This is a genomic window from Hydrogenophaga sp. Root209, assembly GCF_001428625.1.
Lineage (GTDB): Bacteria > Pseudomonadota > Gammaproteobacteria > Burkholderiales > Burkholderiaceae_C > Hydrogenophaga.
This window is the reverse complement of record NZ_LMIE01000029.1, coordinates 433,761-490,164: the sequence shown is the minus strand read 5'-3', so window position 1 is coordinate 490,164 and position 56,404 is coordinate 433,761. Positions and strand designations below refer to the sequence as shown.

The 56,404-nt window shown below is 65.3% G+C and carries 49 protein-coding genes (1 of these 49 running past the window's edge); 34 read left to right on the top strand and 15 right to left on the bottom strand.

Annotated elements, in window-relative coordinates; translation table 11 throughout:
• Window positions 1-1,420, bottom strand: the 5' portion of a protein-coding gene (locus tag ASE11_RS15830) for a feruloyl-CoA synthase (RefSeq protein WP_235501319.1). It extends 446 nt beyond the left edge of the window; only the first 1,420 of its 1,866 coding nucleotides appear in the window; its start codon is at window positions 1,418-1,420; the stop codon falls past the left edge of the window.
• A 5-nt stretch (window positions 1,421-1,425) separates the two neighbouring features.
• A complete protein-coding gene (locus ASE11_RS15825; RefSeq protein ID WP_056273544.1) occupies window positions 1,426-2,214 on the bottom strand; it encodes a crotonase/enoyl-CoA hydratase family protein in 789 nt (262 codons plus the stop codon).
• Between the two features lie 148 nt (window positions 2,215-2,362).
• Between ASE11_RS15825 and ASE11_RS15820 the strand changes: the two genes are divergently transcribed.
• Window positions 2,363-3,226, top strand: a complete 864-nt coding sequence (locus ASE11_RS15820) for an amidohydrolase family protein (protein ID WP_056273540.1) — start codon at window positions 2,363-2,365, stop codon at window positions 3,224-3,226.
• 82 nt (window positions 3,227-3,308) lie between these two features.
• Window positions 3,309-5,144: an AMP-binding protein gene (locus ASE11_RS15815; RefSeq protein ID WP_056273537.1), complete on the top strand. Its 1,836-nt coding sequence runs from the start codon at window positions 3,309-3,311 to the stop codon at window positions 5,142-5,144.
• Window positions 5,145-5,147: 3 nt separating this feature from the next.
• Here ASE11_RS15815 and ASE11_RS15810 read toward each other — a convergent pair whose 3' ends face one another.
• A complete protein-coding gene (locus tag ASE11_RS15810) occupies window positions 5,148-5,738 on the bottom strand; it encodes a 2-hydroxychromene-2-carboxylate isomerase (protein ID WP_056273530.1) in 591 nt (196 codons plus the stop codon).
• Entirely contained in the window at window positions 5,735-6,871 is a 1,137-nt protein-coding gene (locus ASE11_RS15805; RefSeq protein ID WP_056273526.1) for a 5-methyltetrahydropteroyltriglutamate--homocysteine S-methyltransferase, read from the bottom strand. Before ASE11_RS15805 ends, ASE11_RS15810 begins: the two co-directional genes overlap by 4 nt.
• A 235-nt stretch (window positions 6,872-7,106) precedes the next feature.
• Here ASE11_RS15805 and ASE11_RS15800 point away from each other — a divergent pair, with 235 nt between their 5' ends.
• The 6 genes from ASE11_RS15800 to ASE11_RS15775 all read left to right on the top strand — a co-directional run bounded on the left by ASE11_RS15800 (window position 7,107) and on the right by ASE11_RS15775 (window position 13,118).
• Window positions 7,107-7,871 carry a GntR family transcriptional regulator gene (locus ASE11_RS15800; protein ID WP_056273523.1) on the top strand — a complete coding sequence of 255 codons (765 nt, stop codon included), beginning with the start codon at window positions 7,107-7,109 and terminating at the stop codon, window positions 7,869-7,871.
• A 284-nt stretch (window positions 7,872-8,155) separates the two neighbouring features.
• Window positions 8,156-9,193 carry a TRAP transporter substrate-binding protein gene (locus ASE11_RS15795; protein ID WP_056273519.1) on the top strand — a complete coding sequence of 346 codons (1,038 nt, stop codon included), beginning with the start codon at window positions 8,156-8,158 and terminating at the stop codon, window positions 9,191-9,193.
• A gap of 115 nt (window positions 9,194-9,308) precedes the next feature.
• On the top strand, window positions 9,309-9,785 hold the full coding sequence (locus ASE11_RS15790) for a TRAP transporter small permease (RefSeq protein WP_056274270.1): 477 nt from the start codon (window positions 9,309-9,311) through the stop codon (window positions 9,783-9,785).
• Window positions 9,782-11,101, top strand: coding sequence for a TRAP transporter large permease (locus ASE11_RS15785; protein ID WP_056273515.1), 1,320 nt, complete (start codon window positions 9,782-9,784; stop codon window positions 11,099-11,101). The genes ASE11_RS15790 and ASE11_RS15785 overlap by 4 nt, the downstream gene beginning before the upstream one ends.
• A gap of 7 nt (window positions 11,102-11,108) precedes the next feature.
• Window positions 11,109-12,095 carry a Bug family tripartite tricarboxylate transporter substrate binding protein gene (locus ASE11_RS15780; protein WP_056273512.1) on the top strand — a complete coding sequence of 329 codons (987 nt, stop codon included), beginning with the start codon at window positions 11,109-11,111 and terminating at the stop codon, window positions 12,093-12,095.
• Between the two features lie 120 nt (window positions 12,096-12,215).
• Window positions 12,216-13,118, top strand: a complete 903-nt coding sequence (locus ASE11_RS15775; RefSeq protein WP_056273506.1) for a DUF1932 domain-containing protein — start codon at window positions 12,216-12,218, stop codon at window positions 13,116-13,118.
• Between the two features lie 7 nt (window positions 13,119-13,125).
• On the opposite strand, the gene ASE11_RS15770 is transcribed toward ASE11_RS15775, so the two are convergent.
• Window positions 13,126-14,028 carry a LysR substrate-binding domain-containing protein gene (locus ASE11_RS15770; protein ID WP_056273503.1) on the bottom strand — a complete coding sequence of 301 codons (903 nt, stop codon included), beginning with the start codon at window positions 14,026-14,028 and terminating at the stop codon, window positions 13,126-13,128.
• A gap of 135 nt (window positions 14,029-14,163) precedes the next feature.
• On the opposite strand from ASE11_RS15770, the gene ASE11_RS15765 reads away from it, so the two are divergent.
• From ASE11_RS15765 to ASE11_RS15730, 8 genes are all read left to right on the top strand, one after another.
• Window positions 14,164-14,880, top strand: a complete 717-nt coding sequence (locus ASE11_RS15765; RefSeq protein ID WP_235501318.1) for a substrate-binding domain-containing protein — start codon at window positions 14,164-14,166, stop codon at window positions 14,878-14,880.
• Window positions 14,881-14,917: 37 nt separating this feature from the next.
• On the top strand, window positions 14,918-15,952 hold the full coding sequence (locus ASE11_RS15760; RefSeq protein WP_056273497.1) for an amidohydrolase family protein: 1,035 nt from the start codon (window positions 14,918-14,920) through the stop codon (window positions 15,950-15,952).
• Window position 15,953: 1 nt separating this feature from the next.
• A complete protein-coding gene (gene ligK, locus ASE11_RS15755; RefSeq protein ID WP_056273494.1) occupies window positions 15,954-16,637 on the top strand; it encodes a 4-carboxy-4-hydroxy-2-oxoadipate aldolase/oxaloacetate decarboxylase in 684 nt (227 codons plus the stop codon).
• Window positions 16,638-16,736: 99 nt separating this feature from the next.
• Complete coding sequence (locus ASE11_RS15750) at window positions 16,737-17,651, top strand: amidohydrolase family protein (RefSeq protein WP_056273490.1); 915 nt, start codon at window positions 16,737-16,739, stop codon at window positions 17,649-17,651.
• A gap of 1 nt (window position 17,652) precedes the next feature.
• Complete coding sequence (gene ligA / locus ASE11_RS15745) at window positions 17,653-18,093, top strand: protocatechuate 4,5-dioxygenase subunit alpha (protein WP_056273485.1); 441 nt, start codon at window positions 17,653-17,655, stop codon at window positions 18,091-18,093.
• A gap of 2 nt (window positions 18,094-18,095) precedes the next feature.
• On the top strand, window positions 18,096-18,962 hold the full coding sequence (locus ASE11_RS15740) for a class III extradiol dioxygenase subunit beta (RefSeq protein ID WP_056273481.1): 867 nt from the start codon (window positions 18,096-18,098) through the stop codon (window positions 18,960-18,962).
• 1 nt (window position 18,963) lies between these two features.
• Window positions 18,964-19,926 (top strand): Gfo/Idh/MocA family oxidoreductase, encoded by a 963-nt coding sequence (locus ASE11_RS15735; RefSeq protein ID WP_056273478.1) that lies wholly within the window; start codon window positions 18,964-18,966, stop codon window positions 19,924-19,926.
• Between the two features lie 5 nt (window positions 19,927-19,931).
• Entirely contained in the window at window positions 19,932-20,930 is a 999-nt protein-coding gene (locus tag ASE11_RS15730) for an aldo/keto reductase (protein ID WP_056273475.1), read from the top strand.
• Window positions 20,931-20,983: 53 nt separating this feature from the next.
• On the opposite strand, the gene ASE11_RS15725 is transcribed toward ASE11_RS15730, so the two are convergent.
• Window positions 20,984-21,418: a lysozyme inhibitor LprI family protein gene (locus tag ASE11_RS15725; protein ID WP_056273472.1), complete on the bottom strand. Its 435-nt coding sequence runs from the start codon at window positions 21,416-21,418 to the stop codon at window positions 20,984-20,986.
• Between the two features lie 161 nt (window positions 21,419-21,579).
• On the opposite strand from ASE11_RS15725, the gene ASE11_RS15720 reads away from it, so the two are divergent.
• The 4 genes from ASE11_RS15720 to ASE11_RS15705 are packed head-to-tail and all read left to right on the top strand — an operon-like array spanning window position 21,580 to window position 24,463.
• The gene (locus tag ASE11_RS15720) at window positions 21,580-22,050 is read left to right on the top strand and encodes a Spy/CpxP family protein refolding chaperone (protein WP_056273467.1); all 471 of its coding nucleotides are present in this window, start codon (window positions 21,580-21,582) and stop codon (window positions 22,048-22,050) included.
• A 14-nt stretch (window positions 22,051-22,064) separates the two neighbouring features.
• Entirely contained in the window at window positions 22,065-22,358 is a 294-nt protein-coding gene (locus tag ASE11_RS15715; protein ID WP_056273463.1) for a hypothetical protein, read from the top strand.
• Window positions 22,359-22,367: 9 nt separating this feature from the next.
• On the top strand, window positions 22,368-23,066 hold the full coding sequence (locus tag ASE11_RS15710; protein ID WP_056273459.1) for a response regulator transcription factor: 699 nt from the start codon (window positions 22,368-22,370) through the stop codon (window positions 23,064-23,066).
• On the top strand, window positions 23,063-24,463 hold the full coding sequence (locus tag ASE11_RS15705) for a sensor histidine kinase (protein ID WP_056273456.1): 1,401 nt from the start codon (window positions 23,063-23,065) through the stop codon (window positions 24,461-24,463). The genes ASE11_RS15710 and ASE11_RS15705 overlap by 4 nt, the downstream gene beginning before the upstream one ends.
• A gap of 81 nt (window positions 24,464-24,544) precedes the next feature.
• On the opposite strand, the gene xdp1 is transcribed toward ASE11_RS15705, so the two are convergent.
• The 4 genes from xdp1 to dnaG form a co-directional block, all read right to left on the bottom strand.
• Complete coding sequence (gene xdp1, locus ASE11_RS15700) at window positions 24,545-25,315, bottom strand: exosortase-dependent surface protein XDP1 (protein ID WP_056273452.1); 771 nt, start codon at window positions 25,313-25,315, stop codon at window positions 24,545-24,547.
• A 141-nt stretch (window positions 25,316-25,456) separates the two neighbouring features.
• Entirely contained in the window at window positions 25,457-28,288 is a 2,832-nt protein-coding gene (gene prsT / locus ASE11_RS15695; protein ID WP_056273448.1) for an XrtA/PEP-CTERM system TPR-repeat protein PrsT, read from the bottom strand.
• 173 nt (window positions 28,289-28,461) lie between these two features.
• The gene (rpoD, locus tag ASE11_RS15690) at window positions 28,462-30,798 is read right to left on the bottom strand and encodes an RNA polymerase sigma factor RpoD (protein WP_056273444.1); all 2,337 of its coding nucleotides are present in this window, start codon (window positions 30,796-30,798) and stop codon (window positions 28,462-28,464) included.
• A 323-nt stretch (window positions 30,799-31,121) separates the two neighbouring features.
• Window positions 31,122-33,083 carry a DNA primase gene (dnaG, locus tag ASE11_RS15685; RefSeq protein WP_056273441.1) on the bottom strand — a complete coding sequence of 654 codons (1,962 nt, stop codon included), beginning with the start codon at window positions 33,081-33,083 and terminating at the stop codon, window positions 31,122-31,124.
• Between the two features lie 46 nt (window positions 33,084-33,129).
• Between dnaG and ASE11_RS15680 the strand changes: the two genes are divergently transcribed.
• Window positions 33,130-34,776 carry an acyl-CoA synthetase gene (locus ASE11_RS15680; RefSeq protein ID WP_056273438.1) on the top strand — a complete coding sequence of 549 codons (1,647 nt, stop codon included), beginning with the start codon at window positions 33,130-33,132 and terminating at the stop codon, window positions 34,774-34,776.
• Between the two features lie 274 nt (window positions 34,777-35,050).
• Here the strand turns inward: ASE11_RS15680 and ASE11_RS15675 are convergent, their stop codons facing one another.
• Window positions 35,051-36,886, bottom strand: coding sequence for a gamma-glutamyltransferase family protein (locus ASE11_RS15675; RefSeq protein WP_082585769.1), 1,836 nt, complete (start codon window positions 36,884-36,886; stop codon window positions 35,051-35,053).
• Between the two features lie 38 nt (window positions 36,887-36,924).
• The gene (locus ASE11_RS15670) at window positions 36,925-37,683 is read right to left on the bottom strand and encodes a 3-hydroxyacyl-CoA dehydrogenase (RefSeq protein WP_056273433.1); all 759 of its coding nucleotides are present in this window, start codon (window positions 37,681-37,683) and stop codon (window positions 36,925-36,927) included.
• Between the two features lie 139 nt (window positions 37,684-37,822).
• Between ASE11_RS15670 and ppk2 the strand changes: the two genes are divergently transcribed.
• Window positions 37,823-38,728: a polyphosphate kinase 2 gene (ppk2, locus tag ASE11_RS15665; protein ID WP_056273432.1), complete on the top strand. Its 906-nt coding sequence runs from the start codon at window positions 37,823-37,825 to the stop codon at window positions 38,726-38,728.
• Between the two features lie 52 nt (window positions 38,729-38,780).
• On the opposite strand, the gene ASE11_RS15660 is transcribed toward ppk2, so the two are convergent.
• Window positions 38,781-39,836, bottom strand: coding sequence for an extracellular solute-binding protein (locus tag ASE11_RS15660; protein WP_056273429.1), 1,056 nt, complete (start codon window positions 39,834-39,836; stop codon window positions 38,781-38,783).
• 241 nt (window positions 39,837-40,077) lie between these two features.
• Between ASE11_RS15660 and ASE11_RS15655 the strand changes: the two genes are divergently transcribed.
• Window positions 40,078-40,881, top strand: coding sequence for a patatin-like phospholipase family protein (locus ASE11_RS15655; RefSeq protein WP_235501317.1), 804 nt, complete (start codon window positions 40,078-40,080; stop codon window positions 40,879-40,881).
• A 199-nt stretch (window positions 40,882-41,080) separates the two neighbouring features.
• Here ASE11_RS15655 and ASE11_RS15650 read toward each other — a convergent pair whose 3' ends face one another.
• Window positions 41,081-41,623, bottom strand: coding sequence for a phasin family protein (locus tag ASE11_RS15650; RefSeq protein ID WP_056273426.1), 543 nt, complete (start codon window positions 41,621-41,623; stop codon window positions 41,081-41,083).
• Window positions 41,624-41,880: 257 nt separating this feature from the next.
• Between ASE11_RS15650 and ASE11_RS15645 the strand changes: the two genes are divergently transcribed.
• Genes ASE11_RS15645 through ASE11_RS15610 form a run of 8 tightly spaced genes read left to right on the top strand, consistent with a single transcriptional unit; the run spans window position 41,881 to window position 49,430 of the window.
• A complete protein-coding gene (locus ASE11_RS15645; RefSeq protein ID WP_056273421.1) occupies window positions 41,881-42,876 on the top strand; it encodes a histone deacetylase in 996 nt (331 codons plus the stop codon).
• The gene (locus tag ASE11_RS15640; protein ID WP_056273418.1) at window positions 42,873-43,322 is read left to right on the top strand and encodes an acyl-CoA thioesterase; all 450 of its coding nucleotides are present in this window, start codon (window positions 42,873-42,875) and stop codon (window positions 43,320-43,322) included. Before ASE11_RS15645 ends, ASE11_RS15640 begins: the two co-directional genes overlap by 4 nt.
• Window positions 43,319-44,041, top strand: a complete 723-nt coding sequence (locus ASE11_RS15635) for a nitroreductase (RefSeq protein WP_056273415.1) — start codon at window positions 43,319-43,321, stop codon at window positions 44,039-44,041. Before ASE11_RS15640 ends, ASE11_RS15635 begins: the two co-directional genes overlap by 4 nt.
• Before the next feature lie 40 nt (window positions 44,042-44,081).
• Window positions 44,082-44,429 carry an FKBP-type peptidyl-prolyl cis-trans isomerase gene (locus tag ASE11_RS15630; RefSeq protein WP_056273411.1) on the top strand — a complete coding sequence of 116 codons (348 nt, stop codon included), beginning with the start codon at window positions 44,082-44,084 and terminating at the stop codon, window positions 44,427-44,429.
• A gap of 23 nt (window positions 44,430-44,452) precedes the next feature.
• Window positions 44,453-45,865: a sodium:proton antiporter gene (locus ASE11_RS15625; RefSeq protein ID WP_056273409.1), complete on the top strand. Its 1,413-nt coding sequence runs from the start codon at window positions 44,453-44,455 to the stop codon at window positions 45,863-45,865.
• A gap of 18 nt (window positions 45,866-45,883) precedes the next feature.
• Window positions 45,884-46,879 carry a 2-hydroxyacid dehydrogenase gene (locus ASE11_RS15620; protein WP_056273406.1) on the top strand — a complete coding sequence of 332 codons (996 nt, stop codon included), beginning with the start codon at window positions 45,884-45,886 and terminating at the stop codon, window positions 46,877-46,879.
• Window positions 46,879-48,255 (top strand): DNA recombination protein RmuC, encoded by a 1,377-nt coding sequence (gene rmuC / locus ASE11_RS15615; RefSeq protein ID WP_056273401.1) that lies wholly within the window; start codon window positions 46,879-46,881, stop codon window positions 48,253-48,255. The genes ASE11_RS15620 and rmuC overlap by 1 nt, the downstream gene beginning before the upstream one ends.
• Complete coding sequence (locus ASE11_RS15610; RefSeq protein ID WP_082585768.1) at window positions 48,252-49,430, top strand: MFS transporter; 1,179 nt, start codon at window positions 48,252-48,254, stop codon at window positions 49,428-49,430. The genes rmuC and ASE11_RS15610 overlap by 4 nt, the downstream gene beginning before the upstream one ends.
• A 2-nt stretch (window positions 49,431-49,432) precedes the next feature.
• Here ASE11_RS15610 and ASE11_RS15605 read toward each other — a convergent pair whose 3' ends face one another.
• On the bottom strand, window positions 49,433-50,140 hold the full coding sequence (locus tag ASE11_RS15605; RefSeq protein ID WP_082585767.1) for a TetR family transcriptional regulator: 708 nt from the start codon (window positions 50,138-50,140) through the stop codon (window positions 49,433-49,435).
• A 175-nt stretch (window positions 50,141-50,315) separates the two neighbouring features.
• Here ASE11_RS15605 and ASE11_RS15600 point away from each other — a divergent pair, with 175 nt between their 5' ends.
• The 3 genes from ASE11_RS15600 (at window position 50,316) to ASE11_RS15590 (ending at window position 56,316) form a co-directional block, all read left to right on the top strand.
• Entirely contained in the window at window positions 50,316-51,563 is a 1,248-nt protein-coding gene (locus ASE11_RS15600) for an efflux RND transporter periplasmic adaptor subunit (protein WP_156406374.1), read from the top strand.
• A 12-nt stretch (window positions 51,564-51,575) separates the two neighbouring features.
• Entirely contained in the window at window positions 51,576-54,722 is a 3,147-nt protein-coding gene (locus ASE11_RS15595; protein WP_056273395.1) for an efflux RND transporter permease subunit, read from the top strand.
• A gap of 151 nt (window positions 54,723-54,873) precedes the next feature.
• Window positions 54,874-56,316: an efflux transporter outer membrane subunit gene (locus ASE11_RS15590; protein WP_056273392.1), complete on the top strand. Its 1,443-nt coding sequence runs from the start codon at window positions 54,874-54,876 to the stop codon at window positions 56,314-56,316.
• Window positions 56,317-56,404 lie beyond the last annotated feature (88 nt).

Genomic DNA, 56,404 nt, shown 5'->3' with positions numbered 1-56,404 from the left:
GGCCGTCGAACTTCAGACCCTGGTGGATGTCGGTCTCGTCGATCCACTTCACCGCGTCGCCGGTCTTGAAGAAACCTTCTTCGTCGAAGGCCTCGGCCGTCTCGGCCGGCATGCGCCAGTAGCCGGGCGTGATGTTGGGGCCCTTGTAGCGCACCTCGGTCTTGCCGTCGGTGTCCACCAGCTTGAGCTCCAGGCCCGGTGTGGGCAGGCCGAGGTCGCCAGCTTTCACGTCTGGGCTGGTCACGAAGATGCCGAAGGGGCTGGACTCGGTCATGCCCAGGCCGGTGCCCATGACGACGCGCTCGCCGATCTCGGCCTCCTGCACCGCGTGCAGGGCGTCCCACACCGGTTGTGCCAGCGCGGCGCCGGCGTAGAAGAACATCCGCACGCGCGAGAGCAGGGTCTTGCGCAAGGCCTCGTCGGTCTTCATGGCATTGGCGATCGCCTCGAAGCCGGTGGGCACGTTGAAGTACACCGTGGGCGCGATTTCGCGCAGGTTGCGCAGCGTCTCGCCCATGAGTGCGGGCGTGGGCTTGCCGTCATCGATGAAGAGCGTGCCGCCGTGGAACAGCACCATGCCCACGTTGTGGTTGCCGCCGAACGTGTGGTTCCAGGGCAGCCAGTCCACCAGCACCAGAGGGCTTTCGGCCAGCACCGGCATCGACGCCATCATCTGCTGCTGGTTGGCGCACCACATGCGCTGGGTGTTGATCACGGCCTTGGGCATCTTGGTCGAGCCCGAAGTGAAGAGGAACTTGACGATGGTGTCCGCTCCGGTGGCGGCCATGGCGGCATCGACGGCTGGCGTGGCTTCTGTGGCCAGCAGGTCTGCGAACGCGGTGGTGGCGCGGCCGGGCACGGTGCCTTCGGTCGTCACCAGCTCCACGCCATCACCCAGCGTGGCCAGCATGGCGCGGCTGTAGCGCTGCGCGTCGCTGGCGAACACCAGGCCGGGTGTCAGCGTCTTCACCACGTGGTGCAGCTTGTCGAAGTCCTGGCTCACCAGCGAGTAGGCGGGCGAGGTGGGGCAGTACGCGATGCCGGCGTAGACGCAACCCAGCGCGAGCAGCGCGTGTTCGAGGTCGTTCTCGCTCAGGATCAGCACCGGGCGCTCGGTCGAGAGGCCCCGGTTGATCAGGCCTTGACCGATGCGGCGCGCGGCGTCGAGTGCCTGCGCAAACGTGATGTGGCGCCAGTCGCCGGTGCTGCCGTCGGCGTTCTTCGTGCGGCGCGCGAACACCGTCTGGTCGGGGCGGGTTTTTGCCCAGTGCACCAGCCGGTCGGTGATGCGTTCGGGGAAGGGCGGCAGATCCTGGTCCGCGCGCAGGTAGTGCGTGCCCTGGGCACCATCGCGCAGGGTGGCGCGGGTGACGCCGAAGGTGAGGGGGCGGTAGCGGGCCATGGTCGGGTTCTGGCTCATGGCGCTCAGTCCTTGCTGACTTTGGCTGCTCGGCCTTCCAGGAAGGCACGCACGCGGGTCTTGGCTTCGGGGTCGCTCTGCGCGATGGCGGCCATCATGGCTTCGGTGAGGTAGCCCTGGTCGGCCGGTTGTTCGGCGATGCGCGGCAGCGCGTGCATCAGCGCGTAGTTGGTCAGCGGTGCGTTCTGCGCGATGCGCCCGGCCAGCTCCATGGCTTTTTCCAAGGCCGTGCCCTGGGGCACCAGGTACTGCGTGAGACCGATGCGTTCGGCCTCGGGTGCCTTGTAAACGCGGCCGGTGAACATCATGTCGGCCATGCGGGCGGCGCCGATCAGGCGCGGAATGCGCACCGAGCCGCCGCCGCCCACGAAGATGCCGCGCGAGCCTTCAGGCAGCGCGAAGAAGGCCGACTCGTCGGCCACACGGATGTGGCAGGTGCTGGCCAGTTCCAGGCCACCCCCCACCACCGCGCCATGCAGGGCCGCCACCACCGGCACCGGGCCGTATTGCACGCACTCCAGCGCGCTGTGCCACATGCGTGAATGGTGCAGGCCCTGGCCGGCGTCGCGTTCGCTGAGTTCGGAGAGATCGAGGCCGGCGCAGAAATGGTCGCCACTGCCGTGGATGACGGCGGCGCGCACGCCGTGCGGCATGGCCTGAAAGATGTCGCGCAACGCGAGAATCAGGCCGTCGTTGAGCGCGTTGCGCTTGGCCGGGCGGTTGAGCGTGATGACGGCGATTTCGCTGGATGCGCCTTGCAGGCTCAGGCTGATGTCGGTTGAATGGATGGGCATGTCGGGTGTCGGCGTCGGCCGCTTGTTCGGGGTTTTTTCGCTTGAATCGAGGGCTGATTATGGTTATAAACAATAACCAAAACAAGCCAAACCCGTCCGACCGACCCCCGTGTTTTCCCTAGGTCTGACCCACCACCGAGAGACAACCATGGACCACAAAAACCTGATCGCCATCGACATCCACACCCACGCCGAAGTGAGCTGTCGCAACCCCTTCGACAACTATGGCGAGGAGTACGACCGCGCGGCCGACAAGTTCTTCGGCAGCAACCGCCGACCCACCATCGCCGAGACGGTGACCTACTACCGCGAGAAGAAGATCGGTCTGGTGATGTTCACCGTGGACAGCGAGTCGCAGCTGGGCCGCCGGCGCATTCCGAACGAAGAGATCGCGCAAGCCGCGCGCGAGAACAGCGACATGATGATCGCCTTCGCCAGCATCGATCCGCACAAGGGCAAGATGGGCGCGCGCGAAGCCGAACGCCTCATCAAGGAAGAGGGTGTCAAGGGCTTCAAGTTCCACCCCACGGTGCAGGGCTACCACCCCTACGACAAGATGGCCTGGCCGATCTACGAGGTGATCAATGCGCACAAGCTGCCCACCATCTTCCACACTGGGCACAGCGGCATCGGCTCGGGCATGCGCTGCGGCGGTGGCCTGCGGCTGGAGTACAGCAACCCCATGCACCTGGACGACGTGGCGATCGATTTCCCCGACATGCAGATCGTGATGGCTCACCCGAGTTTTCCGTGGCAGGACGAGGCGCTCAGCGTGGCCACGCACAAGCCCAATGTGTGGATCGACCTCTCGGGCTGGAGCCCGAAGTACTTCCCCAAGCAACTGGTGCAGTACGCGAACACGCTGCTCAAGGATCGCATCCTGTTCGGCAGCGACTACCCGCTGATCACGCCCGAACGCTGGATGAAAGACTTCGAGGTGGCGGGCTTCAAACCCGAAGTGATGCCCGGCATCCTGAAGGGCAATGCGGTGCGGCTTCTGGGTCTGGCATGAACGCCCCCACGCTCATCGTTTCACGTATCGCGGCCCCCCGAGGGGGCGCACCAGCGCCTTCGGGCGGCCGGGCGGCGCTGGCATGAAGGCGTTTGCCACACTGGCCGACGTCGAGGCGCTGGAGCGCTCGCCGCTGGAGATGGTGGCGCCACACCGAAGCCCTTACGCGCTCATCCGCGCCACCGCTGAGCGTTTTCCCGAGCGCGAGGCTTTCACTTTTCTGCCCGACGCGGGGCTGGACACGCCGCCGCGGCGCGTGACCTACCGCGAGCTGCTGGCCAACATCCACCGCGCGGCCAATGCCTTTCGTGCGCTCGGCGTGCATGAAGCCAATGCCGTGGCCATGCTTGCACCCAACACGCCCGAGGCTCACGCCGTGCTCTGGGGCGCGCAGCTGGCGGGCCGCGTGTGTCCGATCAACTTCCTGCTGCAGCCCGATCACATCGCGGCGTTGCTGCAGGCCTCGAACGCCAAGGTGCTGGTGGCCCTGGGGCCGAGCGAGGAACTGGCGGTGTGGCCCACGGCACTGGCCGTGCAGGCACTGCACGCCACGGTGCTCGTGCCCATCGAGGTGGATGCAGCGGTGCCCAACAGACCCTCGTTGCAGGATCTGATGGCCGCACAGCCAGAGGCGCTCACCTTCGAGCCCGACCTGCATCCCGACCGAGTGGTGGCGCTGTTCCACACCGGCGGCACCACCGGCGCACCCAAGCTCGCGCAGCACACCGCCGGCAACGAGGCGCACACGGCCTGGTTCGCGCATGCGTTCTATGACATCGACGAGACGGCGGTGGAGGTCAACGGCTTCCCGCTGTTCCACGTGGCCGGCGCCTTTGTGTATGGTCTGGCGCTGCTGGCCATCGGGGCGCGCCAGGTGCTGCCCACGTTTGGCGGCATGCGCAACACCGACTTCGTGCAGCGCTACTGGCAATTTTGCGAACGCGAGCGCGTGACGCTGCTGGCCTGCGTGCCCACGGTGCTGGCCAGCCTGCTGGGCGTGCCGCTGAACGCGAACATCTCAAGCGTGCGCGCGGCCTTCACCGGTGGATCGCCGCTGCCGGCCGAGCTGGCCCAGCGCTTCGAGGCCGCCACCGGCATCTCCGTGCGCAACATCCTGGGCATGACCGAGTGCGCCGGGCTGGTGAGCATCGAGCCGCTTCTGGGGCCACGCACGCCCGGCTCGGCCGGTCTGCGCCTGCCCTTCACCGACGTGCATGCCGTGCCCTGGCGCGATGGCGAGGCGCAACTGGACGAACGATGTGCAGCGGGTGAGACCGGTGTGCTGGTGCTGCGCGGGCCGCATGTGAGCCCGGGCTACCTGAACGCGAAACGCAATGCAGGCATGTTCGAGCAGGGCTGGATCGTCACCGGTGACCTTGGCCATCTGGATGAAGCCGGCCGCATCCACATCACCGGCCGCGCCAAGGACGTGATCATCCGCGGCTCGCACAACATCGACCCCGGCCTGGTGGAAGACGCTTTCATGGCGCACCCCGCTGTGTCGCAGTGCGCGGTGGTGGCCGAGCCCGATGCCTACGCGGGCGAGGTGCCGGTGGCCTTCGTGGTGCTGCGTGCCGGCGTGGTGCTGGATGCCGACGCGCTGTTGCGCGAGGTGGCGCCGCAGGTGTATGAACGGCCGGCTTGCCCGAAGCGGGTGGTGCTGGTCGAATCGCTGCCGCTCACCGCCATCGGCAAGGTGTTCAAGCCCACGCTGCGGTTGCGCGCCATCGAGATCCGTCTGACCGAGATGGCGCAGGCACTGGCGCCGGGCCGTGCGGTGCGCGTCGAGGCCAGCGACGAGAGCGGTCGCCAACGCGCGCTGATCACGATCGGTGGAGCGCCCGATGAAGAGCTGTCGCAGCAGCTGTGCGCGGCACTGGCCGCCATCGCGGTGCCGGTCGACATCTGCTTCGCCTGACGCTCACCAGCCGCCGCGCGTGAGCCAGCGGTCGATCTGCTCGAACTTGTCGATGCCCCAGAACGGCTCGCCGTCCACCACCACGGTGGGCGAACCGAACACGCCGGCCTGCAACGCGGCGTCGACCTCGGCGCGCAGCAGCGCGGCGGCCTCGTCGCTGGCGGCAGCTTGGGCAAGCTCTTCGCCCACGACGGGGATCAGCGAGCCGGGCGTGGACAGGTCCAGCCCCTGGCCCCAGTAGGCGCCATAGATGGCGTGCGCCACCTCGGCCGCCTGTTGCGGCTGGTGTCGGTTCACCCAGGCCAGGGCGCGCCCGCTGGCCAGTGGGTTCATCACCTTGTCGTTCGGGTGGCGCTGCAACGGGACGCTGTGCTCACGCGCGTAGCGCAGCACATCGCGCTCGGTGTACGGGCCCTTGAGTGGTGTCTCCATCAAGGGCTTGAGGCCCATCACCTTCAACACCGACACGCCCAGCAGCATGGGATGCCACTCCACCGCGCGCCCGTGCCGCGCGGCAAGGTTTTCGACGCGCAGCGAAGCGAAGTAGCCGAAGGGCGAAATGAAGTCGAAGTGGAACTTCAGGGGTGCCTTCAAGCAGAACCCCAGACCTCATTCGCCGTTTCCACCACCAGCGCCAGCTTCTTGCGCTGGTCTTCCATGGCGATGTTGTTGCCGTGCACCGTGCTGGAGAAACCGCATTGGGGCGAGAGGCACATCTGGTCCAGCGGCGCGTATTTCGCGGCCTCTTCGATGCGGCGCTTGAGCGCGTCCTTGGTTTCGAGCTGGCCGAACTTGGTGGTCACCAGGCCCAGCACCACGATCTTGTCCTTGGAGAGAAAGCGCAGCGGGCGGAAGTCGCCCGAGCGCTCGTCGTCGTACTCGAGGAAGAAGGCGTCGAGCTTCATTTCGCTGAGCAGCGCCTCGGCCACTGGCTCGTAGTTGCCGGCCGCCGCGTGCGTGCTCTTGAAGTTGCCGCGGCACAGGTGCATGGCCAAGGTCATGCCGGCGGGCTTGTGCGCTACCACCTTGTTGATGAACTGCGCGTAGCGGTGCGGCAGTTCGTTCGGGTCGTCGCCACGGCTGCGGGCGGCTTCGCGCATGCGCTCGTCGCACAGGTACGCCATGTTGGTGTCGTCCATCTGCACATAGGTGCAGCCGGCGTCGGCCAGGCTCTGCAGCTCTTCGCCATAGGCCTTGGCCACGTCGTCGTAGAACACCGGGTCCAGCTCGGGGTAAGCCTCTTTGCTGATGCCGGCGCGCCCGCCGCGAAAGTGCAGCATGGTCGGCGAGGGAATGGTCACCTTGGGCGTGAGCCCGGGTTGGCCCAGCGCTTCCACCTGCGCCTTGAGGTACTGGAAGTCGGCGAGTTGAATGTTCTTGACGTGGCGCACCTTGTCGATCACGCGTATCACCGGTGGCGCCAGCTCTTCGGTGCCGTCGGGCTTGACGACGGTGACCGGGATGTCGGTCTTCACGCCGCCGAGTTGCTCCAGGAAGTCGATGTGGAAGTAGGTGCGGCGGAATTCGCCGTCGGTGATCGAGGAGAGGCCCACGTCGGCCTGGAACTTCACGATCTCGGTGATGGCTCGGTCTTCCACCTTGCGCAGTTGCTCGGCGGTGATGCTCTTCTGGTTGAAGAACTGGTCGCGCGCTTCGAGCAGGTAGGCCGGGCGCAAGAAGCTGCCGACGTGGTCGGCGCGGAAGGGCGGGTGGCTGCGCGATGTCATGTGTCGTCCTCTTTTTTGGGGGTGGATCGGTGACTTTACAGCGAATATTGTCATCTCCATTGAATACATGAATCGGGAAAAATGTTCTGAAAACGAGAAGTTGCTTCGCAAAATCGACGTTCCTGTATACATTGCGTATCCATGAATGCCGAAGAATCCCATTTTTCGCTGCACCGGGCATGGGCTCACCCCTGACATCCGCCCACCCCTTCGCATTCCAGATCTCGTCATCTGCATGTTCACTTCATCGCAAGCCATCGACCCCGCCCCCGAAAGCGCCCAGGTCCGCGCGTTGCTGCAGCTGCGCGAACTCATCCTCTCTGGCGAGTTGCCGGGAGGTTCGCGCATCGCCGAACTCGCCATCGTGGAGCGCCTCGGTGTTTCGCGCACGCCGATCCGCGCTGCCTTGATGCGCCTGGAACAAGAGGGCTTGCTGCAGGCGCTGCCCCACGGCGGCTACGTGGTGCAGACGTTTTCCGAGCGCGACATCGCGGACGCCATCGAGCTGCGCGGCACGCTGGAGGGCCTGCTCGCCCGGCTGGCTGCCGAGCGCGGCGCGCCGGGCGTGGTGCTGGCCGAGGCCAAACAATGCCTGGACCGCATCGATGCCGTGCTCGCCGCCTCCGCGCTCAACGACGAAGGCTTTGCCGACTACGTGGCGCTCAACAGCCAATTCCACACCCTCGTGTACGAGCTGGCCGACAGCCCCACCATTGCCCGCCAGCTCGAGCGCGTGGCCAGCCTGCCGTTTGCCTCGCCCTCGGGCATCGTGGTGGTGCAGGCGCATTCGCCACAGGCGCGCGACATGCTGGTGGTGGCGCAGGACCAGCACCGCCAGGTGCTCGACGCCATCGAGCGCCGCGAAGGCGCGCGCGCCGAAGCCATCATGCGCGAACACTCCCGCCTGGCCCAGCGCAATCTGCGCGAGGTGCTGGCCGGCCATGTCCTCGGCCACACGCCGGCCTCCATGCCCGCGATCAAGCTGATCCGGCGCCGCTGAAATCTTTCACTCTCCACCGACCCCACGAAAAGCAGGAAAACAAGCGCATCTGCGCCCGTGTGTCGCGCGTGGTGGGGCGGATCGCGCTCGACACCGCCTGGCGAGAGGAGGTCGTTTCATAAAATAACGGCATAACTGAAAGTCTCTTCACACACTGGCGTTAACACTCTGGTCCATGCACAGTCCGGGTGTTTGAATACAGAAGCGATCCGGGGCCGGGCACCGTCCACCCAGTGTTCAACCCGTCACCCGGGCTCAACCATCCTCTTAGCTGGAGACAAACCATGACCTTTCTCAAACGCCGCAACACCCTGCTGGCCCTGGGCGCGATCGCCGCCGCCACCTTTGCCGGCTCGGCCCTGGCCCAGACCGTGACCTTGCGCCTGCACCAGATGCTGCCGCAGCAAGCCACCATTCCCGCCAAGGCGCTGATCCCCTGGGCGCAGAAGGTCGAGGCCGACTCGGGTGGCAAGATCAAGGTGCAGCTGTTCCATGCGATGTCGCTGGGCGGTGCGCCACCGCAGCTGTTTGACCAGGCCCGCGACGGCGTGGTGGACCTGACCTGGACTGTGCTGGGCTACACCCCCGGTCGCTTCAACAAGTCCGAGGTGTTCGAGTTGCCGTTCATGAGCGGCTCGGCCGAAGAATCGTCGCGCGCGTTTCAGGAGTACGTCGAAAAATACGCCGCCGACGAGTTCAGGGAGGTCAAGCTGATCGCGGTGCACACCCACGGCCCGGGCCTGTTCCACACCAAGACGCCGGTGACCGGGCTGGAAAGCCTTCGCGGTATGAAGGTGCGCGGAGGCTCGCGCGTGATCAACAACATGCTGACCAAGCTCGGCGCCACGCCGGTGGGCATGCCGGTGCCGGCGGTGACCGACGCGCTGTCCAAGGGCACCATCGACGGCACCACGATTCCGTGGGAAGTCACGCCCGCGCTCAAGGTGAGCGAACTGGTGAAGAACCACACCACCTTCGCCGGCAAGCAGGGTCTGTACACCCAAACCTTCGCCTTCTCGATGAACAGGGCGTCGTACGAGAAGCTGCCGGCGGACCTCAAGGCAGTGATCGACAAGAACTCGGGTATCGAAACGGCCGCCATGTTCGGTCGCGCCATGGACGAAGGCGACAAGGCCGGCCGCGCCATCGCCGAGAAGGCCGGCAACAACATCGTGGCGCTGGATGCCGCCGAGACGCAGCGCTGGCGCCGGACCGCCGCCACGGTGGAGACCGATTGGATCAACGAGATGAAGGGCAAGAACATCGACGGTGCGAAGCTGGTCTCCGAGGCACGGGCCTTGATCGCCAAGTACCAGAAGTAACGACCGGCGATAATCCTGGCCGGCCCGAGCGCCATGCAGCGTCGGGTTCAGCGACTGGCTTGCTGTTCGCCATTGCTGGCGAATGGAAGCCGGTCATTTTTTTGAGGATGAAGAATTGAAGCTACTGTCCTTGCTGGCCCGTGCCAGCGCAATCCTGGCCGGCATTCTGCTGACCGTGATCACCCTCATCACCTGCGTGAGCCTCATCGGACGCAACTCCATCGGGGTAACTTTGGTGGGCGACTACGAGCTCACCGCCGTGACCGCTGGTGCCGCTGTGGCGATGTTTCTGCCCTGGTGCCAGCTCAAGCGCGAAAACATCATTGTGGATTTCTTCACCTCCAGGCTGTCTGACAGCACGAACGCACAACTGGACCGCTTCGGCAGCTTCCTGCTGGGCGGTGTCATGCTGCTGTTGGCCTGGCGCACCGCCGTGGGTGGTTTGAGCGCCTACAGTGCCCAGACCACCACCATGATGCTGGCCTTCCCGGAGTGGATCGTTTATGCGCTCATGGTGCCCCCTCTGATCCTCACCGGGGTGATTGCCTGGACGCAAACCATCTTTGGCAATTTTTCGGAGCAGGGCGCATGAGTTCTTTGTCACTGGCGGGGATGATCTTCGCCACCATGCTGGTCTTGATGGCGGTTCGCGTGCCGATCGCGATCGCGATGTTTTGCGCGGGCTGTTTCGGGTACATCTTTCAGGTCGGCTGGCCGCCGTTCTTCAACAACCTCAACGGCGCGACCTTCGCGCGCTTCGCCAGTTACGACCTGTCGGTGATTCCGCTGTTCATCCTGATGGGCAACTTCGCCACGCAGGGCGGCATCTCCAGAGCACTGTTCCAGTTCGCCAGCGTGGTCACGGCCCGGTTCAAAGGCGGGCTGGCCATGGCAGCCGTGCTGGCCAGCGCGGGCTTCGGCGCCATCTGCGGCTCTTCTGTGGCCACGGCGGCCACCATCACCTCGGTGGCACTGCCCGAGATGAAACGCCACGGTTACTCGGGCCGCTTGTCCACTGGCACGCTGGCTGCTGGCGGCACCCTGGGCATCCTGATTCCGCCCTCGGTGCCGCTGGTGATCTACGCCATCCTGACCGAGCAGAACATCGCCAAGCTCTTTGCTGCGGCCATGGTGCCGGGCATCATCGCGATGATTGGCTACATGATCGCCATCGCCGTCTATGTTCGGGTCGTGCCCGGCCACGCACCCGAGCATGATGACGACCACGCCAAGCTCACGATGGAAGCGTTCATCGGCGTGGCACCGATCGCCACCGTGTTCCTGATCGTGTTCGGCGGCATCTACGGTGGCTTGTTCACGCCCACCGAAGGTGCAGGCGTGGGCGCGGCTGCGACTTTTGTAGCTGCCCTGCTCAAGCGCGAACTCACGCTGGCCAAGATCCGGCAGTGCTTTTATTCCACCGCCGCAGCCAGTGCCATGATCTTCCTGATCTTCATTGGTGCGGACATGATGAACACCTCGCTGGCGCTCACCCAGGTGCCGGCCCAACTGGCCGAGGTCGTCCAGGGCCTGGACGTCTCACCGGTGATGGTGGTGGCCGGGATCATGCTGTTTTATGTGGTGCTGGGCGCCGTGATGGACGAGCTCTCCATGATCCTGCTGACCATTCCGATCTTCTTCCCGGTGGTTATCGGGTTGGACTTCGGCATGCCGCAGGAATCGGTGGCGATCTGGTTTGGCATCATGGTGCTCATGACCGTGGGCTTCGGTTTGCTGGCGCCGCCTGTGGGCCTGAACGTGTACGTCGTCAACGGCATGGCCAAGGACGTGCCGATCGGCGAGAGCTACAAGGGCGTGATGCCCTTCCTGATCAGCGACGTGTTCCGCACGCTCCTGTTGCTGAGCTTTCCGGGGATTTCCCTTTGGTTGGTCCAATTTGTAGGGTAAACAAATCATGAACAGTCGACATTTGAATCGCCGCACGCTGCTCGGCGCTGCACTCTCCCTGGCCGCGTTGGCAGCCGGGCCTGCTCACGCACAAGCCGCCTTCCCCTCGAAGACGCTGCGCATCGTCGTACCGTTTGCCGCCGGTGGCGTGGGTGACCTGACCGCGCGCATCGTGGCGCAGAAGCTCTCCGAGCTGCTCGCGCAGTCGGTGGTGATCGAGAACCGGCCTGGCGCCGGTGGCGTGGTGGCGGCCGATACGGTGGCGCGCTCCGAGCCCGACGGCCACACCATGTTCCTCATGTCCAACGGCACGGCGGTCACCGCCGGCCTGTTCAAGAGCCTGCCGTTCGACACGGTCAAGGACTTCACGCCGGTCTCCACGCTCGGCTATTTCGACATTGTTGTGGTGGTGCCCTCGGACTCACCCTTCAAGACCCTGGGTGAGCTGGTTGCCCATGCCAAGGCCAACCCCGGAAAGCTCAACGTCGGCAGCATCAACATCGGCAGCACGCAGAACCTGGCGGCCGAGCTGTTCAAGAGCACCGCCGACGTCGACGTGCAGGTCGTGCCCTTCAACGGCTCGCCGGCGCTGATCGGCGCGGTCCGCGGCAAGCAGGTCGACGTGGCCGTTGAAATCCTGGCCCCCATGCTGACGCAGATCAAGAGTGGCGCGGTGCGTGCCCTGGCCGTGACCGGCGAGAAGCGTTCCATCGTGTTGCCCGAGGTGCCGACCGCGGTGGAGTCGGGCGTGAAGGAGTTCGTTGCCTCGTCATGGAACGCTTTGGCCGTGCCGTCGAAGACACCGCGCCCGGTGGTGGACCGCCTGCAGCGCGAGATCGCCACGGCCCTGGCCGATCCGGCCGTGCGCGAAAAGCTGCGCGGTCTCAACATCGACGCGCGCTCGTCCACCCCCGAGCAGGCCGCCGCGCTGCTGGCTTCCGACATCCGTCGCTGGGGTGCGGTGATCGACCGCGCGGGTATCCCGAAACAATGAACACCCCCGCCGCGCTGCGCGCGACCCCCTCAAGGGGGGCGGCGCCTGCGGCCCGGCAGAGCCGGTTCCGCGGCACCGCTTGAGGGGCTGCTTCTCGCGTAGCCGATCTGGAGCAGCGGAATGACCACTCAACGCGTCGGCATCGTGGGCTACGGCGAGGTGGGTCGCATCTTTGCGGCCGGCTTGAAAAACGCCGGGGTTGGTTGGGTCGGTGTTTGGGACTTGAAGTTCGACGACCCTCGGCAGCGCGGCGAGCTGCATTCGGTTGCAGCCGCACAAGGCGTTCATGTGTGCGCGAGTACTGCCGAACTGTGCGCCCAGGCCACGCTGGTGATCTCCGCGGTCACCGCTTCTAGCACCTTGGCGGTGGCCTTCGAGGCGGCGGCCGACATCCAGCCCGAGGCCTTCTTTCTCGATCTGAACTCTGCCTCGCCCGGCACCAAGCAGCAGGCCGCCGAACTGGTGGACGCGGCGGGTGGCCGTTACGTGGAAGCCGGCGTGATGACCTCGGTGCCGCCACACGGCCTGCGCGTGCCCATGCTGTTGGGCGGCGCACATGCGAGCGAGCTGGCCGAACAGCTGCTGGCCTGGGGCATGGACGTGAAGGTGGCCAGCGAGCGCATCGGCGTGGCCTCGGCCACCAAGATGTGCCGCAGCGTGATGATCAAGGGCCTGGAGGCGCTGGTGCTGGAAAGCTACGCCACCGCGCGCCACTACGGTGTGGAAGATGCCATGATCGCCATGCTGCAGGAGACTTTTCCCGGCATCGACTGGCAGCAGCAGGGCAGCTACTTCTTCAGCCGCGTGGCGCAGCACGGCCAGCGCCGCGCGCAAGAGATGCGCGAGGCAGCTCAGACGGTGCGCGAGGCGGGGTTTGAGCCGGTGATGGCCAGCGCCATTGCCGACAAGCACGACTGGATGGCGGGCAAGGCCCGGGCCGGGGCCTTTGTCGACCTGCCCGACAAGCCGGACTGGCGGGCCTACGCAGACCGCATGCACGTGCTCGACAAGCCGAACACCTGACGGCGTTTCACCGTGCGTTCAGCGCGTCCAGCGTCTGGCGGATCAGCTCCAGCGTCTTTTGCTGCGTGAGCGTGGCCGGTCGTTGCGAACTGGTGGCCAGGCACAGCCGGGTTTTCAGCGGTGGGCTGACGGTGCGGATGCGGTAGGCCGAGGGGCGGATCGAGCTGGCCACCGCGTTGCGCGAGAGCAGGGCGGCGCCCGCGCCATCGGCCACGAGATCAAGAATGGCCGATACCCCATCGATCTCCAGTGCCACGGTGGGCCGGCAGCCCAGGTTCGCCATCTCGGTTTCCACCTGCATGCGAATCGCATTGGGCCGACTGGGGATCACCAGCGGCATGTTGGCCACCTCGCGCAGGCTGATGGCCGTGGGCGGGTCTTCGCTCAGCCCCGGCGGGCGCGACTCCACCAGCAGCAACTCTTCGTCGCGCAGCGGGTGGATGTCGATCTCGGAGGCGGGCTGTGCGTTGTAGAGCACCGCGATGTCCAGCCGCCCGGTGGTCAACCACTCCAGCATGGTGACCGACAGCGCTTCGCTGATGGACAGGCTGGCCTCGGGCAACTGCGCGCGGAATGCGCGCGTGAGCGGCACGGTGAGCACCCGGGCGAGGCTTGGTGGCAGGCCGATGGCCACACGACCGGCGAGCGCGCCGCGCACCCGGCCCAGCTCTTCGCGCGCGCGCTGCACCTGGTGCAGGATGCCGCGCCCATGCGCCAGCAGCAGCTTGCCCGCCTCCGTGGGCGTGGCACCCCGGCCGTTGCGCACCAGCAGGTTCTGCCGCAGCTCCACCTCGAGCAGGCGCACCTGGCGCGATAGCGCGGGCTGCGCCACGTTCAGCGCCATCGAGGCCCGGGTGAAGCTGCCCAGTTCGGCCACACGCACAAAGTATTCGAGTTGCTTGAGGTCCATGGTGCCGGAGGTGGAACGAAAGGTGCAGACAGGTGTTGATCATAGTTATGTAATTTCGTTCTAGCTGCTAGCCGGTCATGTGACTTTTCTCGCGGAGAGGCAAGGTTCACAATCCACCGACTCCTACCCAAGCCCATGCCGAACACCTCTGCCGCTACCGCCGTCAACACCCGCCTCAAGGGCATCTCGTCCATGGCGACGCGCCAGGTGCTGGCCGAGCTGGTGGTCGCCTTCGAGGCCGCCAGCGGCGTGTCGGTGGCGATCGAATCGGTGGGAGGCGTGGACGCCGCCAAACGGGTGCAAGCCGGTGAAGCCTTTGATGTCGTGATCCTGGCGTCCGACGCCATCGACAAACTGATCGCCAGCGGGCACCTGCGGCCTGGCAGCCGGGTGGATCTGGTGCGCTCGGGTGTGGCCGCGGCCGTGCGCGAAGGCAGCCCCGTGCCCGACCTGGCCTCGGAAGACGCGGTGCGCAGTGCCGTGCTGGCCGCGCGCAGCATCAGCCATTCCACCGGGCCCAGCGGCGTGGCGCTGATCAAACTCTTTGAACGCTGGGGCATTGCCGAGCAGGTGCAGGGGCGCATCGTGCAAGCGCCGCCCGGCGTGCCGGTGGCCTCGCTCGTGGCCAGCGGCAAGGTGGAGCTGGGCTTCCAGCAGCTCAGCGAACTGCTGGGCGTGAGCGGCATCACCATTGCCGGCCCCTTGCCCCCGGCCATCCAGATCGTCACCACCTTTTCCGCCGGCATCCCGGTGCAATCGGCCCAGGCCGAAGCGGTGCGCGCGATGCTCGACCACATGACCGCGCCGCAGGCCGCCGAGGCCATGCGACGCCAGGGCATGGAGCCTGCGTGAGCCCTTTCAGACCAGAACAAGAACCCCAGGAGACAACATGAGCCTCATCATCGATTGCCACGGCCACTACACCACGGCGCCCAAGGCGCTGGAAAACTGGCGCAACCAGCAGATCGCCGGCATCCAGGATCCCTCTAGCATGCCCAAAGTGGCGGATCTGAAAATCAGCGACGACGAGCTGCGCGAGTCCATCGAGACCAACCAGCTCAAGCTGATGAAGGAACGCGGCAGCGACATCACGCTGTTCTCGCCGCGCGCGAGCTTCATGGCCCACCACATCGGCGACTTCAACGTCTCCAGCACCTGGGCCGCGATCTGCAACGAGCTGTGCTTTCGCGTGAGCGAGCTGTTCCCCGATCACTTCGTGCCCGTGGCCATGCTGCCGCAGAGCCCGGGTGTTGATCCGGCCACCTGCATCCCCGAGCTGGAGAAGTGCGTCAAGACTTACGGCGCGGTCGGCATCAACCTCAACCCCGATCCTTCGGGCGGCCACTGGACCAGCCCGCCGCTGACCGACAAGCACTGGTACCCCATCTACGAGAAGATGGTGGAGCACGACCTGCCGGCCATGATCCACGTGAGCACCAGCTGCAACGCCTGCTTCCACACCACCGGCGCGCACTACCTCAACGCCGACACCACGGCTTTCATGCAGCTCATTCAAGGTGACCTGTTCAAGGATTTCCCGACGCTGAAGTTCCTGATCCCGCACGGCGGCGGCGCGGTGCCCTACCACTGGGGTCGCTTCCGCGGCCTGGCGCAGGAGATGAAGAAGCCGCTGCTGGACACGCACGTGATGAACAACGTGTTCTTCGACACCTGCGTCTACCACCAGCCCGGCATCGACCTGCTCAACACCGTGATCCCGGTGAAGAACGTGCTGTTCGCCAGCGAGATGATCGGCGCGGTGCGTGGCATCGACCCGACCACGGGCAACTATTACGACGACACCAAGCGCTACATCGAAGCGTCGAAGATCCTGAGTGCGGACGACAAGCACCAGATCTACGAAGGCAATGTGCGCCGGGTTTTTTCACGGCTGGATACACGCTTGAAAGCGAAGGGGATCTGACATGTACGAACTGGGCGTCGTTTACCGCAACATCACCCGCGCCGACCGCGCAGCCGCCGATGGCCTGGCCGCGCTGGGCTCGGCCACCGTCCACGAGGCCATGGGCCGCGTGGGCCTGCTCAAGCCCTACATGCGTCCCATCTACCCGGGCCAGCAGGTGAGCGGCACGGCCGTGACCGTGCTGCTGCAGCCCGGCGACAACTGGATGATGCATGTGGCCGCCGAACAAATCCAGCCGGGCGACATCGTGGTGGCCACGGTCACCGCGGAGTGCACCGACGGCTTCTTCGGCGATCTGCTGGCCACTTCGTTCCAGGCGCGCGGTGCTCGTGCGCTCATCATCGATGGTGGCGTGCGCGACGTGAAGGAGCTGCAGAGGATGGGCTTTCCGGTCTGGAGCAAGGCCATCAGCAGCAAGGGCACGATCAAGGCCACGCTGGGTTCGGTGAACATCCCCATCGTTTGCGCGGGCATGCTGGTGACGCCTGGCGACGTGATCGTGGCCGACGACGATGGTGTGGTCTGCGTGCCCGCGGCGCGCGCCGCCACCACGCTGGAAGCCGCGCGCAAGCGCGAGAGCTTCGAGGGTGAGAAGCGCGCCAAGCTGGCCAGCGGCGTGCTGGGGTTGGACATGTACAAGATGCGCGAGCCGCTGGCGGCCGCAGGCCTGAAATACGTCGACTGAAAATCCCCCGTTCGGGCTGAGCCTGTCGAAGCCGTCACCAACACCTTGGTGAACCCTTCGACAGACTCAGGGTGAACGGAGTAACCGGAGCACCACCGAATGACATTCGAAAAGACCCCTGGCTGGCTCGACTGGTACGACGGCCCGAGCAAGCCACGCTTCAAGCTGCCCGCCGGCAGCGTGGACGCGCACTGCCACGTGTTCGGCCCCGGCGCCGAATTTCCCTACGCCCCGGAGCGCAAGTACACGCCGTGTGACGCGAGCAAGGCGCAGCTGTTCGCGTTGCGCGACCACCTGGGCTTCGCGCGCAACGTGGTGGTGCAGGCCACCTGCCACGGCGCCGACAACCGCGCGCTGGTCGATGCGCTGGTGAACAGCGACGGCAAGGCGCGAGGCGTGGCCACCGTCAAGCGCAGCGTCACCGACGACGAGTTGCAAGCTCTGCACGCCGCCGGCGTGCGCGGCGTGCGCTTCAACTTCGTCAAGCGTCTGGTGGACTTCACGCCCAAGGACGAGCTGATGGAGATCGCCGCGCGCATCCAGAAGCTGGGTTGGCATGTGGTCATCTACTTCGAGGCGGTGGATCTGCCCGAGCTGTGGGACTTCTTCACCGCGCTGCCCACCACCGTGGTGGTGGACCACATGGGGCGCCCCGATGTGAGCAAGCCGGTGGACGGCCCCGAGTTCGAGCTGTTCCTGAAATTCATGCGCCAGCACCCCAACGTGTGGAGCAAGGTAAGCTGCCCTGAGCGTCTGTCGGTCACCGGTCCCAAGGCCCTGGACGGCGAGCAGGCCGCCTACCAGGACGTGGTGCCGTTCGCGCGCCGCGTGGTGGACGAGTTCCCCGATCGCGTGCTCTGGGGCACCGACTGGCCACACCCCAACCTGAAGGACCACATGCCCGACGACGGCCTGCTGGTGGACTTCATTCCGCAGATCGCGCCCAGCGCCGATGCGCAGAAGAAGTTGCTTGTTGAAAACCCGATGCGCCTGTACTGGCCTGAGGAGAACTGAAATGGCACTCGACAAACCCTACCTGGACGTGCCCGGCACGACCATCTTCGACGCCGAACAAAGCCGCAAGGGCTACTGGCTCAACCAGTTCTGTATGAGCCTCATGAAGGCCGGGAACCGCGAGCGTTTCAAGAAAGACGAGCGCGCCTACCTCGACGAATGGGCCATGACGGAAGAGCAGAAGCAGGCCGTGCTCGCGCGCGACCTCAACTGGTGCATCCGGCTCGGCGGCAACATCTACTTTCTCGCCAAGATCGGCGCCACCGACGGCAAGAGCTTCCAGCAGATGGCGGGCTCCATGACCGGCATGACCGAAGACGAATACCGCAACATGATGGTCTCCGGTGGCCGCTCGGTTGAAGGCAACCGCGTGGTCGGCGAAGACGGCAGCGCCCAGGCGAACCACCAGCCGCAAGGCTCCGCAGGCAAGAAAGTGAACTGACCATGGCACGCATCACCGCATCCGTCTACACCTCGCACGTCCCCGCCATCGGTGCCGCGCTCGACCTCGGAAAGACCCACGAGCCTTACTGGCAACCGGTCTTCCAGGGCTACGAGTTCGGCCAGCAATGGCTCAAGGACAACAAACCCGACGTGATCTTTCTGGTCTACAACGACCACGCCACCGCGTTCAGCCTGGACATGATTCCCACCTTTGCGATCGGCACCGCCGCCGAGTACCAGCCAGCCGACGAAGGTTGGGGCCCCCGCCCGGTGCCCAAAGTCATCGGCCACCCGGAGTTGTCTGCGCACATCGCGCAGTCGGTGATCCAGCAGGACTTCGACCTCACCATCGTCAACAAGATGGACGTGGACCACGGGCTGACCGTGCCGCTGTCCTTGATGTGTGGCCAGCAGGACCCGGTCAAGGGAGCCTGGCCCTGCCCGGTGATCCCTTTCGCGGTCAACGTGGTGCAGTACCCGGTGCCCAGCGGCCGGCGCTGCTACAACCTCGGCAAGGCGATTGCCAAGGCGGTGGCGAGCTACGACGAAGATCTCAATGTGCAGATCTGGGGCACGGGCGGCATGAGCCACCAGTTGCAAGGTCCACGCGCCGGTCTGATCAACAAGGACTTCGACAACGCCTTTCTCGACAAGCTGATCAACGACCCCGATGCCGCCGCCGACATCTCGCACATCGACTACGTGCGCGAGGCCGGCAGCGAGGGCATCGAACTCGTGATGTGGTTGATCGCGCGCGGCGCCATGGCCGATGCGGCTGGCGGTGCCAGGCCGAAAGCGGTGCGCCGCTTCTACCATGTGCCCGCGTCGAACACGGCCGTGGGCCACCTGATCCTGGAGAACACCTGACATGAGCAAAACCATCAAAGTCGCCCTCGCCGGTGCCGGTGCCTTCGGCATCAAGCACCTGGACGGCATCAAGAACATCGACGGCGTGGAAGTGGTCTCGCTCATCAGCCGCGATCTCGACAAGACGAAGGAAGTGGCGGCCAAATACGGCATCGGCCACGTCACCACCGAGCTGTCCGAATCGCTCGCGCTCAAGGAGCTGGACGCCGTCATCCTCTGCACACCCACGCAGATGCACGCCGAGCAGACCCTGGCTTGCCTGCGGGCCGGCAAACACGTGCAGGTGGAGATTCCCCTGGCCGACAGCCTCAAGGGCGCGCAGGATGTGATCGCGCTGCAGAAGCAGACCGGCCTGGTGGCCATGTGCGGCCACACGCGCCGCTTCAATCCCAGCCACCAGTACGTGCACAACGAGATCACGGCCGGCAGGTTCAACATCCAGCAGATGGATGTGCAGACCTACTTCTTCCGCCGCACCAACACCAACGCGCTGGGCCAGGCGCGCAGCTGGACCGACCACCTGCTGTGGCACCACGCAGCGCACACAGTCGATCTGTTTGCCTACCAATGCGGCAGCCCGATCGTGCAGGCCAATGCGGTGCAGGGCCCGATCCACCCCACGCTGGGCATCGCCATGGACATGAGCATCCAGCTCAAGGCGGCCAACGGCGCGATCTGCACGCTCTCGCTCTCGTTCAACAACGATGGCCCGCTGGGCACCTTCTTCCGCTACATCGGTGACACCGCAACCTACCTCGCGCGCTACGACGACCTGTTCAACGGCAAGGAAGAGAAGATCGATGTGTCGAAGGTGGCGGTGAGCATGAACGGTATCGAGCTGCAGGACCGCGAGTTCTTCGCCTCCATTCAGGAAGGCCGCGAGCCCAACTCCAGCGTGGCCAGGGTGTTCGCCTGCTACGAGGTGCTGCACAAGCTGGAGCAGCAATTGAACGCGAACGGCTGAGCGCCATGCAGCAACGACAACTCGGCCCCTTCCAGGTCAGTGCCATTGGCCTGGGCTGCATGAACATCTGCCACGCCTACGGCGCGCCAGTGTCGAAGGAGCAGGCCGAGCGCGTGCTGCTCACCGCGCTCGACCAGGGCGTGACGCACTTCGACACCGCGGCGCTGTACGGTTTCGGCGCCAGCGAAACGCATGTGGGCAACGTGCTCTCGAAGCACCGCGGCAAATTCACGCTGGCCAGCAAGGGCGGCATGGCCGGCGTGCAGTTCGACGACGGCGTGAAGCGCGTGATCGACGGCCGGCCTGAGGCCATCCGCAGGAACTGCGAAGACAGCCTGCGCCGCCTCAAAACCGACGTGATCGACCTCTACTACCTGCACCGCTGGGACAAGCAGGTGCCGGTGGAAGACAGCGTGGGCGCGATGAGCGACCTGGTGCGCGCGGGCAAGGTGCGCGCGCTGGGACTGTCCGAGGTGTCCGCCGCCACCATCCGCAAGGCGCAGGCCGTGCACCCGATCACCGCCGTGCAGACCGAGTACTCGCTGTGGACGCGCAACCCCGAGATCGCGGTGCTGGCCACCTGCCGCGAGTTCGGCATCGCCTTCGTGGCCTTCAGCCCGGTGGCGCGCGGTTTTCTGTGCGGTGATGACCTGGACGTGAACGCTTTCGACGCCAAGGACATCCGTCGCGCCATGCCGCGCTTCACGCCCGAGCATTTCGCGGCCAACCTCAAACTGCTGCCGCCTTACCGCGCCATCGCGAACGAGGTGGGCTGCACGCCGGCTCAGTTGGCCCTGGCCTGGCTGCTGCACCAGGGGCAGGACATCCTGCCGATTCCCGGCACCTCGCGCGAGGACCATCTGCGCGAGAACCTGGGGGCTTCAGACGTGAAGCTGGACGCAGGCACGCTGGCCCGACTGGACGCGCTGATCAACCAGCAGACCGTGCGCGGCAATCGATACAGCGAGCAGGCCAACCGCGAGGTCGACACGGAGGCCTATTAGCGCCAACGCTGCGCCGCTGCGCGCTTGGGGCGGCCCGGTGCCGCGGCCCTGCACTATCTGGGCTGGCGCACGCAGCTCAGGTCACCTTCCTTGCAATCCAGGTGGCGCTGCAATTCGGCGGTGCGCTCGCGCGTCATGCGTGCCTGGCACTGCCAGTTGATCATGGGTGCGGCGCTGCCGCCCTCGATGCCGCTCTTCTCGAACTCACAGGCTTTCGCGCGGTACTGAATCCACTCGGTCTGCACTTGGCGCAGCAACTGTCGCTGCCGGTTGCCGACGCTTTGCGAGAGCGTCTTGTAGGTCGCGCTGTAGGCGGCGGTGGCTTTCTCGAAGTCCTGGTGGGCGCAGGCGTTGAGCCCCGACTGCGTGCCGGGCAACTGTGAGCACTCGACAGCCCCGGGTTTCGTGCCAGTGGCCGTGGCCAACGACGGCAGGCAGTGGCTCGTCAGGCCCAGGATGAACAAACTTTTCAGCAAGGTGGCATGCATGCAGGGGCTCCGCGGCGCCAGAGGTGGCGTGTTGGTCGAATTGTGCAGTGGCCCCGTATGAAATGAAACGAAACAAACCGAAACCGCCGCGAGACGACGGGGGAGGGGCCTGCCGGCACCATCACGGTCATGTTCAACCCATCCTCCCAAAGGACACTGTCATGAAACCCTGGATCAAACGCTCCCTCATTGCCCTGTCCGGCGTCACCATCGCCGTCGGCGGCCTCACCGCCTGCGGCACGCGCGGTCACCACGAACACGGCCCCATGAGCGCCGAGCACATGATCGAAATGCGCGGCAAGGTCATCGAGCGCGTGACGAAGAAGCTCGATCTCAACGCCGAACAGCAGCAGAAACTCGGCGTGCTGGCCGACAAGCTGCAGGCCCAGCGCACCGCTTTCATTGGCCAGACCACCGACCCGCGCGCCGAGGTGCGCGCGCTCGTGGCCGGTGACAAGTTCGACCGCGCACGCGCCTTGAGCCTGCTCGACGAGAAAACCCGCGTGGTGCAGGTGAGCAGCCCTGAGGTGATCAACGCCATGGCCGACTTCTACGACAGCCTCAACCCCGCGCAGCAGGCCGAGGTGCGCGAGCGCATGCAGAAGCGCAAGGGCTGGTTCTCGCGCGGTTGAAGCGGGTGAGCGCCATGTCGCCCGTGTTGCAAACGATCGCCCAGCGGCTGCGCGACCATGGTCCGGCGCTGCTGGCCGGCGTGGATGACCCGCACGACGAGCTGCTGGCCCTGGTCTGGGGTCCGCGTTTCGACCGCGAGCATGCGCTCAGCCTGTGGGCCAGCCTGTCGCGCCGCCAGCCCCACGAAGCGGTGCTCACGCTGCCAGCCATCCTCTCAGTGGCCGACCGCTTCGATGGCTTGGACAACGGTGCGCAGCAACGGCTGCGCCGCCTCATCGTGCGCCACCGCGCGCTGAGCGCAATGTGACAATGCCGCATGCACCGCGTATTGTTGATTGACGACGACGAACAGCTCGGCCCACCGCTGGCCACTTACTTCCAGCGGTTCGAGCTTGAGCTCACCCATGCGCTCAAGCCCAGCGAAGGGCTGGCGCGTTTGCGCAGCGGCGTGTTCGACGCGGCCATCCTCGACGTGATGCTGCCCGAGATGGACGGCTTCGAACTCTGTCGCACCATCCGCAAGGAAAGCGACATTCCCATCGTGATGCTCACCGCGCGCGGCGACGTGATGGACCGCGTGGTTGGCCTCGAACTCGGCGCCGACGCCTACCTGCCCAAACCCTTCGAGCCGCGCGAACTGGTGGCGCACATCCAGACCATGCTGCGGCGTCGAAACGGTCACAACGGGCCGGCCAACGGCGTTCCGGCGCCGGACGTGCTGGCCTTCGAGGGCCTCACCATCGACCCGGCACGCCGCAGCGTGACGCGCCAGGGCGAGGTGGTGGAGCTCACCGGCACCGAGTTCGAACTGCTGCACCTGCTGGCACGCGAGAGCGGGCGCGTGTTCACCCGCGACGACATCCTGAACCAGTTGCGTGGCCACGAAGCCGACCTCTACACCCGCGCGGTGGACATCGTGGTGAGCCGCCTGCGCAAGAAGCTCGAACCGCTGGACTGCATCAAGACCCTGCGCAACGCTGGTTACTCGCTGGCGCTGCGCAAGCTGGCGCCATGAAAGTCCCCGCAGTCTCCGCACAGCGACCGCCTTGGTTTCGCCGCGCGCTCAGCGCTCTGCGTTGTTCCCTCAAGCTGCGCTTGATGATGGTGTTCCTGCTGCTGGCGCTGGGCGTCGCGTTCGCCTTCATCGGTGGGGCGCAGAAAGCATTTTCGGTGGGCTGGCGCGATGCGGCGCGACCATTGCTCATGGACTACGTGGACCGCCTGGCCGCTGACATCGCCCCCGCTGGCAGTGCACCCAACACCGAGCGCGCCCAGGCGATCACTCAGCGCCTGCCGATCACCATCGACATCTCCGGCCCACTGGTGAACTGGCGTTCCCATCCGGAACAGGCCCGGATGGACTGGCAGCGGAATGGACCACCCGGGGCCAAGGGCCGGGACCCCGAAGACTGGGGCGACGACAAGGACTGGCAACAGCTGTTGCAACGAACCACTGCCGACGGCCACCGCCTGGGATTCGGCTTGAACGAAGCGGCGTTCGAGCGCCGTCCGCGACTGTTCGGCTTCACGCTCACCGTGTTGCTGCTGCTCACGCTGTTGGCGTTTTTGTATGTGCGCCGCCTGCTGCGCCCGCTGGACGACATCCGCCAGGGCGCACTGCGTTTTGGCGCCGGTGAGTTTGGACAGCCGATCCCGGTGCGCCACCCCAAAGGGCCTGATGAACTGGGTGAACTCGCCGCGACGATCAACACCATGGGTCATGACATCCACCAGATGCTGGAGGCCCAGCGCGCGTTGTTGCTGGCCATCAGCCACGAATTGCGAAGTCCGCTCACACGCGCCCGGCTCAACACCGAACTGTTGCCCGACACAGCAGACGTCACGCCGCAGCGCGATGCCCTGCTGCGCGATCTGGCGGAAATGGCCCAGCTCATCAGTGATTTGCTGGAAAGCGAGCGCCTGGCGGGTCGTCACCAAGCCTTGCACCGAGAGTCCACCGACCTGGCGGAGCTCGCTCGCGAGGTGATTGACGAACTCGCCAGCGCCCAGCCGTTGGCCATCAACATCCATCTGCAAGCCGCGCAGCACCTGCCCACCATGCCGCTGGACCGCATCCGCATCCGGTTGCTGCTGCGCAACCTGCTCGACAACGCACTGCGCCACAGCGCTGGCGCCCCGCTGCCGCCGGAGTTGCACATTCGCCGCATCGGCGAAACAGGGCAGGGCATCGAACTGGAAGTGCGCGACCATGGCCCCGGCGTGCCGGACGATCAGTTGCCGCATCTGGCGCAAGCTTTTTTCCGACCCGATACCGCCCGCACCCGCAACGCTGGCGGTGTGGGCTTGGGTCTCTATCTGTGCCGCTTGGTGGCGCAGGCACACGGCGGCACATTTGCGGTGCGCAATGCTAGGCCGGGGCTGTCTGTCACGGTGACGTTGCCGCAGGTGTGATCGCAGCGCCCGAACGACAGACAAAAAGAAGGGAGCCACTCGGGCTCCCTTTCATGTGTACCGGCTCAAGGCCAGTGGAATTCAGATCGCCTGGTTCTTCTGACGGCGGCGAGCAGCCATCAAACCGAAAGCACCCATGGCCATGAGCGCGAGCGAGCCGGGCTCGGGCACGTCGCCACCGGGAGGGGCGCACAGGGCGCCGCAGTAGGTGCCGGCGAGCGACAGGACTTTGAATGCATCGGTGCTGCTGCCGGTGCTGGATCCGTACGCGCTCACCAGCCAGTAGCTCGAAAAAACGGGAGTGGCAACAGCTTGGGTGTTTCCGGTTTTCGTGCCGACGTTGAAGTAGTCACCGATCAAAACCCAGCCGGCAACAGACGATGCATAACTCGTTGGCGTGGCGGAAGCGCCAGTCCACGCATAGATGGACACGTCGGAATCGTTGTAGTGACTGGTGCTGTTGTCAGAGCCGTTCCATCCCAGTGTGAGGCCGGTCAGGGACACTGACTCCGTGAACTTGAAGATCAGTGCGTCCAGACCGCCGTAGTTGTCCAGGGCATGTGGGCCATTCGTGTTGGATTCGTTTTGGTTTTGAACGCCCAGGCCACCGCTCCATGCCTTCACGGTGGCGTCCGTGACGCTGCCGCCGATCACCGAGCTGCCGCGCACGTCCACCCCACTGCCGCCGCAGGTGCCGAAACTGCCGGACGCAGCAACGACGTTGCCGCTGTCACCGCACCCACCGTACGAGGCCGTCCAGTTCGTCGCGGCGTGCGCAGACGCTGCCGCGGTCAGCAGGCAAGCTGCAGCCAACGCACGGAACAGGGCAGAGGAGGCAATTTGTTGTTTCATGTCAAAGACCTTTGTCAAACTCAAGGAGTACTTTGGCTACGTTCAAGCATTAATCGGGCCAGACAATCAAGTACAAGGACAATCAAACAGTTACATCGTCTTGCAAGGTGTTTGCACGCGAAACTGTAAAAAAATCCGACGTCAGTTCAGGGTCTTCAGCAACTGCTCCGCTTCCCTGGAGCCTTCGAACGGCCGCCCGGTTTTCATCGCCTCGCGCAATTCTTCCTGGGCCTCGCCTTGGCGACCGGTCTGCGCCAGCACCTTGGCCAGGTGGTAGCGGATCTCCGGGTTGGCGGGTTCCCTCAGGCGCGCGTCGCGCAGAAGGCTCAGCGCCCGATCCTGCTGGCCGAAATGGTGATGCGCCCATCCCAGCGTGTCGATCACCAGGGCGTTGGCGGGCGCCAGACCATGGGCCTTTTCGGCGGTTTGCAAGGCGGTTTTGTCACCCAGCTTCAGCTGGATGTTGGCCAGGTTGTTGAGTGCGGACACGTCCTGTGGCTGCTGCAACAGCAGCGCCTGGTAGTTTTTCCCGGCGTCGCCATACCGGCCAGCCCTTGCATGCAGGTCGGCCAAGGCATTCAGAACGACCGTGTCCCTGGGCGCCTGACGAAGTCTCTGGGCTGCGGCTTCTTGCGCGCCCTTGTCGTTGCCCTGTGTTTCCAGCGCCTGCATGAGCCGCAGGGTGGTGCTGCTCGAAGGCTCCACGGCATGTGCCTTGCGAAACGCCTCCAGCGCGGGTCCTGGGCGGGTTTGGGCGATGGCGAGATCCCCCGTCAACGTGTGGCCCACGGCACGGCGTGGGTACTTCTGCACGATGTTGCGCGCGCGCTGTTCGGCCTTGGCCACTTCGCCTCGCTGGAACTCCACCCGCGCCATAAGCACTTGGGCGGGCAGCGATTCGGGTTGACCTGTGAGTGCCTTGTCCAGGCTGTAGTACGCGCCATCCAGGTTCTGAGCCGCGAGTTGCTGGGTCGCGATCTCTACTTGCAGATCGGCGTCAAAGTCGGCAAGCCGGGTGGCTCTGCTGAGGGTGCCTCGCGCGCCTTGTGCGTCACCCATGGCCAGCTGTGCGCGGCTGTAGAACAGCAGGCTCGTGATGTTGTCGGACGATTTTCCTTGCGCGATCTTCGCTTCGGCCAGCGCCTGCTCCGGCCGGCCGGCGCGCAGGTGGAGGTCCACCAGTGCGAGGTTCCAGCGAAGCTCGCGTGAGCCCGAGTTGTCCCTGGCCTTCTCCAGCCAGGTCTGCGCTTCAGCGGCTTTGCCGCGCAGATCGGCCACGCGGGCCATGGTGGCCAGGCCATCGGTGTTGCGCGGGTGGATCTTGAGCAGGTTGGTGAGTCGCTGTTCTGCTGCATCGAGTGCGCGGGCATCCAGATCGAGCCGTGCCAGGTGGAGCTGTGCCTGGATCAAGTCGGGCGACAGCTGGGCGGCTTTTTCGAAAGATGCTCGCGCGGCCATCGCGTCGCCATTCTGGGCCTGAGCCTGGCCGAGCAGGTCGTACAAGCCGGCGTTGGCGGGTTGCTGTTTCACCAGGGTCTGGATCAACGCCAGTCCCCTGGCCTGCTGGCCCTCACGCAGGTAGAGCTGCGACAACACGATGGCCGCGGCCAGCTGTTTGGGGTCCTTCTTGTAGGCGGCCTCCAGTTCGGCCAGAGCGCCGGCGGTTTGACCCGAGCCCAGCAGGCCCATGCCGAGGGTGGTCCGGTACTCGGGCAAGTCCTGCGACCTGAGGGTTTGCTGCATGAGGGTGGCCGCCCGTGCGTGTTTGCCCTGCGCGATGTACACCGAGCCGAGCAGGTTGCTGGCCAGACCGTCGCCGGGCTGGTTCTTCAGGTAGTTCTCCAGCAGATTGGCCGCTTCGGTCACGCTGCCCGTGCTCAGGTAAATGCGTGCCAGCAGCCGGGTGACGGGGCTGTTGGGCTGGGTGCGCAGGTACGCCTCAAGGTACTGCCGGGCCTTTTCGGGTTCGTTGAGTCCGTGGTGCGACAGGCCATTGAGCATGAGCAACTGTGAGCGGTACCGCATGAAGGACATGGGCACCGGATCGAGCAGAGAAGTCACCTCTCGCAACGCCGCCTGTGCCTCCGGCACCCGACCCTGTCGTTCGGCCAGCAAGGCCTTGAAGTAGGAGCCACGGGGATCCTTGGGCGCCACGCGCTGCAAGGCGATCGCATCCCGCGCCGCTTCTTCCAACCGGTTGGCATCCAGTTGGAGGCCGATCTGTGCAATCAGCGCTTCGACATGGTTGGCATCCAGTTGCAGCGCCCGGGTGTAGGAGGCGGTCGCACCGGTCAGGTCGCCCTGCACGTGCAGGATCGAACCTTTCTGGTAGTGGGCCTCGGCCATGTTGGGCGCAATGCTCAGTGCGTGATCCACGGCCTGCAGGGCTTCGGTGAACTTCTTGCTGCGGATGCGGATGGGCACTTCGGCCAGCCACACGTCGGGCGACCGGCTGTCGAGTCTTCGTGCGTCGTCGATGGATTTCAGGGCGGGCGCGATTTGTCCCAAGTCAGCCTGAGCGCCTGCGCGCAGCACGTGCATCTGGAGTTGAAGTCCGTTGGGCAGGCCAGCCGGTTGCAAGGCGGGGTGGGCGAGCATGTCCAGCTGCTTGCCCTGGGCAACCATCGACCGGCCCAGTCGCTCCACCACCTCGGCCCGGTTGACGCCCAGCCTCAGAGCCTCATTGAACGCAACTTCGGCCGCCACCACATCGCCGTTTTCCAACAGGGCCTTGCCCAACAGCAGTTGCACCGGCAGGTTGTTCGGGGTGTCTTTCAGCGCGTTCTTGAGCTGGATGATGGAGCCGGAGTAGTCCTTTTTCTCGAAACGTTGCAGCGCGTCTTCGTAAAAGCGTGACGCCGCGGTGTTGCCCTGGGCAAATGCCAGGCCGCTGGTGGCACACAGCACAGCCGCGAGCACCAGCGAATGGAGGCCGCGGGAGTGGGCGAATGAGCGCGGAGTCTGTTGTTTCATGTAGGTATTTTGACTGAAAGTCATCAATCAGTGGCTCTCGTCGGATGCCTCCAGTGGGATTTGGATGACGATACTGGCTGGCATCCATTGTTGTCGGCAGGCGTTGGCCGTTGTGATGCACCCAGCAAAAAGGGGAGCCAATGCTCCCCTTTTTGCGGTTTGTCCGACGCGTCTTACATCGTGTCGATGAAGCTGCGCAGCTTGTCCGAGCGGCTTGGGTGCTTGAGCTTGCGCACCGCCTTGCTTTCGATCTGGCGGATGCGTTCGCGGGTCACGTCGAACTGTTTGCCGACTTCTTCCAGCGTGTGGTCGGTGGACATTTCAATGCCGAAGCGCATGCGCAGCACCTTGGCTTCGCGTGGCGTGAGGCTGTCGAGGATTTCCTTGACCACTTCGCGCAGGCCGGCCTGCATGGCGGCCTCGATGGGCGCGGTGTTCGCCTGGTCTTCGATGAAGTCGCCCAGGTGCGAATCGTCGTCGTCGCCGATCGGGGTTTCCATGGAGATCGGCTCTTTCGCGATCTTCATGATCTTGCGGATCTTCTCTTCGGGCATCTCCATCTTTTCGGCCAGGATGGACGCATCGGGTTCAAAACCAAACTCTTGCAAGTGCTGGCGGCTGATGCGGTTCATCTTGTTGATGGTCTCGATCATGTGCACCGGGATGCGGATGGTGCGCGCCTGGTCGGCAATCGAGCGGGTGATGGCCTGGCGGATCCACCAGGTGGCGTAGGTCGAGAACTTGTAGCCGCGGCGGTATTCGAACTTGTCCACCGCCTTCATCAGGCCGATGTTGCCCTCTTGGATCAGATCCAGGAACTGCAGGCCGCGGTTGGTGTACTTCTTCGCGATGGAGATCACGAGGCGCAGGTTGGCCTCGATCATTTCCTTCTTCGCGTCGCGCGAGGTGGACTCGCCCGAGTTCATGCGCTTGTGGATGTCCTTGAGATGCGCCAACGGCACGACCACGCTGCTCTGGATGTTCATCAGGCCGGTCTGCAGTTCCTGCACCGGCGGGATGTTGCGCTCCATCACCACGCTCCAGGGCTTGCCCGCGGCGGCCTGCTTCTCCACCCACTTCAGGTTGAGCAGGTTGGCCGGGAAGTCGGCGATGAACTTCTCCTGCGGCATGCCGCACTTGTCCACGATGATGCGGCGCAGTTCGCGCTCCTTTTTGCGCACGTCGTCCACCTGGTTGCGCATGGTGCTGCACAGCTTCTCGATGGCCTTGGCGGTGAAGCGGATTGACATCAGCGTCTCGGTGATGGACTTCTGCGTCTTCAAGTAGGTCGGCGTGCCGTAACCTTCCTTGTCGTACGTCTTGTGCAGCTTTTCAAACAGCGTGCGCATGGTGTCGAAGCGGGTGAGGGCTTCGCGCTTGAGCTCTTCGAGCTTGCGGGTCAGCGCCTTGGAGCCGCCCTTGCCGTCGTCGTCGTCGGCTTCGTCGTAGTCGTCGAAGTCTTCTTCGGCCACGTAGTCATCGGCCTCGTCGGCGTCGGCGAAGCCGTCGACCACGGTGGAGATGACGACCTTGCCGCTGCGGATGTCTTCGGCCATCACCAGGATCTCGGCAATGGTGGCCGGGCTCTCGCTGATGGCGGCCATCATGTCGTTGAGGCCACCCTCGATGCGCTTGGCGATCTCGATCTCGCCTTCGCGCGTGAGCAGCTCCACCGTGCCCATTTCGCGCATGTACATGCGCACGGGGTCGGTGGTGCGGCCGAATTCGCTGTCAACGGTGGACAGCGCCGCTTCGGCTTCTTCTTCGGCTTCTTCTTCGGTGGCGGCGGTGGGGCCGGTGTTGTTCAGCAGCAGGGTTTCGGCGTCAGGCGTCTGCTCATACACCGCCACGCCCATGTCGTTGAGCAGCGAGACCACCACTTCCAGCGTCTCGGCTTCGACCAGCTTGTCGGGCAGGTGGTCGTTGATCTCGCCGTGCGTGAGGTAGCCACGCGTCTTGCCCAGCTTGATCAAGGTCTTGAGGCGTTCGCGGCGGTTGCGCGCTTCTTCTTCGGACAGGACGGTTTCGTCCAGGCCGAATTCCTTCATCAGCGCGCGCTCTTTCGCCTTGCTGATCTTCATGCGCAGCGGCTTGACCTTCTCGGTCGTGGTCGAGGTGGTGTCGACCGCTTCGACCTCGACTTCACCGGTCAGGTCGTCTTCGATGTCGCTCAGATCGGCATCGTCCATGTCGCTGCCGGACGACTTGCCTTTGGCATCGGCCTTGGGCTTGCGGCCGCGTTTGGCGGCGGGCTTGTCGTCGCCTGCAGCGGCCTTGGCCGGGCGGCCGGCCTTCTTTTTCGCTGGCGCGTCGTCCAGCAACTCGGTGTCAAGTGCCTTGGCAACGGTCTTTTTGGCAGGAGCAGCCTTGGCGGCGGCTTTGGCGGGGGTCTTGTCGGTCACAGCAGGAGCTTTCTTCGGGGGCAAAGCCGGGGCGGTGGCGCGGGTGACGGCCTTTTGAGCGGGTTTTGTACTGGACGAGACGGGCGTGCTGGATTTCTTCGCGGGCATGAGGACCTCAGAAAAATGTCGAACTGGAACCGGCAGAACACACAAAAAACGCCTGAAGGCCGCGCAACGCGGTCCACCCCGGTGATTTTGTTGGGCACAACGCCCACCTTTCACCGGAAAGGGTGGGCCTGCAAGCTGTTGGGGCGAACATTTGGTGTGCAGTCCTTGCGGGGTTCCGTCAGGCCCGGGGCGGGTCGCTGAGGTGGCCAGGAGAAGTGTCCATGTAGCCCTTGTCGAAGGGCCGGGCCGGTGCCGGAGGTGCTGCTGTCGCGCTTGCGGTGCAAAGCCGTGGATTATACCGCGCTGCCCGTATTCCTGTAGGCTCAGGCGCTGGATTTCAGGGCCACCAGTTGCGCACTCACGCGCTTGTAGTCTTCCAGCGCGCCTGGGTCGCCCTCGGCCACTCGGTCTGCCAGCTGGCGCGCCTGTGCTTCCAGGCCGTCCCGGCGCAGGCGGTTCATCACGTCGGCCAGCTCCGAGAGTTCGGAGGCGGGATCGTCGCTGGGCGGGACTTGTTCCACCTGCGTGCAGCCAAACACCTCGTGCTCGTGCCCCCGCAGGGCTTCACGCAGGGCGGCCCAGGGCTGCGGGCCATGTTCGTGCAGTTGTGTTTCCAGCCAGGCAAACAGTGCTCCGTGGGGCGCGGGCAGGTGGGCCAGCAGGCTGTGGTCGTCTGCCGAGAGGCCGTCCCACGCCTGAGCATTGGCCAGCAGCAGGCCCACGGCGCGGTCAGCGCGGCTGCCTCCCGCGCGACGCGTGCCCAGCATGCGTGGCGGCGGGGGAGGGCCCTTGCGCCATTTGCTGTAGCCCTTTTTGCCGTACGTGCTGCCACTGTCGCTTCGATAGCCGCTTCCACTGGATTCGTAGGAGCTGGCCGACGATTCGTAAGAGGCGCCGCCGTCGTAGCCCGCATCGTGCGACGACTGGGCGGGCGCTTGCCCCGCTGAGCGCGGCGCGCGCGAGCCGCCAGCACTTTGTTGCCAGAGCTGCAGCAGGTCCGTGCTGCCGATGCCGATGCCGGTGGACAGCTCGCTGATCAGCTGGCGCTTCAGGGCGCCGTCGGGCAGCGCGCTCCAGAGCGGGCGTGCCTGGCTGGCCATGCGGGCGCGGCCTTCGGCCGTGGAGAGGTCGCAGTCGGCGCCGGCGGCCTCGATCAGGAAGCGCGACAGCGGCACGGACTCTTTCACGCACTGGGCGAACGCGGCTTCACCGTTGGCACGAATGAAGCTGTCGGGATCGTGCTCGGCGGGCAGGAAGAGGAACTTGACGCTGCGCGTGTCGGTGGCCAGGGGCAGGGCGGCGTCGAGTGCCTTGCGCGCCGCGCGCCGGCCGGCGCCGTCGCCGTCGAAGCTGAACACCACCGAGTCGGTGAAGCGGAACAGTTTCTGCACGTGATCGGGCGTGCAGGCCGTGCCCAACGTGGCCACGGCGTTGGCAAAGCCGAGCTGGGCCAGGGCCACCACGTCCATGTAGCCCTCGGTCACCAGCGCGTAACCTGCCACGCGGATGGCGGTTCGGCCTTCGAACAAGCCGTAGAGTTCGCGGCCCTTGCTGAACACCGGCGTCTCGGGCGAGTTCAGGTACTTGGGCTCACCCTTGTCGAGCACGCGCCCGCCAAAGCCGATGCACTCACCCTTGACGTTGCGGATCGGGAACATGATGCGGTCGCGAAAACGGTCGTACCGTTTCGATTGGCCATCGGCGCCTTTCTCATCCTCGTGCTCGATCACCATGCCGGACTCGACCAGCAGCGGGTCCTGATAGTCCGCAAAAACGCTGGCCAGCGCGCGCCAGCCTTCGGGCGCGTAGCCCAGGCCGAAGGTCTTGGCGATCTGACCCGACAGTCCACGGCCTTTGAGGTAGTCCACCGCGCGCGGCGCGGCCTTGAGGTGTTTGGCATAAGCCTGCGCGGCTTTTTCCAGCACGTCGGTCAGCGTGACCTGTTTCTGGCGCTGCTGGGCTGCGCGTTCGCGGTCTTGCGGCGAGGCGTCGTCTTCGGGGATCTGCATGCCGGTTTGCTGGGCCAGGTCTTTCACCGCCTCGATGAAGCTCATGCCGGCGTGCTCCATCAGGAAGCCGATGGCGTTGCCGTTGGCCCCACAACCGAAGCAGTGATAGAACTGCTTAGTGGGGCTGACGCTGAACGACGGCGATTTTTCGCCGTGGAACGGGCACAGGCCCATCAGGTTGGCGCCACCCTTCTTGAGCTGCACGTAGCGACCCACCACGTCGACCACGTCCACGCGGTTGAGCAGTTCCTGGATGAAGGTCTGGGGGATGGCCACAAGGGTATTCTCTCGCAAGGCCCCAGAACACAAGGAGACAACCGCCATGACCAGCATCTTCGACCAGGACCTCCCGCGCACCGAGGCCAACTTCGCGCCTTTTTCCCCGCTCTCGTTCATCGAACGCACGGCCGAGGTGTATCCCGAGCGGCTGGCGGTGGTGCACGGCGAACTGCGCCAGACCTGGGGCGAAACCTACACCCGCTGCCGGCGCCTGGCCAGCGCCTTGCAGCGCGCCGGTATCGGCAAGAACGACACCGTGGCCGTGATGCTGCCCAACACGCCGCCGATGGTGGAGGCGCATTTCGGCGTGCCCATGGCGGGAGCGGTGCTCAACGCGATCAACACGCGGCTGGACCCGGAAGCCATTGCTTTCATGCTCGACCACGGCGAGGCCAAGGTGGTGATCGTGGATCCGGAGTTCTCGCTCACGCTGAAAAAGGCGCTCACGATGCGCCAGGCCAGCACGCCGTTGCTGGTAATCGATGTCGAAGATGCGCTGTTCACCGGCACGGCCGAGCGCATCGGCAGCAGCACCTACGAGGCATTTCTGGCCGGTGGCGACCCGGCGTTTGCCTGGAGTCTGCCGGCCGACGAGTGGGATGCCATCGCGCTCAACTACACCAGCGGCACCACTGGCAACCCCAAGGGCGTGGTCTATCACCACCGCGGAGCGGCGATGAATGCGGTGTCCAACGTGATGGAGTGGGACATGCCCAAGCACGCGGTGTACTTGTGGACATTGCCCATGTTTCACTGCAACGGCTGGTGCTTTCCGTGGACGGTGGCCGCGCGCGCGGGCGTCAACGTGTGCCTGCGCCGCGTGGAGGCGCAGGCGATCTTTGATGCCATGCGCAAGCACGGGGTGACGCACTACTGCGGCGCGCCCATCGTGCATGGCATGCTGGTCAATTCGCCCGCCGCGATGAAGGTGGGGCTGCCGGCTGGCGTGAAGGCCATGGTGGCGGGCGCGGCGCCCCCGGCCTCGATGATCGAGGGCATGGAGCAGATGGGCTTTGACCTCACCCATGTGTACGGTCTGACCGAGGTGTATGGCCCGGCCACGGTGTGTGCGAAGCACGAGAGCTGGGATGCGCTGGAGATCGGTGAGCGTGCGCGGCTCAACGCGCGCCAGGGCGTTCGCTACCACCTGCAGCGCGACGTGCGCGTGCTCGATCCCGAGACGATGCAGCCCGTGCCGCAAGACGGCGAGACCATGGGCGAGATCATGTTCAAGGGCAACATCGCAATGAAGGGCTACCTGAAGAACCCCAAGGCCACCGCAGAGGCCTTTGCCGGTGGCTGGTTCCACAGCGGCGACCTGGCGGTGCAGCACCCCGACGGCTACTTCAAGATCAAGGACCGCAGCAAGGACATCATCATCTCGGGCGGCGAAAACATCTCGTCCATCGAGGTGGAGGACGTGCTCTACCGCCACCCTGCGGTGCTGGCCGCCGCGGTGGTGGCCAAGGCCGACGCCAAGTGGGGTGAGACGCCGTGCGCCTTCGTCGAGCTCAAGGCCGGCGCGGACACCACGGCCGAGGCCATCGTGGCGCACTGCAAGCAACACCTGGCCGGCTTCAAGGTGCCGCGCGCGGTGGTGTTCGGAGAGCTACCCAAGACCAGCACGGGCAAGATCCAGAAGTTCGAGCTGCGCAAACGGGCGGGCTCTGCCGCCGCCATCGACGTTTAGGGCCTGTTCACACTATTTTTCCAAGTGCGAAGGGGTTGAAAACAGCGCCAATCGAGGCGCGCGACAACGGCCAGACTGGGCGTCTGGCCTAGGAGTGCAACGAAGAGTGGCGCTGTTTTCAACCCCTTCCCTTCGCTTCCCTTCGGGTTGCGGCCAAAAAGGCCATGCGCCGCGTTGCGAAGCCTCGCGGGGCCACCGGCCCGTCTGCGTTTCGCGCCTTGCGCATGGCCTTTTTGATCCGCAACGCATCTTGGAAAAATAGTGTGAACAGGCCCTAGTCGCCGGCCACGATGCCCTCGCGCCGCGGGTCGGCGCCACCGCGCCATGCACGGCCACTGCGCACGAGGGCTTGTGCGCCACTGGTGAGCTCACCCTGTTGCACGGTGTGACCGCGTTGCTGCAAGGCCTCCACCGTCGCCAGGGGGAAGCGGGCTTGCTCCAGCATCAGCGGCCCCCCGAGCGTGCCGAAGTTGGGCAGGTTGACAGCGGCCTGCGGCGACAGCCCCCACTGCAGCACGCCATGCAACACCTTCGCCGTGTAATGAATGATGAAAGCACCGCCCGGGCTGCCGGTGCTCATGAGCAGCTCGCCCGAGACTTTGTCGAACACCAGCGTGGGTGACATTGAGGAGCGCGGCCGCTTGCCGGGCTCGACCCGGTTCGCCACGGCTTGACCCTGGGCATCGCGTGGTGTGAAGCTGAAATCGGTGAGTTCGTTGTTGAGCAGGAAGCCCCCCGGCCGTGTTGGGTCGGTGGTGACCATGAGGCGCGCGCCGAAGGCAGATTCGATGGTCGTGGTCATGGCCAGCGCGTTGCCGAAACCGTCCACGATGCTGACGTGGCTGGTGCCGTGCTCGGGCTGGTCGGGCATGGGTGCCCAGCCGCTGCGCGCCCCGCCAGGCTCGCCGGCCGCGGCTGTGGGCATGCGCGCGGCGCTGATCAGGTGCGCACGCTCGTCGAGGTAACGTGCGTCCAGCAAGCTCGTCCATCGGCCTGCGGGCGGTGCCACGAAATCCGGGTCGGCCAGGTACCGCGCGCGGTCGGCGAACGCCAGTCGCGACGCTTCGTTGTAGCTGTGCAGCCAGTCCACCGAGGGCAAGCCGTTGATCAACGGCGCAGAGTCTTGGGGCGTGCGTGCGAGCAAGCCCAAAATCTGGCCGACGGCAATGGCGCCGGAACTTGGCGGTGGGAATCCGCAGATGCGCAGCGCACGCAAGGCGGTTGCGTGGTCGTGGCAGAGCGCCTCGCGCTCGCGGGGCTGGTAGCGCTGGAGGTCGTCCATGCTCAGGGTGCCGGGCAGGGTGGGGTGTTGGTGCACCTTGCTCACAATGGCGCGCGCGACCGGACCTTCGTGCAATGCGATGGGACCCATGGTCGCGATGTTGCGCAGCACCTGTGCCAGCTCAGGGTTGCGCAGCACATGGCCCACCGGGTGGGGCTGACCGTCGGCGCGGTAGAAATACGTCGCGGCCACCGGGTCGGTTTTCAAGGCTGAATCGGCCGCCAGCAGGGTGTGCAGGCGCGGGCTGATCGGAAAGCCTTGTTCGGCCAGGACGATGGCTGGATCGAACAACCGTGCCCATGGCAGCTTGCCGTGTTGCCGGTGGGCCAGGGCCAGCATCATCACGGCGCCCGGCACGCCGACCGAACGCCCGCTGGCCACGGCCGTGGCGAAGTTCAGCGGATCACCTTGCGCGTTCAGGAAGAGTTTTTCGTCCACCGCAGCGGGCGCGGTTTCGCGGCCGTCGAAGGCCTGCAGCCGGCGTCCGTCATGGTGCAGCAGAAAGGCGCCGCCCCCGATGCCACTGGATTGCGGTTCCACCAGCGTGAGCATCATCTGCACCGCAATCGCCGCATCCACCGCGCTGCCGCCGACACGCAGGATCTGCGCCCCTGCTTCGGTGGCCAACGGATTGGCTGCGGCCACGGCCTGTCGCCGGAAGGTCCAGCCCGGTTTTGCCGTGAAGCCAGAGGCAGATTCGGACTGTGCCGGTGGTGCGGCTGCGCCGGTCAACCGGATTGCGCCCACCGGTCCGGCACAGGCTGCCAGTGTCGCGCTGATCCACAACGGCAGCACAAAACGGATCAGCGGGTGTGTGCGATCTGTCATGGAAGGACTTTGCTTGATGACCTGTGCGCAGGCTCAGTTCAGCGCGGCGCCAGGCGGATGGCGCCATCGAGACGGATCACCTCGCCGTTGAGCATGTCGTTCTCGATGATGTGTTTGGCCAGCTTGGCATAGTCGGTCGGGGTGCCCAGGCGGCTGGGGAAGGGAACGCTGGCGGCCAGTGCGTCCTGCACCTCCTGCGGCATGCCGAACAGCATGGGCGTGCCGAAGATGCCGGGGGCGATGGTCATGTTGCGTATGCCGTTGCGCGAGAGGTCGCGCGCGATCGGCAGCGTCATGCCGACGATGCCGCCTTTGCTGGCCGCGTAGGCTGCCTGGCCAATCTGACCGTCGTAAGCCGCCACGCTGGCGGTGCTGATCATCACGCCGCGCTCACCCGTGGCTTCGGGTTCGTTCTTGCACATGGCGTCGGCCGCCAGGCGGATCATGTTGAAGCTGCCCACCAGGTTGACCATGATGGTCTTGGTATAGATGCCCAGGTTGTGCGGACCGTTCTTGCCCACGGTCTTCTCGGCTGGCGCGATGCCCGCGCAGTTCACCAGGCCCATGAGCTTGCCCATCGACAAGGCCTGAGCCACCACGGCCTGGCCATCGGCCTCGCTGCTCACATCGCATTTCACGAAGGCGCCACCGATCTCCTTGGCCACGGCTTCGCCTTTCTCAGCCTGCATGTCGGCAATGACGACCTTGCCGCCGTTGGCCGCCAGCATGCGCGCCGTGCCTTCGCCCAGACCCGATGCGCCGCCGGTGACGATGAATACCTTGCCTTGAATGTCCATGGTGTGCTCCTGTGTCGTTGAAGGGTGCTTGACGTTGACGTAAACGTCAATCAGGTGGCGATTATGCGGCAGGCTGTTGTCACGGCATTGTCATCGGGTGGATCTAGTCTGGACATCTTTTGCCACGAATGGAGTCCCCATGTTCGACAGCCAGGAAGAGCTGCTGCGCCGCATCCACACCGATTTGATGGATGGCTACGACGAAGAGCTGGAAATGGAGATGGAGGACCGGGTGGAGGAGCCGCAGGATGCGGGGGCCCTGATGCAGCACAAAGCGGCCCGGCAACAATACTTTCGTGAGCTGTTCCGGCTGCAAGCCGAGCTGGTGAAGCTGCAGGATTGGGTGGTGGCCACCGGGCACAAGGTGGTGATCGTGTTCGAGGGGCGCGATGCGGCGGGCAAGGGCGGCGTGATCAAACGCATCACCCAGCGCCTGAATCCGCGCGTGTGCCGTGTGGCCGCACTGCCCGCGCCCAACGACCGCGAGCGCACACAGTGGTATTTCCAGCGCTACGCGGCGCACCTGCCGGCCGCCGGCGAGATGGTGCTGTTCGACCGCAGCTGGTACAACCGCGCCGGCGTCGAGCGCGTCATGGGCTTTTGCAACGACGAGCAGTACGAGGAGTTCTTCCGCTCGGTGCCCGAGTTCGAAAAGATGCTGGTGCGTTCGGGCATCCAGCTCATCAAGTACTGGTTCTCCATCTCCGACGAAGAGCAACACCTTCGTTTTCTGGGCCGCATCCACGATCCGCTCAAGCAGTGGAAGCTCAGCCCCATGGACCTGGAAAGCCGCCGCCGCTGGGAGCTCTATACCAAGGCCAAAGAGGTGATGCTGGAGCGCACCCACATCCCCGAGTCACCGTGGTGGGTGGTGCAGGCCGATGACAAGAAAAAAGCTCGCCTGAATTGCATTCACCACCTGCTGGAGCAGATGCCGTATGGCGAGGTGGAGCGCGCCACGATCACGCTGCCCGAGCGCGTGCGACACGAGGGCTACCGGCGCCACCAGGTGCCCGGCGAGATTTACGTACCGCAGGTGTATTGACCGCCAAACAAAAAAAGCCCGCGACCGCGGGCTTTTTGTTGAGTCAGTGGGCTTACTTGTAGCCCACGCGGTCCAGCATCTGTTGGACCTTGGTCATGTTTTTGGCGACCACGCCCAAGGGCACGGTTTCGGCCTTGAAGTTGTCACCGCCCATGGCCTTGATGGCTGGGTTGGCGATCTTCAAGCCCTTGGCGGCCGGGAACTCGTTGTTGCCGTTGGCAAAATAGTCCTGCGCGAACGGGCTGGCCAGGAACTCCATGAACTGCACGGCGTTGTCGCGGTTCTTGGCGTGCTTGGCCACGGCCGCGCCAGCGATGTTCACGTGTGTGCCGGTGGTGGCCTGGTTGGGGAACATCACGCGCACCTTTTCCATCGTCGCGCGGTCTTCCGGCTTGTCCGACTTGATGAGGCGCGCGATGTAGTAGGTGTTGCTCAGCGCCACGCCACATTCACCGGAGGCAACGGCCTTGATCTGGTCGGTGTCACCACCTTTGGGAGCGCGGGCCATGTTGTCCACCACACCCTTGAGCCATGCTTCTCCTTTTTGGTCGCCCAGGCGCTCCACCACGGTGGCGAACAGCGAGAGGTTGTACGGATGCGAGCCAGAGCGTGTGCAGACCAGGCCCTTGAGCTTGGGGTCGGCGAGCTGTTCGTAGGTCGCCACGTCGGCGGCTTTCACACGCATCGGGTCGTACACGATCACGCGGGCGCGCGTCGAGAAGCCAGTCCAGGTCACGCCGCCTTCGCCCGGGGTGGCACGCAGGTTGGCGGGAATAGCGGCATCGAGCTTGGCCGACTGGATCGGTTGGAACAGGCCCTGGCTGTCGGCCGAGGCCATGCGGGCAGCATCCACCAACAGGATCACGTCGGCAGGCGAAGCGGCGCCTTCGGCACGCAGGCGCGCCACGATGCCGGCGTCGTCGGCGTCCACACGGTTGATCTTGATGCCGGTGGTTTTGGTGAAGGTGTCGTACATCACCTCGTCGGTCTGGTAGTGACGGGCCGAATATAGGTTGAGCACCTTGTCCTGTGCCTGCGCCTGGCCGTGCAGGCCGAGCGTGGCGGCCACGGCAGCCAGGGCAATCGAGAGTTTGCGGAACGAAGTCATGGGGATCCTCGGGAGTTGAAAAATTAAAGAAACAGGAGGTACTTGCTCGGCATGTGCCCACGGGGCTTGCCGGATAATGGGAATGATGCTAACACTAACGCGAATTGTTCTCAATAAGTATTGGAAAGCTTGGGGTTTTGTGCTGAGCCTGGCCTTCCTGACAGCTTGCTCCACGGTGCAAGGGCCTGCGGCGGTGCCGCCCGTGTCACCGCCGCAGCAGGAGCCCGTTGTGAAGCCGGTCATGCGGGCGCCCCGCCTCGGTTTGGCGCTGGGCGGCGGCGCGGCGCGGGGTTTTGCCCATGTGGGCGTGATCCAGGTGCTGGAGGAAAACGGCATCCGCCCTGACCTGGTGACGGGTACCTCGGCGGGCAGTCTGGTGGCGGCGCTCTACGCCAGTGGTAAGACTGCCACCGAGCTCGAACGCGTGGCCATGAGCATGGACGAGGTGACCCTGACCGACTGGGCCCTGCCCATCCTGGGGCGCGGCCTGCTGCGTGGCGATGCGCTGGCGCGTTATGTGAGCCAGGCGGTGGACGGCCGCGTGATCGAGAAAATGGCGCTGCCCCTGGGTGTGCTGGCCACCAATCTGGGCACCGGGCAGGGCGTGCTGTTCCGCCGGGGCGACGTGGCGCAGGCCGTGCGCGCCTCCAGTGCCGTGCCCGGTCTGTTCGCACCCGTGGGCATAGCCGGACGCGAGTATGTGGACGGTGGTCTGGTGGCGCCCGTGCCCGTGCAGCAGGCGCGCGACATGGGGGCCGAGGTGGTGCTGGCGGTGGACATCTCCAGCGCCCCCGAAGGCAATCTGGCGGTGGGCAACATCCGCGTGCTGCTGCAGACCTTCGCGATCATGGGACAGAGCATCAACCGCCACGAACTGGCCACCGCCGATGTTGTGGTGCGCCCGGCGCTGGCGGGCGTGGGCAGTGCCGACTTCGCTTCGCGCAAACGCTCCATCGACGCGGGCAGGGCGGCGATGCTCGCAGCCCTGCCGCAACTCAAGACCCAGCTGGCGCGGTTGAAACCGGTCAATGTCGCTCGACCATAAAAAAAGCCCCTGCCTTGCGGCGGGGGCTTAAGGGGTCCGATGAAATCGAATTTCGAAAAGGACCCGAGGAGACAACCAGAAGAACGGGTTTGATCTGAAACCTGTTCCCGTGAGAGTCAGGCAGATCGTGCAGTGATGCTAGTTTGCGGCCTGAATGAAAACTTCAAGCGGCCGATCAACGGCACAATCAACCGGTTGTTCAGCGCTTTTTGGCGACCGACTTCGAAGCGTTGACGGCCGAGGTCGTCACGGTATTGAAGTTGGCTTCGGCCATTTCGGTGGCTTGCTTGACAGCCTTCTGCACCGATTCCATGGCGTTGTTGGCAGCGGAGACGGCGCTCTTCATCACGGCCACGGCGGATTCGGAACCGGCCGGTGCGTTCTTGGAAGCGTTGTCGACGACGGCCATGAATTTCTTCTGGGTATCGCTGGCCTGGGCTTCAGCGGCCTTGCCGAACTCGGCAGTCGTGCCTTGAGCGATGTCGTACAGGTGGCGGCTGTAGGCCACGGTCTTTTCGGCCAGAGGCTGCATCAGGCTGGCTTGCAGCGTCAGCAGTTCCTGAGCGTCTTTGACGCTGAGGAGGGCCTGGGTGCTGTTGGCGGACTCGGACAGGGCGGCCTTGGTGGCTTGCACGTTGAGTTCAACCAGCTTTTCCACGCCTTCGAAGGCTTTCTGGGTCAGACCGAAAATGGTCTCGATGTTGGCTTTCTGGGCGGCAATCATTTGTTCGGCGGTCAGCATATTCGTACTCCTAAACTTGGGTAAAACAGGGTTTAGTTGAAGGCTGCTGGGAACATCGCGCTGTCTGGACGCTTTTGCTTTTTGTTCACATTGCTGCACTGCAACATAACCGCGATTATAGGGATTACCCGCAACCGCGCAAGCGGTTTTTGCTGCGCTGCACCATTCTAGATGGGGTGGCCTAAAAGGCGCGCTTGCCCAATAAATACCCGAGGCGGACACAATCCGTTGTCCTCCTGACCACAGCACGCACCGCCTTGCAAGCCTTCTACGCCGACCACTTCGTCCTGCCGCTACCCGCGGGGCACCGGTTTCCCATGGCCAAGTACGCCCGACTGCGCGAGCGCCTGGCCCGGGAGCTGCCGCAGGTGGAATTGCTCGAAGCCCGCCCGGCCAGCAACGGCGAGCTGGCGTTGGTGCACACCCCGCTCTATATAGAAGCTGTGCGCACCGGCACCCTGGCGCCTGCTGCCCAGCGGGAGATCGGATTCCCGTGGAGCCCTGCCATGGCCGAACGCGCGCGCCGTTCGGTGGGAGCCACGGTGCAGGCATGTCGCCGTGCCATGGACGGCACGGGCCTGGCCGCCAACCTGGCCGGAGGTACCCACCACGCCTACGCCGACAAGGGCAGCGGCTTCTGCGTCTTCAACGACGCGGCCGTGGCCGCTCGCCTGATGCAGGCCGAGCACGCACGCGCCAACCGTGCGCGTGGCATGTTGCGCGTGGCCATCGTTGATCTCGATGTGCATCAAGGCAATGGCACGGCGCGGATCTTTGCTCACGACGATTCGGTGTTCACGCTGTCACTGCACGGTGCGAGGAACTTTCCTTTTCGCAAGGAGCCGAGCGACCTGGACGTGGAACTGCCCGATGGCTGCGGCGATGCCGAGTACCTCGACGCACTCGAGCGCGCGCTGGAAGAGTTGGAGCGCCGCTTCGAGCCTGGGCTGGTGATCTACCTCGCCGGAGCCGATCCGCACGAAGGGGATCGGCTCGGGCGCCTCAAGCTCACGTTCGACGGCATGGAGGCGCGCGATCGGCGCGTGATGGACTGGGTCTGGACCCGCCGCCTGCCGATGGCTTTCGTGATGGCCGGAGGCTATGGCACCGACATGGAAGCCACCGTGCAGGTGCAGATGAACACCTACCGCACGGCGGTGCAATACCACAGGCGCTGGCGAGGGGTGTCTGCGTCCGGGATGACGGCTGCGACAGCTTCGGGCGACCCGCGCTGGCACAATTCCGCGCCATGAGCAGTCCAGCGCCGGTCGCACGCCCCCAACCCTTGCCGCGCAGTGCCTACCGCGTCCTGCGTTCCATCACCACCCGCTGGGCCGACAACGATGTCTATGGCCACGTGAACAACGTGGTGTACTACAGCTGGTTCGACACCGTGGTCAACGCTCACCTGATCGAGCAGGGCGCGCTCGACATCCACGATGGCCCGGTGATCGGGCTGGTGATCGAAACCCAGTGCAACTACTTTGCGCCGCTGGCCTTCCCACAAACCGTGTGGGCCGGTCTGCGTGTGGCGCACCTGGGCAAGTCCAGTGTCCGCTACGAGGTGGGCCTGTTCGCCGATGGTGCAGACCTGGCTGCCGCCTGTGGCCACTTCGTGCATGTCTACGTCGACCGGCAGACCCGCCGTCCTGTGTCCTTGCCCGAAGCTTTGAAGACAACCCTGGAGACCTTGCTATGAGCCACAACCCCACCGCGACCGTGATCGATCCGGTCAGTGTCGACGCGGCGATCACCAGCCGCATGTCGGTGCGCGCCTTCCTGCCGCAGCCAGTGCCGCGCGCCACCATCGAACACTTGCTGCAGGTGGCCAGCCGCGCGCCTTCGGGCACCAACACCCAGCCGTGGAAGGTCTATGTGTTGCAGGGCAAGAGCCGCGACCTGCTGTCGGACAAGGTCTGTGCCGCGCACGACGCGCTGCGCGCCGATCCGTCGCTGGCCGCGGAGTACCGGGAGGAATACGACTACTACCCGGAGAAATGGGTCAGCCCCTACATCGACCGTCGGCGTGAAAACGGCTGGAGCCTGTACGGGCTGCTGGGCATCACCAAGGGCGACAAGGACAAGATGCACGCGCAGCACCAGCGCAACTACCGCTTCTTCGACGCACCGGTGGGCCTGATGTTCACGCTGGACCGCGTCATGGGCCGCGGCTCGCTGGTGGACTACGGCATGTTCCTGCAGAACATCATGGTCGCCGCGCGTGGTCATGGCCTGCACACCTGTCCGCAGGCCGCGTGGAACGGTTTCGCCAAGATCATCCTGCCGCACATCGGTGCCGGCGATAGCGAAATGCTGGTCTGCGGCATGGCCCTGGGCTTTGCCGACCAGACCGACAAGGTCAACGGATTCCACACGCCGCGCGAGACCGTCGAGTCGTTCACGACCTGGCTGGAATAATCGTGCCTTTCCCCCTTTCTTTTCAATCACAGGAGACACCATGAACACCACCCCCAGCGGCCTGCAATACGAAGACACCGTGGTCGGCACTGGCGAGCTCGCCCAGGCAGGGCGCCCCGTGCAAGTGCACTACACGGGCTGGCTCTTCAACGACGGTGTGCAGGGCGCCAAGTTCGATTCAAGCAAGGACCGTGGTCAACCGTTTGAGTTTCCGCTGGGAGCGGGCCACGTGATCAAGGGCTGGGACGAAGGCGTGCAGGGCATGGCCGTGGGTGGCACGCGTCGCCTGGTGATTCCCGCCGCGCTGGGTTATGGCGCGCGCGGTGCCGGTGGTGTGATTCCGCCCAACGCCACGCTGCTGTTCGAAGTGGACCTGCTCGCGGTCTGAGCGATCCCCATCCGGAGAAACCCATGAACAAGAAAAGCGTGCAGGCGCTGGCCCTGGCCGGCGCACTGCTGCCCGGCCTTGCGCGCGCGGCTGATCTCGACGGCGCTCAGTTGTCGGTGTTGTGGGGCGTGCCGTTCGCGGGCGTGCTGCTATCCATCGCCCTGATCCCATTGGTGGCGCCCCTCTTCTGGCACCACCACTTCGGCAAGGTGGCCGCCGCCTGGGGCCTGGCCTTTCTGGTCCCTTTTGCCATCACCTTCGGTCCGGCGGCAACCGGGGTGGCCGTGGTGCACGCCGCGTTCGCCGAGTACATCCCGTTCATCATTCTGCTGACCGCGCTGTTCACCGTGGCCGGCGGCATCTTCGTGCGGGGCAACCTGCACGGCAGCCCGCTGCTCAACACCGGCTTGCTGGCCTTGGGCGCATTGCTGGCGAGCTTCATGGGCACCACCGGTGCGTCGATGCTGCTGATACGACCACTGATCCGTGCCAACGACAACCGCAAGCACCAGGTGCATGTGGTGGTCTTCTTCATCTTCATCGTCTCCAACGCCGGCGGTGCGCTCACGCCGCTGGGTGACCCACCGCTGTTCCTGGGTTTCCTCAAAGGCGTGGATTTTTTCTGGACCGTGACGCACCTCTGGAGCCACACGCTGTTTCTCATTGGTGCATTGCTGGCGTTGTTCTACGCCATCGACTGGTGGTGCTACCGTCGTCGCGAGGAGACCCGCCCGGAGGACCCCACCCCTGACACGCAGCGCCTAGGGTTCGATGGCTCGGTCAATTTCGCGTTGCTGGGTGTGGTGGTCTTTCTGGTGTTGCTCAGCGGTTTGTGGAAGTCGTCGGTGGTGTTCAACATCGCCGGTACCGAAGTCGGCCTGCCGGGCATCGTGCGCGACATCGGCCTGATCGTCGTCACGCTCGTCTCGCTCAAGATCACGCCGGCCAGTGCGCACGACGGCAACCAGTTCGGCTGGGGCCCGATGCAGGAAGTGGCCAAGCTGTTTGCCGCTATCTTCCTGACCATCATTCCGGTGATCGCCATGCTCAAGGCGGGTGTGAACGGGCCGTTTGGCGCGGTGGTTGGTGCCGTCACCAACGCAGACGGCACCCCCAACCCGGCCATGTACTTCTGGGCCACGGGCGTGCTCAGCTCGTTCCTCGACAACGCGCCAACGTACCTGGTGTTCTTCAACACCGCGGGTGGGGATCCGCAGATGCTGATGACGACCATGGCCTCCACACTGGTGGCCGTCTCGGCCGGTGCTGTGTTCATGGGCGCCAACACCTACATCGGCAACGCACCCAACCTCATGGTCAAGGCCATCGCCGAAGACCGCGGTGTGAAGATGCCGAGCTTCTTTGGCTACATGGCCTGGTCGTTCGGCATCCTGGTGCCGCTGTTCGCCCTCATGACCTGGCTCTGGTTCATCTGATTTTCTGGAGACATATCCATGGCGCAAAAGCCTTCCATTCTTGTCAGCCGCAAGATTTTCCCCAACGTTGTTGACCATCTGCGTCAGCATTTCGAGGTCGACACCAACGACACCGACAGTGTGTTGACACCCGCCGAGCTGATCGCACGCCTGCAAGGCAAGGTGGGCGCGCTCACCACCGGCAGCGAGCGCATTGACGGCGCGGTGGCGGCGGCCTGCCCGCAGCTGCGGATGGTGGCCAACATCGCCGTGGGCTTCAACAATTTCGATGTGCCCGCCCTGAGCGCGGCAGGTGTGCTGGCCACCAACACGCCCGATGTGCTGACCGAAACCACGGCCGACTTCGGCTTCGCGCTGCTCATGGCCACCGCCCGGCGCCTGACCGAGAGCGAGCATTTTCTGCGCGCCGGAGAGTGGAACCGTTGGGCGCTCGACATGTTCGCTGGCGCCGAGGTGCACGGCAGCACGCTGGGCATCCTGGGCATGGGCCGCATTGGTCAGGCCATTGCGCGCCGTGGCGCCCATGGCTTCGGCATGAAGGTGATCTATCACAACCGCTCGCGGCTTGATGCCGCGCTGGAGGCCGAATGCAAGGCCAGCTACGTGGACAAGACCACGCTGCTCAAGACGGCAGATCACCTCATCCTGGTGCTGCCCTACAGCCCGGAAAACCACCACACCATCGGCACGACCGAGATCGCGCAGATGAAGCCCACCGCGACGCTGGTCAACATCGCGCGCGGTGGCATCGTGGATGACGCAGCGCTCGCGCTGGCCCTGCGCAACCGCGTGATCGCCGCCGCTGGCCTGGATGTGTTCGAGGGTGAGCCCAAGGTACACCCCGATCTGCTGACCGTGCCCAACGTGGTGCTCACGCCGCACATCGCCAGCGCCACCCTCAAGACGCGCCAAGCCATGGCACAGCTCGCCGCCGACAACGTGATTGCCTACCTCACGCAAGGCAAACCGCTGACGCCGCTCAACGCCGAGATCCTGGGCAAGGGCGCGCGCTGATGACCGACTCGGCGCTGCTCATCGCACTGCTGGTGCTCGCCGCCATCGGCGTGCTCTTTCAGGCAGCGCTGTGGCTGCGCAAGCCGGAAGCGGATGCAGATGAACTGGCGCACCGGCAAACGCTGCTGGCTCAATTGCAGCAGACCGGTCAGCGCGTGGAGCGCATCGAGAGCGAGCTGCGCCGCGAGATGGCAGAAGGCTCGCGCACCGCTCGCCAGGAACTGCAGCAGACCCTGGCCACATTCCAGGAGGCCCTCACCAGCCAGGGGGCAGAGGCCACCCGCACGCAGAACGCACAGATCGACGCCTTCGCGCAGCAACTGGTGCAGCTGCGAGGCACCCTGGGCGACACGCTCACGCGCCAGTTGCAGGACCTGAGCGAAGCCAACTCGCGCCGCCTGGCCGAGGTGCGCGCCACGCTGGAGGCGCAACTGATGCAGCTGCAGCAAGGCAACGCCGCCAAGCTCGACGAGATGCGCGCCACGGTCGACGAAAAACTGCAGAGCACGCTGCAGGCGCGCCTGGGCGAGAGCTTCAAACAGGTGGCCGACCGGCTGGAGCAGGTGCACAAGGGCCTGGGCGAGATGCAGACGCTGGCCCAAGGCGTGGGCGACTTGAAGCACCTGCTGACCAATGTGAAGACGCGCGGCATGTTCGGCGAAGCGCAACTCTCCGCATTGCTGGAGCAGGTGTTTGCGCCCGACCAGTACGCCACGCAGGTCATGACCAAACCGGGCAGCCGGTTCACGGTGGACTTCGCGATCAAGCTGCCCGGTCGCGGGGACGCCGGCGTGCCTTGCTGGTTGCCGATCGACGCCAAGTTTCCGAACGAGGACTACGAGCGCTTGCTCGACGCGCAACAGCGTGCCGACGCTGAAGGCGCCGAGATCGCGGCGCGCGGTCTGGAACAGCGCATCAAGCTGGAAGCCAAGTCCATGGCCGACAAGTACCTGGAGCCGCCGCACACCACCGACTTCGGGATCCTGTTCCTGCCCACCGAAGGCTTGTACGCCGAGGTGCTGCGCCGCCCCGGCCTCATGGAGGTGTTGCAGCGTGAATACCGTGTGACGCTGGCCGGGCCGACCACGCTCATGGCCATGCTCAACTCACTGCAGATGGGCTTTCGCACACTCGCGCTGGAGAAACGCTCGAGTGAGGTCTGGCAGGTGCTCGGTGCGGTCAAGACCGAGTTCGGCAAATTCGGCGATGTGCTGGCGCGGGTGAAGAGCCAGACCCAAACCGTGCTCAACACCCTGGACAGCGCGGAGACGCGCAGCCGCGCCATGGGCCGTGCGCTCAAGGCGGTGGAGGCGCTGCCGCAGGACCAGGCCAGCGCGCTGCTGCCGCTGGACCCCAACGATCCCGGGGACGCTTGAACCCAACGCTGCGCTCAGATCTGGCGCGGTTGATTGCGGCGCAGATCTGTCTGCACGCCTGCATGACCGGCTTTCGCATGGCTGCGCCCTTGATGGCGCTGCGCGAGGGTTACAGCCCGGCGGCGGTGGGCATGTTGCTGGCCTTGTTTGCGCTGGCGCCGGTGTTCATGGCCTTGCCGGCCGGGCGTTACGCTGATCGGCGCGGGCTCAAGAAACCCGTGGCCATGGCGGTGGGCATCGCATCGGCGGGCGCGGCGGCGGCGGTGGCTTTCCCGGTGTTTGGTGTGCTGTGTGTCACCGCGCTCACCTGCGGCGCGGCCACTGGGCTGGCCATGATCGCGCTGCAGCGACATGTGGGGCGTCTGGCGAACAACGCCACCGAACTCAAGCAGGTGTTCAGCTGGATGGCCATCGGCCCGTCCATCTCCAACTTCCTGGGGCCGTTCGCTGCGGGCGTGATGATCGACAGCTTCGGGTTTCGCGCGGCTTTCCTGCTGCTGACTTTGCTGCCGTCGCTGGCCTGGTTCTGGGTGCGCCACACGGTCGAGCATGAACCGGTGGCACCCGAGCTGCGCCAATCCAGCGGCTCGTCATGGAACCTGCTGAAGGATGCCGGCTTTCGCAAGCTCATGCTCATCAACTGGATGCTGTCTTCTTGCTGGGACGTGCACACCTTCCTGGTGCCCGTGCTGGGTCATGAGCGCGGCCTGAGCGCTACCGTGATTGGTTCCATCCTGGGTGCGTTTGCGCTGGCTGCCACCGCCATCCGCGTGCTCATGCCCTGGCTGGCCGCGCACCTGCGCGAATCCGTGGTGATCGGCTCGGCGATGGGAGCCACCGCGCTGCTGTTTGCCGTGTATCCGCTGGTGCACGCGGCCTGGGCCATGGCAGCGCTGTCCATCCTGCTGGGACTGGCGCTGGGCTCGGTGCAGCCCATGATCATGAGTTCTCTGCATCAGATGACCCCGCACCACCGCCATGGCGAGGCATTGGGTCTGCGAGCGATGGCCATCAACGGCTCGAGCGTCGTGATGCCGCTGCTCTTCGGCTCGGTGGGCGCGCTGGTGGGCGTGGGCGCCGTGTTCTGGATCGTGGGCGCTGTGGTGGGCGCGGGCTCGCCGCTGGCCTGGAGCTTGCGCACGCCGGCGGGCGAGCAGCCGCAGCGCGAGCCTTAGCGTCAGTCCGCGTGGGCGGGCTGCTTGGCGGCCTTGGGCGCCGGGCGGCGCGTGGCGCGGGTGGCGCGGGTGGTGCGGGTGGTGGGCAGGGTGAGACCCAGCCCGGCCAGGTAGGCGTCCACCGTGTGGCGTCCGCTTTTCTCCAGGTCAAACGCCAGAGGGTCCAGCAGCCAGTTCTGGATCAGTCCATCCAGGATCACATGCAGACCCAGCGCCGCGGTGGGCAGTGGCATGGGCAACTGGATGTCTTCGCGGCGCACCGCTTCGCGCAGGGCTTCTTCGATCATGGCCATGCACTCGTTGCGCACCTGGAGGTGGCGGTCGCGCACCGCCTGCATTTCGGACACGTACTCCACCTTGTGCGTGGCCACCTCGAACACGCGTCGGGTCTGTTCATCTGTGGCGGTCTGCCTGAGCGCGTTCATCATCGAGTCGCGCAGCGAGAGCAGGGGGTTGGCCGCAGTTTCAGCCGTGCGCGCCGTACAGGCCAGCGCGCCTTCCAGCGGCATGGTCACTCGCTCCATCATGGCGTTGAACAAGTCGGCCTTGTCCTTGAAGTGCCAGTAGATCGCCCCGCGCGTGGTGCCGGCGGCGGTGGCAATGTCGTTGAGCGACGTGCGCGAAACGCCATGAGCCTGAAACAAATGCTCTGCAGCATCCAGCAGGGTGTTGCGTGTCACCAGCGCATCGGCTTTGGTGCGTCGAACCATGGTTGTGTCTCCAGATTGCATTCCCGTGGGGGATAGCTGGAACTATACATACATTCTTGTATGTATGTATACTTCGCCGTTTTGCGATAGAGCAAGTCGTCAGGGTATTCCCTGCCTTGTGTGCCTCGCCCATCTTCAATCCCCAAGGACTCCCATGCCCGCCTTGAGCCCCATCATGTCTGCGCCCGTTTCGCGCACCCGGTTTGCTCCATTGCAGCCGAATCACTTGTTGCGAGGACTGTCCGTGTTGGCGCTCGCCGTGGTGTTGAGCGCCTGCGACAAGCCTGCAGCGCCCGCAGCTGCGGCCGGTGCTGGCATGCCGGCGCCCGAAGTGGGTGTGGTGACGGTCGCGCCAGGAGACGTGGGTCTCGTGACCGAGCTGCCGGGCCGACTGGAAGCCTCACGGGTGGCGCAGGTTCGGGCGCGCGCGGCGGGCATCCTGCAGGAGCGGTTGTTCCGCGAAGGCAGCGACGTGAAGGCGGGCCAGGCGCTGTTCCGCATCGATGCGTCGCCTTATGCAGCGGCACTGCAAAGCGTGCAAGCGGGGCTGGCCCGTTCGCAGGCCAACCTCACGCAGGCCAGCGCGCTGGCAGAACGCTATGCGCCCCTGGTGAAGGAAAACGCCATCAGCCAGCAGGAGTACGCCAACGCCGTGGCGGCTCAGAAGCAGGCCGAGGCCGACGTGGCCGCGGGCAAGGCGGCGGTGCAGACCGCCAACATCAACCTGAACTATGCGCGTGTCACAGCGCCGATCTCCGGTCGCATCGGCCGCGCGCTGGTCACCGAGGGCGCACTGGTCGGGCAGGGCGAGGCCACCCAGTTGGCGGTGATCCAGCAGATCAATCCGATGTATGTGAACTTCACCCAGTCCGCCTCCGAGGTCTACAAGCTGCGCAAGGCCATGGACAGTGGTCAGCTCAAGGGCGCGGGTGCGCAAGCCGCTGCGGTGCAGGTGGTGATGGAAGACGGAAGCGTGTACGAGCAGGCGGGCCGCCTGCTGTTCTCCGACCTCACCGTGGACAGCACCACCGGCCAGGTGACCCTGCGCGCCGAGGTGCCCAACCCCAAGGGCACGCTGCTGCCGGGCTTGTATGTGCGTGTGCGTCTTGAGCAGGCCACCGCAGGCAACGCGATCACGCTGCCGCAACAGGCCGTGACGCGTTCGGCACAAGGCGATTCCGTGTCGGTGGTGGATGCCGAGGGCAAGATTGCGAAACGCACCGTGAAAGTGGGCGGCCAGCAGAACGGTCGCTGGGTGATCCTCGACGGCCTGAAGGCGGGTGAACAGGTCATGGTCGACGGCTTCCAGAAGCTGCAGATGATGCCGCCAGGCACGGCGGTGAAAGCCGTGCCGTGGCAGGCGCCCGGCAGCGCACCTGTCGCGCCCGCGGCCGCCGCGCCGGCGCCCGAGGCCACGAAGTAAGGAGCGCCCGACATGGCGAAATTCTTCATTGACCGGCCCATCTTCGCGTGGGTGATTGCGCTCTTCATCATGGTGATGGGCGGCGTGTCCATCACGCAGTTGCCGATCGCGCAGTACCCACCTGTGGCTCCGCCGGCCATCGTCATCAACGCCACCTACCCCGGCGCCTCCGCCGCCACGCTGGAGAACAGCGTGTTGTCGGTGATCGAGCAGGAAATGAACGGCTCGCCTGGCCTGATCTACATGGAGTCGGTGGCGCAGGCCAACGGCACCGGCAGCATCACGTTGAGCTTTGAGACCGGGACCAACGCCGACCTGGCTCAGGTGGACGTGCAGAACCGCCTCTCGCGCGCCTCGCCGCGCCTGCCCTCGGCGGTGACGCAGCAGGGCGTGCGCGTGGACAAGTCGCGAAGCAACTTCCTGCTGTTCGCCATCCTCTCCAGCGACGACCCTGCCTGGAACCCGGTGGCGCTGGGCGACTACGCCTCGCGCAGCGTGGTGCCCGAGTTGCAACGCCTGCCCGGCGTGGGCCAGGCGCAGCTGTTCGGCACCGAACGCGCCATGCGAATCTGGATCGACCCGGCCAAGCTGCTGGGCTACAACCTCAGCGCCGCCGATGTCACCAATGCGATCCGCGCGCAGAACGCGCAGGTGTCGGCGGGTGAAATCGGTGCCTTGCCCAACGTGGGCGGCCAGAGCATTGCGGCCACCGTGGTGGTCAACGGCCAGCTCGCCAGCGTCGAGCAGTTCGGCAACGTGGTGCTGCGCGCCAGCGCCGACGGCGCCACCGTGCGCCTGAAAGACGTGGCCCGCATCGAACTCGGTGCGCAGGCCTACGCCACCTCGGCGCGCCTGAACGGCAAGCCATCCACCGGTATCGGTGTGCAGCTCTCGCCCAGCGGCAATGCGCTGGCCACGGCCGATGCGGTGCGCGCCAAGATGCATGAGCTCGAGCGCTTCTTTCCCAAAGGCATGACCTGGTCGATTCCTTACGACAGCTCGCGCTTCGTGAAGATCTCCATCGAACAGGTGGCGGTCACACTGGGCGAGGCCATGCTGCTGGTGTTCCTGGTGATGTTCCTGTTCCTGCAGAACTTCCGCTACACCATCATTCCCACCATCGTGGTGCCGGTGGCGCTGCTGGGCACGTTCGCCGTGTTGCTGGCCATGGGCTTTTCCATCAACGTGCTGACCATGTTCGGCATGGTGCTGGTGATCGGCATCGTGGTGGACGACGCCATCGTGGTGGTGGAGAACGTCGAACGCATCATGAGCGAGGAGGGCCTGCCGCCTCTGGAGGCCACGCGCAAGGCCATGACGCAGATCTCGGGTGCCATCATCGGCGTGACGGTGGTGCTGATCTCGGTCTTCGTGCCGCTGGCCTTCTTTGCCGGCTCGGTGGGCAACATCTACCGCCAGTTCTCCGCCGTCATGGGCGTGTCCATCGCGTTCTCGGCGTTCCTGGCACTGTCGCTCACGCCTGCGTTGTGCGCCACCCTGCTCAAGCCGGTGGAGGCTGGTCACCACCACGAGAAGAAGGGATTCTTCGGTTGGTTCAACCGAGGCTTTGCGCGCACCGCCAAGGGCTACGAAGGTGGTGTGGCCAAACTGCTGCCGCGCGCCGGCCGCACGCTGGTGATCTACCTGGCCATCGTCGCCGCGGCGGTGGTGGTCTACATGCGCCTGCCCACCTCGTTCCTGCCGGGCGAAGACCAGGGCACGATGCTGGTCAACGTGCAGTTGCCACCCGGCGCCACGCAAGAGCGCACGCTGGAGGTGATCAAGCAGGTGGAAGACTTCATCCTCAAGCAACCCGAAGTGCAGAGCATGGTCGGCGTGCTGGGCTTCAGCTTTTCGGGCCAGGGCCAGAACGCGGCGCTCGCGTTCATCACGCTCAAGGACTGGGACGAACGCACCGCACCCGGTAGTTCTGCCGAAGCCGTGGCTGGCCGGGCCTTCGGCGCGCTCTCGGGCGTGCGCGACGCATTCATCTTTCCGCTGAGCCCGCCACCCATTCCCGAACTGGGTGCATCGTCCGGCTTCAGTTTTCGTTTGCAAGACCGTGCGGGTCTGGGGCGTGAGGCCCTGCTCAGCGCGCGCGGCCAGTTGCTGGGTCTGGCATCGCAGAGCAAGGTGCTTGCCCAGGTGCGTCCGGACGGCCTGGAAGATGCACCCCAGTTGCAGATCGACATCGATCGCGACAAGGCCAATGCGCTGGGCGTGGGGTTTGACGCGATCAACGCGGCCATCGGCACTGCTTTGGGTTCGAGCTATGTGAACGATTTCCCCAATGCCGGACGCCTGCAGCGCGTGATCGTGCAAGCGGATGCACCCGCTCGCATGCAGCCCGATGATCTGATGCGCCTGAACGTGGTCAACAACAAGGCGCAAGCGGTGCCGCTTTCGGCCTTTGCCACCACGAAGTGGATCACCGGCCCGATGCAGACCGTGCGCTACAACGGTTACCCGTCCATGCGCATCAGCGGCAGCGCTGCGCCTGGCGCCAGCACGGGTGCGGCGATTGCCGAGATGGAGCGGCTCGCTGCCCAGTTGCCGCAAGGCATTGGCTACGAGTGGACCGGCCAGACGCGTGAGGAAAAGCTCGCAGGCTCGCAGGCCATCGTCCTGTACGCCTTTGCCATCCTGGCGGTGTTCCTGTGCCTGGCCGCGCTGTACGAGAGCTGGACGATTCCGCTCTCGGTGATCCTGGTGGTGCCGCTGGGCGTGGTGGGTGTGCTGCTCGCAACCTTGTTCAGGGGGTATTCCAACGATGTGTACTTCCAGGTCGGACTGATCACCATCATCGGCCTGTCGGCGAAAAACGCGATCCTGATCATCGAGTTCGCCAAGGACCTGCAGGCGCAGGGCAAGGGCGTGATCGAGTCCGCGCTGGCCGCGGCCCACCTGCGGTTCCGCCCCATCGTCATGACCTCGCTGGCGTTCACGCTGGGCGTATTGCCGCTGGCACTGGCCTCGGGCGCAGGCTCGGCGAGCCAGCGCGCCATCGGCACCGGCGTGATCGGCGGCATGCTCACCGGCACCGCATTGGCGGTCGTGTTCGTGCCGATCTTCTTTGTGGTGGTGCGCACACTGTTCAAAGGCAGCGAACGCCAACACCGCCGCGATGCCGAACAGGCTGAACACCATGGAGTGCATTGAAAAATGCCCCCCCTGCGCCGCTTCGCGTCTTCCCCCCCTGGAGGGGGGACCACACCTGCAGCCCGGCAAAGCCGGTTCTGCGGTGTGTGCCGGGCCGCATCTCTTCTTTCGTTGCATTGCGTGTATCGCGGTGCCATGTGGAGCTACTGACATGACATTTGATTTCCATCTGCGCTTCGGAGCCCTGAGCCTGGCGGTGCTTGCGCTTTCCGGATGTTCTTTCACGCCGAAGTACGAGCGCCCGGCCGCCCCGGTGGCCAGCACCTTCCCTGATCAGACCGCCCCCACGGCGGCCCAGGCCGACAACATGGCCTGGCGCGAGTTCGTGGGCGATGCGCGCCTGCGCGATCTGATTGCGCTGTCGCTGACCAACAACCGCGACCTGCGCGTGGCCACGCTCAACATCGAGCAGGTGCGAGCGCAGTACCAGATCCGGCGTGCCGACCAGTTCCCCTCGGTGGGTCTGGCAGCAGCAGGCAACCGCCAGCCCGACGGCAATGGCGGCATCACCAGCACCTACAGCGTGGGCCTGGCCCTGAGCAGCTGGGAGATCGATTTCTTCGGTCGCCTGGGCAGCCTGAAAGAAGCGGCGCTGGCGCAGTACCTCGCCAGCGAGGAAGCGCGCCACGCCGCGCAGACCAGCCTGGTGGCGGCCGTGGCGAGCACCTGGTTGAGCCTGCAGACCAACGACGAGTTGCTGGCCCTGACCCAGCGCACCCTGGCCACACGCGAAGACTCGCTGCGACTGAGCAAGTTGCGCTTCGACAACGGCGCCACCTCGGCGCTGGACCTGCGCCAGGCCGAGTCGCTGACCGCGGCGGCGCAAGCGGCATTGGCCCAGCAGCGGCGCCTGCGCGCGCTGGATCTGAACGCGCTCACGCTGCTGGTGGGGCAGACACCACCGGCCGCGCTGCTCCCGGCGCCACCCACCATGCCCGAGGTCGTCACGGCCAACACCAACGGTGCCAAGGTGCCGACCGCGCCGGTGCCCGCCGCGCCGATGCTGCGTGATGTGCCGGCCGGTTTGCCGTCCGATCTGCTCACGCGCCGCGCGGACATCCGCCAGGCCGAGCAGCAGCTGATCGCCGCCAACGCCAACATCGGTGCCGCGCGTGCAGCCTTCTTCCCGCGCATCTCGCTCACGGCAAGTGCAGGCACGGCCAGCAGCAGCCTCTCGGGCCTGTTCAAGGACGGATCATGGGGATTCACGCTGGCACCGCAGGCCTTGCTGCCGATCTTCGATGCCGGACGCAACAACGCCAACCTCGATTCCGCCAAGGCCGCACGCAGCATTGCCGTGGCGCAGTACGAAAAGGCGATCCAGACCGCGTTTCGCGAAGTGGCGGACGCGCTGGCCGGCAGCGCCACGCTGGGCGACCAGCTCACGGCGCAGCAGATGCAGGCCACAGCCGAGGCCGAGCGTTTCCGCCTGGCCGAACTGCGTTACCGCAATGGCGTGGCAAGTTTCCTGGACGTGCTCGATGCACAACGCTCACTGTTCACGACGCAGCAGGCATTGGCCCAGACGCGCCTGGCGCAGCAGCAAAACCAGGTGGCCTTGTACAAGGCGCTGGGCGGCGGCTGGAAGGAGTAGTGAACCCCCTGCGCCGCTGACGCGGCTTCCCCCTGAAAGGGGGACAACGCCTGCGGCCCGGCGAAGCCGGTTCCGCGGCGTTCTGGAC

What these genes read in the sequence shown, in the direction of transcription:
- ASE11_RS15815 (WP_056273537.1), top strand. Translation starts at nt 3,309, where the DNA reads ATGAAGGCGTTTGCCACACTGGCCGACGTCGAGGCGCTGGAGCGCTCG.
- ASE11_RS15640 (WP_056273418.1), top strand. Translation starts at nt 42,873, where the DNA reads ATGAGCAGTCCAGCGCCGGTCGCACGCCCCCAACCCTTGCCGCGCAGT.
- ASE11_RS15800 (WP_056273523.1), top strand. Translation starts at nt 7,107, where the DNA reads ATGTTCACTTCATCGCAAGCCATCGACCCCGCCCCCGAAAGCGCCCAG.
- ligA (WP_056273485.1), top strand. Translation starts at nt 17,653, where the DNA reads ATGGCACTCGACAAACCCTACCTGGACGTGCCCGGCACGACCATCTTC.
- ASE11_RS15655 (WP_235501317.1), top strand. Translation starts at nt 40,078, where the DNA reads ATGCGGGCGCCCCGCCTCGGTTTGGCGCTGGGCGGCGGCGCGGCGCGG.
- ASE11_RS15770 (WP_056273503.1), bottom strand. Translation starts at nt 14,028, where the DNA reads ATGGACCTCAAGCAACTCGAATACTTTGTGCGTGTGGCCGAACTGGGC.
- ASE11_RS15740 (WP_056273481.1), top strand. Translation starts at nt 18,096, where the DNA reads ATGGCACGCATCACCGCATCCGTCTACACCTCGCACGTCCCCGCCATC.
- ligK (WP_056273494.1), top strand. Translation starts at nt 15,954, where the DNA reads ATGTACGAACTGGGCGTCGTTTACCGCAACATCACCCGCGCCGACCGC.
- ASE11_RS15630 (WP_056273411.1), top strand. Translation starts at nt 44,082, where the DNA reads ATGAACACCACCCCCAGCGGCCTGCAATACGAAGACACCGTGGTCGGC.
- ASE11_RS15825 (WP_056273544.1), bottom strand. Translation starts at nt 2,214, where the DNA reads ATGCCCATCCATTCAACCGACATCAGCCTGAGCCTGCAAGGCGCATCC.
- ASE11_RS15730 (WP_056273475.1), top strand. Translation starts at nt 19,932, where the DNA reads ATGCAGCAACGACAACTCGGCCCCTTCCAGGTCAGTGCCATTGGCCTG.
- ASE11_RS15735 (WP_056273478.1), top strand. Translation starts at nt 18,964, where the DNA reads ATGAGCAAAACCATCAAAGTCGCCCTCGCCGGTGCCGGTGCCTTCGGC.
- ASE11_RS15715 (WP_056273463.1), top strand. Translation starts at nt 22,065, where the DNA reads ATGTCGCCCGTGTTGCAAACGATCGCCCAGCGGCTGCGCGACCATGGT.
- prsT (WP_056273448.1), bottom strand. Translation starts at nt 28,288, where the DNA reads ATGAAACAACAGACTCCGCGCTCATTCGCCCACTCCCGCGGCCTCCAT.
- ASE11_RS15595 (WP_056273395.1), top strand. Translation starts at nt 51,576, where the DNA reads ATGGCGAAATTCTTCATTGACCGGCCCATCTTCGCGTGGGTGATTGCG.
- ASE11_RS15805 (WP_056273526.1), bottom strand. Translation starts at nt 6,871, where the DNA reads ATGACATCGCGCAGCCACCCGCCCTTCCGCGCCGACCACGTCGGCAGC.
- ASE11_RS15590 (WP_056273392.1), top strand. Translation starts at nt 54,874, where the DNA reads ATGACATTTGATTTCCATCTGCGCTTCGGAGCCCTGAGCCTGGCGGTG.
- ASE11_RS15660 (WP_056273429.1), bottom strand. Translation starts at nt 39,836, where the DNA reads ATGACTTCGTTCCGCAAACTCTCGATTGCCCTGGCTGCCGTGGCCGCC.
- ASE11_RS15650 (WP_056273426.1), bottom strand. Translation starts at nt 41,623, where the DNA reads ATGCTGACCGCCGAACAAATGATTGCCGCCCAGAAAGCCAACATCGAG.
- ppk2 (WP_056273432.1), top strand. Translation starts at nt 37,823, where the DNA reads ATGTTCGACAGCCAGGAAGAGCTGCTGCGCCGCATCCACACCGATTTG.
- ASE11_RS15780 (WP_056273512.1), top strand. Translation starts at nt 11,109, where the DNA reads ATGAACAGTCGACATTTGAATCGCCGCACGCTGCTCGGCGCTGCACTC.
- rpoD (WP_056273444.1), bottom strand. Translation starts at nt 30,798, where the DNA reads ATGCCCGCGAAGAAATCCAGCACGCCCGTCTCGTCCAGTACAAAACCC.
- ASE11_RS15760 (WP_056273497.1), top strand. Translation starts at nt 14,918, where the DNA reads ATGAGCCTCATCATCGATTGCCACGGCCACTACACCACGGCGCCCAAG.
- xdp1 (WP_056273452.1), bottom strand. Translation starts at nt 25,315, where the DNA reads ATGAAACAACAAATTGCCTCCTCTGCCCTGTTCCGTGCGTTGGCTGCA.
- ASE11_RS15785 (WP_056273515.1), top strand. Translation starts at nt 9,782, where the DNA reads ATGAGTTCTTTGTCACTGGCGGGGATGATCTTCGCCACCATGCTGGTC.
- ASE11_RS15625 (WP_056273409.1), top strand. Translation starts at nt 44,453, where the DNA reads ATGAACAAGAAAAGCGTGCAGGCGCTGGCCCTGGCCGGCGCACTGCTG.
- ASE11_RS15705 (WP_056273456.1), top strand. Translation starts at nt 23,063, where the DNA reads ATGAAAGTCCCCGCAGTCTCCGCACAGCGACCGCCTTGGTTTCGCCGC.
- ASE11_RS15795 (WP_056273519.1), top strand. Translation starts at nt 8,156, where the DNA reads ATGACCTTTCTCAAACGCCGCAACACCCTGCTGGCCCTGGGCGCGATC.
- ASE11_RS15775 (WP_056273506.1), top strand. Translation starts at nt 12,216, where the DNA reads ATGACCACTCAACGCGTCGGCATCGTGGGCTACGGCGAGGTGGGTCGC.
- ASE11_RS15710 (WP_056273459.1), top strand. Translation starts at nt 22,368, where the DNA reads ATGCACCGCGTATTGTTGATTGACGACGACGAACAGCTCGGCCCACCG.
- ASE11_RS15620 (WP_056273406.1), top strand. Translation starts at nt 45,884, where the DNA reads ATGGCGCAAAAGCCTTCCATTCTTGTCAGCCGCAAGATTTTCCCCAAC.
- ASE11_RS15670 (WP_056273433.1), bottom strand. Translation starts at nt 37,683, where the DNA reads ATGGACATTCAAGGCAAGGTATTCATCGTCACCGGCGGCGCATCGGGT.
- ASE11_RS15680 (WP_056273438.1), top strand. Translation starts at nt 33,130, where the DNA reads ATGACCAGCATCTTCGACCAGGACCTCCCGCGCACCGAGGCCAACTTC.
- ASE11_RS15820 (WP_056273540.1), top strand. Translation starts at nt 2,363, where the DNA reads ATGGACCACAAAAACCTGATCGCCATCGACATCCACACCCACGCCGAA.
- ASE11_RS15605 (WP_082585767.1), bottom strand. Translation starts at nt 50,140, where the DNA reads ATGGTTCGACGCACCAAAGCCGATGCGCTGGTGACACGCAACACCCTG.
- ASE11_RS15720 (WP_056273467.1), top strand. Translation starts at nt 21,580, where the DNA reads ATGAAACCCTGGATCAAACGCTCCCTCATTGCCCTGTCCGGCGTCACC.
- ASE11_RS15765 (WP_235501318.1), top strand. Translation starts at nt 14,164, where the DNA reads ATGCCGAACACCTCTGCCGCTACCGCCGTCAACACCCGCCTCAAGGGC.
- ASE11_RS15600 (WP_156406374.1), top strand. Translation starts at nt 50,316, where the DNA reads ATGTCTGCGCCCGTTTCGCGCACCCGGTTTGCTCCATTGCAGCCGAAT.
- ASE11_RS15750 (WP_056273490.1), top strand. Translation starts at nt 16,737, where the DNA reads ATGACATTCGAAAAGACCCCTGGCTGGCTCGACTGGTACGACGGCCCG.
- ASE11_RS15635 (WP_056273415.1), top strand. Translation starts at nt 43,319, where the DNA reads ATGAGCCACAACCCCACCGCGACCGTGATCGATCCGGTCAGTGTCGAC.
- ASE11_RS15725 (WP_056273472.1), bottom strand. Translation starts at nt 21,418, where the DNA reads ATGCATGCCACCTTGCTGAAAAGTTTGTTCATCCTGGGCCTGACGAGC.
- ASE11_RS15675 (WP_082585769.1), bottom strand. Translation starts at nt 36,886, where the DNA reads ATGACAGATCGCACACACCCGCTGATCCGTTTTGTGCTGCCGTTGTGG.
- rmuC (WP_056273401.1), top strand. Translation starts at nt 46,879, where the DNA reads ATGACCGACTCGGCGCTGCTCATCGCACTGCTGGTGCTCGCCGCCATC.